The following is a 57,671-nucleotide window of genomic DNA, read 5'->3' on the forward strand; positions in this document are numbered from 1 at the left end:
CCGGGCCAGATCGGCAACTTCTCGATGGCCGGGCACCGCACGCCGGCGATCTGGTGGGACCTCGACCAGCTCAAGCCCAGCGATCCGGTGGTCATCAAGACCCAGGACACCTGGTATGTCTACCGGGTGATCGGCCACGAGATCGTGCTGCCCACGGCGGTCCAGGTCGTCGCGCCCGTGCCGGGCAAGCCCGGGGCGGCACCCACCGAGGCGCTGCTGACCATGACGACCTGCAACCCGAAGTTCAACAACTACCAGCGGCTCGTCGTGCACGCGAAGCTCGACCGGTCCCAGCCCGTCTCCGCCGGCGACCCCGCCGAGCTGAAGGGATAGCCGCGTGTACGGATGGATCTGGCGGCACATCCCGTTCAAGCAATGGCAGCTCAAGTCGCTGGTCTCGGTGATCCTGATCGGTGCGCTCGGGGCGCTGCTGTGGTACAAGGTCTTCCCGGCGGTCGAGCCGATCCTGCCGTTCGACGACGTCCAGGTCGAGACCACCGACCAGGACGGCGGACAACTGCAGCAGCCGAGCGCAGACCCGTCGCAACGGCCGTCGACACAGTCGTCGACGCAGCCTTCCAAGCAGCCGTCGAAGCTGCCCACGAAGACGCCGTCAGCCCCGCAGGTCCTACCGAGCTAGGTGAGCCGCTTGCGCATCCTGGTCGTCGACAACTACGACTCGTTCGTGTTCAACCTGGTCCAGTACCTGGGCCAGCTCGGCGTCGAGTGCGACGTGCGCCGCAACGACGAGGTCTCGGTGGAGGAGATCGGCGCGGCGCGGCCGGCCGGCATCCTGCTCTCCCCGGGGCCGGGCACGCCGGAGCGGGCCGGGATCTGCATGGCGGTCATCCACGAGTACGCGGGCAAGATCCCGATCTTCGGGGTGTGCCTGGGGCACCAGGCGTTCGGCGCGGCGTTCGGCGCCACCGTGACCCGCGCACCCGAGCTGCTGCACGGGAAGACCTCTCTGGTCACCCACGGCGGCCAGGGCGTCCTCAAGGGGCTGCCGGACCCGTTCATCGCGACCCGCTACCACTCGCTCGCCGTGGTGGAGTCGACGCTGCCGCCCGAGATCGAGGTGACCGGCCGCACCGAGTCGGGCGTGATCATGGCGATGCGTCACCGTGAGCTACCGATCGAGGGCGTGCAGTTCCACCCCGAGTCGGTGCTCACCCAGGGCGGCCACCAGATGCTGGCGAACTGGCTGGCCGCCTGCGGCCTGCCCGCCGCGCTGGAGCGGGCCCCGGAGCTCGTCGCCGAGGTGGAAGCCCGCCGGATCGCCGCGTTCGCGTAGGCGCACCTCGTGTGCGCCTACGGGTGCGAGCCTGTGCATAACCCTGTGGATAACTGCCGTGTTATCCACAGGGTACGTACGGTGATGGGTGGAAAAACCGGGTGAACCGGGCCTAATTGCCGGGCGAGGCGCTACCGCTCGGCTTCGGTGAGCCGGACTGGTTGCCGCCCGCCAGCACCCCGATCTTCAGGGTGATCACATCGGTCTTCATCAGCACCCTGCCGGTCGGCTGCGACGCGCTGATGACCAGGCCGTCCTTGGTCGGGTCGATCACCTGCGTATCCGTCGTCTTCGGGTCCGCCGTGAAGCCGGCCGTCTCGAGCAGCGCCTGCGCCTGGGCGAGGGTCTTGTTCGTGACGTCGGGCATGACCGCCTGGTTGAATCTGGAGACGTAGATCGTGACCGTGGAGCCGATCTTCACCGACGAGCCGGCCGGCGGGTCGGACTCGATGACCTCGTCCTTCGGCTGGTAGCCGTCCTTCGCGACGAAGTTGGGCTTCAGGTTGAGGGTGGTCAGCAGCTTGCTGGCTTCGTCCTTGGTGGACCGGATCAGGGTCGGGATCGTGGCCATCGTGGGCGCGCCGCAGAGTTCGTAGTCGATCTGGGTGCCCGCCTTGACCTCCTGGCCCTTCGGCGGGTTCTGCCGGATGACCGTGCCGGTCTTGCAGTTCTCGTTGGCGCCGGGGCGCCCGTCGCCCTCCAGCTTCGCCTGCCGCAGCGCGTCGCGGGCCTCCTGCTCGCTCTTGCCGACGAGGTCAGGCACCGTCGCCATCGGCTCCTGGTTGGCCAGGTAGAGCCCGATCGACAGCGCGGCGACCGCGAGCAGGCTCAGCACGGTGAGCGCGACCACGATGCCGGTGGAGTTCTTCTGCTTCTGCCGCTGAGCGGCGCGGGCGGGCTGGCGCGAGGCGGGCGGCGCGGGCCGGTAGGCGGTCTGCGCCGCCATCACGGTCTGCATCTCGTCCTCGGTCATGACCGGCGGCGCCGACACGGGCCGGCCGGCCGCCGCGCGCATGACGTCGGCACGCATCTCGCCGGCGCTCTGGTAGCGGTTGAGCGGATTCTTGGCCAGGGCCTTGAGCACGACCGCGTCGATATCGGGGGTCACGTCGCGGTTGCTGCTGCTCGGCGGCCGCGGGTCCTCCCGGACGTGCTGGTAGGCCACCGACACCGGGTTGTCCCCGACGAACGGCGGATGGCCGCACAACAGCTCGAAGAGCACGCAGCCGGACGCGTAGACGTCGCTGCGGGCGTCGACGGGCTCGCCGCGGGCCTGCTCCGGCGACAGGTACTGCGCGGTGCCGATGACCGCGGAGGTCTGCGTCATCGTCGTGGCACCGCTGGCCAGGGCCCGCGCGATGCCGAAGTCCATCACCTTGACCTGGCCGGTCTGGGTGAGCATCACGTTGCCGGGCTTGATGTCCCGGTGGATGATGCCGTGCCGGTGGCTGAACTCCAGCGCCGCGCAGATGTCGGCCGTGATCTCCAGGGCCCGCCTCGGCATGAGCCGCCCCTCGGCCGCGAGCACCTCTTTGAGGGTGCGGCCGTTGACGAACTCCATGACGATGTAGGGCAGCTCCTCGCCCGCCGGCCCCCGCTCCTCGCCGGTGTCATACACGGCGACGATCGCGGGGTGGTTGAGCGAGGCGGCATTCTGCGCCTCACGGCGGAACCTCAGCTGGAAGGTCGCGTCGCGGGCCAGGTCGGTGCGCAGGGTCTTGATCGCGACATCGCGGCCAAGGCGCAGGTCACGGCCCCGATGGACCTCGGCCATGCCGCCATAGCCAAGCAACTCCCCGACCTGGTAACGGCCGCCGAGGAGGCGAGGCTGGGCGGTCATGTCGTGTCGTCCTTCGGTCATCGACTCTTACCTTGCCACGTCTTGCGACGAGAACCCATTCCGATCCAGCCCGTCGGGACGATCCGGCCCGCCGGGACGCACCCGTCCGGTGGGACGGATCACCCTGTCTTGACGCACAGGCCGCCGACGTTCGTCTCGCCGGGCGGGCAGGACGGCTTGTTGCCGGCTGCCGGCGCGGACGAGTTGCCCGCGCTCGGCGACTCGTCGGCGCCACCGTTGTCGTCCGACGGCTCGGCGGTCGGCTGCTTGCCGCCGCCCTCCTGGTAGAACACCTCGATGTCGCCCACCGGGGTCGCCGGGCCGCACGGCTCGACCTTCAGCACCTGGCCCGGGATCGGCTTCTTGCCGTCCTGCGGGGTCTCCTTCACCTTGAAGCCCTGCCGCTGCAGCTGCCGCACCACGTTCGGCCGCGTCTGGAGCCTGGACCAGTCGCACGGGATGTTGACCGTCTTACCGGTCGGCTTCGCGCTGGACGGCGCCTGCGAGGCCGCCGCCGTGGTGCCCTGGGCGTTGGGCTCGTCCTTCGTGTCGTTGCCGCTCATCGCGTACCAGATGCCGCCGACACCAAGGAGCAGCACCAGGACGGCAGCGGCGGCGCCGAGCAGCACCATCGTGTTGCGGTTGCCGCCCGGCCGGTTGTTGGACGGCGGGGCCGGCTGGTAGCCGCCGGTGGGCGGGTAGTTGCCGGCGTCGCCGGGGAAGTACGCGGTCTCGTTGCTGGGCGGCGGCGGGACACCTGCCGCGCCCCGGGCGGCGTGCCCGGCACCTGCCGCGGCGACACCCGGCGGCGGCGGGACCGCGCCACCCGGCATGATCCGCGTGCCGCCGGCGCCGACGCCCGGCGAGGTGGGGGCGCCGCCGGAGACCGGGGTGCCGAACGCGCCCGACATGGGACCGCCGGAGACCGGAGGGCCGGAGACGGGGGTGTACGCGACGGGCGAGCCGGGCGGTCCGACCGGCGACCCGGGCGGGCCGAGCGGCGCCGCCATCGGGATGCCCGGGCCGGACGTGGTGCCGCCACCGGCGCCGGAGACCCGGCGGGCGGCCTGCGCCATCGCGGCGGCGCTGGGCCAGCGGGCCGACGGGTCCTTGGCCATCGCGCGCTCGACGAGCTGCGCGATCGGCGGCGGGATGTCGGCCGGCAGCGGCGGCGGCATGTCGCGGACGTGCCGCATCGCGATCTGCAGCGGGTTGTCGCCCTCGAAGGGGCGCTGCCCGGACAGGCACTGGTAGGCGACCACGCCGAGGGCGTACACGTCCGACAGCGGGGTGGCCTGCGCGCCGGAGGCCTGCTCCGGCGAGATGTAGGAGGCGGTGCCGAGCACCGAGCCGGCCGCGGTGAGCTGCGCGGCGGCGGCGGAGCGGGCGATGCCGAAGTCGGTGAGGACCAGCGTGCCGTTGGGCCGCACGAGCAGGTTGCCGGGCTTCACGTCGCGGTGGACGATGCCCTTCTCGTGCGCCGCGTGCAGCGCGTCGGCGGCCTGGGCGACGAGCGCCATGGCGCGGGCCGGGGTGAGCCGGCCGACGCGGGACAGCGTCCGGGAGAGGGCGTCGCCCTCCACGTACTCCATGATCAGGAAGGCGGTGCCGCCCTCGCTGCCGTAGTCGTAGATGTCCACCACGCCCGGGTGGTTGATGGTGGCCATGGTGCGCGCCTCGTCGCGGAAGCGCTGGGCGAAGCCGGCCTCCTCCAGCAGCGAGGGCAGCAGCACCTTGATCGCGACCGTGCGGCCGAGCACCTCATCGGTGCCACGCCACACGTCACCCATCCCACCGCCGGCGATGCGCTCGTCCAGGCGGTAGCGCCCACCCAACGTGGTGCCGGCGCTCAACATGTCGCGCACCTCATTATTTGATGCCCTTTTCGTCCGCGTATGCCTTCATGACCAGGCCGGCGATGCGAGCCGCCTCCGCGCTGCCACCCTTGCCAGCGTTCTCGAGGAAGACCGCGACCGAGACGATCGGCTTGCCGTCCTTCATTGCGAAGCCGATGAACCAGCCGTGGTCACCGGCATCGTCACCGTCCTCCGCCGTTCCGGTCTTACCACCAACCTGCAAGCCGGGGATGTTGGCGTTGCGGCCCGTGCCGTCACGGGCAGTGACGACACTGAACATCATCTGCTGCAGCGAAGCTGCCACGTCGCCGCTGATCGGGCGGCCCAGCTCCTTCGGGTCGGTCCGGTCAGCGTTGGACAGGTCGGCGTTCTGCAGACGGTCGACGATGTAGGGACGCATCTCGCGCCCCCCGTTGGCGACCGTCGACGCAATCATGGCGCCTTGCAGCGGAGACATCTTCACTTCCCGCTGTCCGATGCTCGACTGAGCCACGGCCGGCGGGTCGACGCGGTTGTCGTCGCCTGCGGTCATCGGGCCGGTGTGGCTGGCCGCGACGTTGCAGTAGTTCTTTTCCTGGTCCTCGATGAAGCGCGGCTGGGCCTCGAAGCCGAACGCCTGCGCCATCGACTTGAGCTTCTCCGCGCCGAGCCGCTCGACGCCCATGCGGGCGAAGACCGTGTTGCACGACACGGTCAGCGCCTGCTTCAGCGTGATCTGGTCGGGGCAGATGCCCTCGTGGGCGTTCTTGATGCGGAACGTCGAGGTCTGCGGCGGCTGGTAGAACTCGCCACCCGGCACGACCGAGTCGGGCGTCAGCGACGAGTCCGCGGACAGCGCCGCCGCCGACGTGATGATCTTGAAGGTCGACCCGGGCGGGTAGATCTCCTGCACCGCGCGGTTGAGCATCGGCTTGGCCGGGTCGGTGTCCAGCTTCTTGTAGTTGGCGCTGGCGGCGTTGATGTCGTGGGTGCTCAGCAGGTTGGGGTCGTAGCTGGGCAGCGACACCTCGGCGAGGATCGCCCCGGTGGCCGGGTCCATCGCCACGACCGCGCCGCTCTTCACGCCCTTCTTGTTGTTGCCGAGCTGGGTGTACGCGGCCTCCTGCGTCGCCTGCGACAGCGTCAGCAGCACGTTGCCACCGGCCGGGTCCTTGCCCGTGAACAGCCCGGCGATCCGGTCGGCGGCCTGCTTGTCGGACGTGCCGATCAGGAAGTCGTTGTTGAGCTTCTCCAGGTTGGTCGCGCCGAGGTTGACCGGCTTGAAGCCGATGACGTGCGCGTACTTGTCCTTGAGCGGGTACGTGCGGAGGAACTTCAGCGTGTCGCCGGTCTCCTGCGAGTCGGCGATCGCGATGCCCTGCGCGTTGATGATCTTGCCGCGGGCGCGCTCGTACTCGCTGGCCTGGACCCGGCCGTTGCGCGGGTGCGTCCGGTAGTCGTCGGCCTTGACCACCTGGCGGTAGTTCAGATTCACGAACAGCATCGCGAACAGCACCAGCGCCACGACACCGACCCGGCGCAGTGGGGCGTTCATCGCACGACCTCCGTGGGAAGCTCTTGGATCTGGACCGGCGCGCCGCCCCCACCACCGGTGGACACCCCGCCCAGCCCGATCGACGGCGCACCGCCGGCCGGGCGTCGCGACGCGTCCGAGATGCGCAGCAGCAGACCGATCAGCAGCCAGTTGGCCACCAGCGACGAGCCACCCGCCGAGAGGAACGGCGTGGTCTGGCCCGTCAGCGGGATGAGCTGGCTGATGCCACCCACGATGACGAACACCTGCAACCCCAGCGTGAACGCGAGGCCACCGGCGAACAGCTTGCCGAAGGAGTCCCGCACGTTGATCGCGGCGCGCAGGCCCCGCTCGACCAGCAGCAGGTAGACCACGAGCAGGGCGGTCAGGCCGAAGAGCCCGATCTCCTCGCCCATGCCGGAGAAGATGAAGTCGGTGCGCACCTCGGGCACCTTGAGCGGCTGACCGGCACCGGGGCCGGCCCCGGTCAGGCCGCCGGTGCCCAGGCCGAGCAGCGACTGGACCAGCTGGTAGCCCTTGTTGTCCGCGTCGGCGAACGGGTCGAGCCAAGTGGTCGCGCGCTCGGAGAAGTTGAGGAACGGGCCGCCGACGGTCTTGCCGAGGAAGTACGCGAGGAACGCGCCGCCGAGGAAGAACGCCAGGCCGATGATGAGCCAGCTGACCCGGACCGTCGCGATGTAGAGCGTCACGACGAACATGCCGAAGTACATGAGCGAGGTGCCGAGGTCCTTCTCGAAGACGAGGACCATCAGCGACAGCAGCCAGACCAGCACGACCGGGCCCAGGTCGCGGCCGCGGGGGAAGTCGACGCCGAGGATGCGCTTGCTCGCCATCGACAGCACCTCGCGCTTGCGCACCAGGTAGTAGGCGAAGAAGACCAGCAGGCAGATCTTGGCGAACTCACCGGGCTGGATCGAGAAGCCCGGGAACTTGATCCACAGCTTGGCGCCGTTGATCGAGGAGAACCGCGCCGGCAGCACCGCCGGGATCAGCACCAGCACGATGCCGGCGAGGCCCAGCGTGTACGCGTAACGGGACAGCGACCGGTGGTCCCGCACGATCGCCATCAGGACGATCGCGCCGACCACGGCCGCGGCGGTCCACCCGAGCTGGCGGAAGCCGTCGCCGCCGAAGACGCTCAGGTCGGCCCGCTGGGGGGCCTTGGTGTTGGCGAGGTCGAGCCGGCGCAGGAAGGCGACGCCTAGGCCGTTGATCAGCGCGACCGCTGGCAGGATCACCGGGTCGGCGTACGGCGCCAGGAACCGGATCGCCATGTGGGCGACCCCGAAGATGATCGCGAGGATCGCGGTCTGCACCCAGAAGTCCGGGGTGATCTCGCCGATCGCGTTGCCCTCGACGACCCCCGCGTAGATGACCAGGATCGCGGCGACGAACAGCAGCAGCCCCAGCTCGACGTTGCGCCGGGTGCCCGGCCGCGGCGCACCTGCCCCGCCACCCGGGTCCATGGGCGACGGGGAAGGGATGGCTGTTGCGGTCACAGCAGAATTCCTCTTGGCCTCGCGGTCAGGGTCATCGTCGGATCAGCAGCTGGCGGACGGGGTCGGGGTCTCGGACGCCATCGGCGGCTCGGTGGTCACCGCGGCCGTGGTCGGCGCCGGCGACGCGGCACCCGTGCCGGCCGAGACGCTGGAGGTCATGCTGGGCACGACCGCGCCGGTGGGGCTGGCGGACGCGTCGGTGGTCGGCTCGCCGCTCGGGCACGGCTGCTTCCGCGACGGGTTCTCGGGGTCGGTCAGCGCCGCGAGCTTGTCCTTGGCCTGGTCCAGGCTGTCGACCTGGATGCCCTGCTTGACCGTGCTCTGGGCGGCCGGGGTCAGGTCGTCGAGCTTGAGCTCGCTCGACTCGTAGACCTCGGACAGGTCGATCCAGGCGATCTTGCCCGGGACGCCCTTGAAGATCGCGACAGTGCCGTCGTCGGTCGCGCCCACGTAGTAGCGCGACTGGGTGACGCTCCACCCGTACCAGAGGCCGCCGCCGAGCAGGCCCAGCAGCACCACCAGCAGGACGACGGTGCGCACCGGGTGGCGCTTCGGGCGGCCGGCCTCGTCACGGGCGGTCGCCGCGGCGTGCGCCCGCGCATCCTCGTCGGACTCCGGCACCGGCGGGCGCGGCGCGGCGAGCGCGGCACCCCGGGCCGAGGACATCGACTGGTCGGCGGACGTGGCCATGCCGCGGTCCTGGGCGGCCGCACCCCCGACGATCGGCCGCTCCTCGACGATGTCCTCGTCGGTGACGTCGGCGACGATCACGGTGATGTTGTCCGGGCCGCCACCGCGCAGGGCGAGCTCGATGAGCCGGCCGGCGCACTGGTTGGGGTCGACGTACTCGCGCAGTGTCGACTCGATCGTCTCGGCGCTGACCACGCCGGAGAGCCCATCGCTGCACAGCAGGTAGCGGTCGCCCGTCTTGACCTGGCGCACCGAATACTCGGGGTCGGCGTCGCGCCCGTCGAGGGCGCGCGTCAGCAGCGAGCGCTGGGGATGGCTGTTGGCCTCCTCCAGGCTGATCCGGCCCTCGTCGACGAGCATCTGGACGTACGTGTCGTCCTTGGTCACCTGGGCGAACTCTCCGTCACGCACGATGTACGCGCGGGAGTCGCCGATGTGGACCATGCCCATCTTGGTGCCGGAGAACAGCATGGCGGTGAGGGTGGTGCCCATGCCTTCCATGGCCGGGTTTTCCTCGACGGCGTCGCGGATCTGCTGGTTGGCCAGGTCGACGGCGCCGCGAAGCGTGTCGATCATGGCGTTGCCGGGCACATCCTCGTCGAGCGGCGCCATGGTGGCGATGACGATGTTGCTGGCGACGTCACCGGCGGCCATGCCGCCCATTCCGTCGGCAACGGCGAGCAGCCGCGGTCCGGCGTAGACGGAGTCCTGGTTCCCACTCCGAATCAGACCGCGGTCACTGCGGGCCGCGTAGCGCAAGGTGAGGGTCATGGCCGTAACTCGAGAGAAGTGCGGCCGATGCGAATCGGCACGCCGAGGGGGACGGGGGTAGGTGCGCCGACCTTGGTCTTGTCGAGGTAGGTGCCGTTGGTCGAGCCGAGATCCTCGAGGTACCACTGGCCGGCGCGGGGCACGAGGCGGGCGTGCTTCGCCGAGGCGTAGTCATCGGTGATCACCAGCGTCGAATCCTCGGCGCGGCCGATTGTGATCGGCGCCTCACCGAGTGTGATCCGGGTGCCCGCCAGTGAGCCGGCGGTGACGAAGAGCTGGTGGGCGGTCTTGCCGCGCTTCACCTTCGCCGGACGGCCAGGAGCCGTCGCCGCACCAACCCCCCGGGGCGCGGCGACGATCCGGCTCGTTCGAGAGCCCGCGAACAGGTCGCGCCGGATCACTCCCACCACCGTGAACACAAAGATCCACAGCAGCACGAGCAGCCCGTAGCGGGCGACCGTAATGACAAATTCCATCTACGACCTATCAGGGGCCCGGAGGCCCGGTCGAGCAGGTGCACTCATGCAGATCCGCCTAACGTCGACCACGTGGTGCAGGGACTTCAGCCATCCACGCGGTAGGTGAGCGTGGTCGTGCCGAGCTGGATCATGTCACCGGGATTCAACGCGACCGCGGAGACGCGTTGCCCGTTGACCATCGTGCCGTTCGTCGAGCCGAGATCGGTGAGCACCACCTGCGCACCGTCGAAGTCGAGTCGCGCGTGACGGCGCGAGATGCCGACATCTGGCAGGCGCATGTTGGCCTGATCGCCCCGGCCGATCACGGTCGAGCCGATCGACAGAGGGTAGCTTCGCCCGTCGCCGGACACCAGTCGTACGTTGCGGGCAGGCCCACCGGGGCCGCCGGGGCCGGGGCCGTAGCCGCCGCCCTGGTTGTAGCCGCCGTAGGGGTCGGGCGCGGCCTGCGGCGCGACCTCGCCGCCGGTGTAGACCTCGGCCGTGACCCGGAACATGCCGGTGTCGAGGCCGTCGCCCCGCTCGATCTCGACGATCACGTCGCCGTAGACCGTCCACCCCTGCTCGCCGATGAACTCCGCCTGCGACTGGGCGAGCTCCTGGGCGAGCGCGGCGGCGTACGGCGCCAGCCGACTGTGGTCATAGGGCGACAGGTCGATCACGTAGCGATTCGGCACGAGCGTGCGCCCGCCAGCCAGAATCGCCTTGTGGGCTTCCGCCTCCCGTTGCATGGCGTTGAGGATCTCCACGGGGTGGACGACCCCCTTGAAGACCTTTGCGAAGGCCCCCTCGACCAGGCCCTCTAGGCGCTTCTCGAAGCGCTGCAGCACACTCACCGGTTCCTCCTCGGGTTCCGAGGTCATGATGGTATCCGGACGTCGCACGCCCGGTTGCATCCTCACCGGCTAGCCCGTGCTACTCTTCCGTGGCGCCCAGGGCAGCCTAGTACTAACCCGGTGAAAACGCCGAGTTAGCACACGCTACGCTGGGGCACTGCCAGGGGAAGTGGCGGAATGGCAGACGCGCACGGTTCAGGTCCGTGTGCCCGAAAGGGCGTGGGGGTTCAACTCCCCCCTTCCCCACACAACGGTGAGCGCACTCTGTTCGCGGAGTGCGCTCACTTTTTCGTTGCGTCCTCCCTCGCGCGAGGCTGACGCCTCGCTCCCCATTGGGGGAGCTGCGCTCCACCCACGCCCCCTCAAGAGCGGCGGGTGGTCGGACTTTGTCTTGGTCGTGCGTCAAAATAGCGACTCTCGCGTGCGGGGTATGCTCGGCCGGTCCTGCTGGAGTGGCAAGGAGTTCTGCTCGTGAGCGTCGTCATCGTCACCGGGTCTGCCGGGTTGATCGGGTCCGAGGCTGTCCGACACTTTGCCTCGTTGGGGCTGGATGTCGTCGGCATCGACAACGACATGCGGAAGCAGTTCTTCGGGGCGGAGGCCTCGACCGCGTGGAACGTGGTGGGGCTGACGAGCGACCTCGGGGACGCATACACGCACCATGACGTGGACATCCGGGACCGGGACGCGTTGGCTGCCATCTTCAGGCGCTACGGCAAGGACGTGGCGCTGGTCGTGCACACCGCGGCGCAGCCGAGTCACGACTGGGCGGTGCGAGACCCGTTCACGGACTTCGACGTGAACGCCGGCGGCACGCTCAACATGCTGCAGAACGTGCGGGAGCACTGCATCGAGGCGCCGTTCATCCACTGTTCGACCAACAAGGTGTATGGCGACCGGCCCAACAGCCTGCCGCTGGTCGAGCAGGAGACGCGGTGGGAGATCGAGGCGGGTCACCCGTACGAGAACGGCATCAAGGAGGACATGTCGATCGACGCCTGTCTGCATTCCGTCTTCGGGGCCTCGAAGGTCGCCGCCGACGTGATGGTGCAGGAGTACGGGCGCTACTTCGACATGAAGACCGCGTGCTTCCGGGGTGGGACGCTGACCGGGCCGGCGCACTCGGCCACCGAGCTGCACGGCTTCCTCGGGTACGTGATGCGGTGCGCGATGGAGCGCCGCACGTACAAGATCTTCGGGTACAAGGGCAAGATGGTCCGCGACGCGATCCACTCGCACGACGTGGTCGCCGCGTTCGAGGCCTTCTTCCGGGCGCCGCGCAGCGCCGCGGTCTACAACCTCGGTGGCGGACGGCACTCCAACACCTCGCACCTGGAGGTGTTCGCGCTCGCGCAGCGGATCACCGGCAACGAGATGGTCACCGAATACCACGAGGCCAACCGGGTCGGCGACCACCAGTGGTGGATCGGGTCCAACGAGCGCTTCCAGCTGGACTACCCAGACTGGAAGCAGGTGTACGACGTGCCGATGATCTGTCAGGAGATCTACGAGGCCAACGTCGGCAAGTGGACCCCGGCGGCCTGACTTGATCGACCAGGGGAAGCAGAACGTCCTCGGCGTGCAGGTCAGCGCCGTCGACTACGACAGCGCCGTCGAGAAGGTCATGAGCGCCGCCCGGGAGGGCCGGCCGCTCGCGGTGACGGCGCTCGCCGTGCACGGTGTGATGACCGGCGTGCAGGACAAGGCGCACGGCGCCAGGCTCAACGCGTTCGACCTCGTGACGCCCGACGGTCAGCCTGTGCGCTGGGCGCTCAACCTGCTGCACCGCGCGCGGCTCGCCGACCGGGTCTATGGCCCGGAGCTCACGCTGCGGGTCCTGCGGGCCAGCGCGGAGCAGGGTCTGCCGGTGTACCTGTACGGCTCGACCGAGCAGACGCTCGAACTTCTGATCAGCAAGCTGCACGAGCGGTTCCCGGCGCTCAAGATCGCCGGCATGGAGGCGTCGAAGTTCCGCTCGGCGCAGCCGGGTGAGCCCGAGGAGATCGCGGCGCGGATCAAGGCGTCCGGCGCGCGCGTGGTGATGGTCGGCCTCGGCTGCCCCCGCCAGGAGATCTTCGTCTACGGCATGCGCCACCTGGTGGACGCGCCGATGCTGGCGGTGGGCGCGGCATTCGACTATCACGCCGGCGGGCTGAAGAACCCGCCCGCGTGGATGCAGAAGTACGCCCTGGAGTGGCTGTGGCGGCTCGGCCTGGAGCCCAAGCGGCTCTGGCGCCGCTACGTGCTGCTCAACCCGGCCTACCTGGCCCGGCTCGGCGCGCAGAAGACCCGCCTGTGGCGGGCCACGCCGCCGGCGCCGGCCACGGAGCCGCTGAGCACGTTTGCGGTCTGAAGCCGGGCGGGTAGCCCGTCCGGAAGCACAGCATGACGCCGGCCCCCTCGGGAACCGGCGTCAGTGTTTGTCCGTGCTCAGCGACCGGTGATCGCGTCGACCTTGACGGTGCGGCGCTTGAAGGTGCCACGCTTCTCCAGCGCGCGCTCGGCCGGCACCAGCATGAGTGCCAGCGGCGCCGCGATGTACCAGCGGTCGAGCAACACGTAAGCGACGATGTTCATGACGACGCCGAACGCGTAGAGGCCGATCAGCCAGTCCACGCGCTTCTCGCCGATCCCGCGCTTGTGGAAGGCGTCAAGCACGCCGAATGCACCGATGCTGAGGGCCAGGAGGCCGCCGCCACTCATCAATGCGAACATCAAATCAGACACGTCACTCACCCTTGCCTCCCCGTTCCTACCAGCGAACCCGCCCAAAGCTAAGCGGACATTTCAAGATCGACCATCAACTTTGCGACACCCGACCCGGGCCGAACGTAGCGCACCAATCGGACATTCAGCCGATATCACTGATCTTGCTCTTCAGCAGTACGTGAGTGTCGTCGTCGCAGGCAGCGCCCGCGACGCCGGCCAGGTAGGCGTCCTTCGCACTGAGACCGAGATCGGCAGCGACGCGGTGCTCTTGAGCCAGATCGGTGTTGAACATCGCCGGGTCGTCGGTGTTGACCGTGCAGGGCACCCCCGCCGCCAGCAGGGCCGGCAACGGGTGCGACGCGAGCGACTCTACTGACCGGGTCCGCACGTTCGAGGTCGGGCAGACGTCCAGCACCAGCCCCCGATCGACGATCTCTGCCAGTACACCGGCATCGTCGACGGCACGGATGCCGTGCCGCAGCCGGTCGGGTGCGAGGGTCAGGATCTCGCGGACCGACTCGGCGCCGGCCGACTCGCCGGCGTGCGGCACGATCGCCAGTCCGCCGTCGCGGGCCAGCTCGAACGCCTTCGCGTAGGTCGTCGCGGGGCCCGCCTGCTCGTTGCCGCCGAGGCCGAGGCCGACGATGCCCCGGTCCGCGTAGCGCACGCTCCACCGGGCGACGTCCTCCGCCACGTCGACCGGCATGCCTCGGTAGAGGTCCGGGGTCAGCCGGACGATCACGCCGTGCCGCTCCCGCGCCTCGACGATGCCGTCGGTGTAGCCCTCGTACAGGTCCTCCCAGGCCACACCGCGCTGGGCCCGCTCCCCGGGAGAGAAGATCGCCTCCAGGTACACGGCACCGTGCGACGCGGCCACGCCGGCGTAGTCGACCACGATCTGCCGGAAGTCGTCCGCGGTGCGCAGGCAGTTCGTGGTGAGGATCCAGACCTCGACGAACTTCTTGAAGTCGGTGAACTCATACAGCCCCAGCACACCCTCGACGGTGTCGACCGGCAGCGGCAGGTCGTTGCGCCGGGCGATCTCCAGCAGCGTCGCGGGCGGGATCGCCCCTTCGAGGTGCACGTGCAGCTCGATCTTGGGATAACTCATGGGTTCAACTTATCGACGGGTCCGGCGCGCTCGCGCGCACCGGAGCCCGTCCGACCTCCCCAGGTCGAGCCTCCCTGCTTTCTACGGCATGGGATTCGACCTGTCGACCGGCGAGCTACTTCAGGCCTCGGGCCTCTTGCGAGTAGATGAGCTCCAGGATCGAGCGGGCCGCCTCGAACCAGCGGTCCAGCCACTCCTGCTGCGGCACCGTGCCCTTCGGCGGCAGCTCCAGCAGGAGCCCCCGCAGCAGCGGGTGGTCGGCCATCGACTGGCTGGGGCCGTCGAGCCAGGAGTCCTGCAGCACGCCGCCGCGGCCGAACATCGGCTCGGTCAGCGGGCTGAGGTCCGCCACCAGGGACGACTCGGGCAGCTTCGGCGGCGTCAGCGATGCGGCGATCGGCGAGTTGTCCAGCGGCAGGGACGCACGGTCCAGTGGTGACGAGGCACGGTCCAACGGCGACGAGGCGCGGTCCAGCGGCGAACCGTTGCGCGGCGACAGTTCGTCGATCGGCCCGTCGCCGATGACGTCCCGGCGGCCGCCCGGGCGGTAGCTACCGAGCTGCCCGGAGAAACGGTCGTCGGTCTTCGACGAACCGTTGCCGAAGTTGTCGGGGCCATTGTTCATCGGATACAAGCCTTATCTGACTCGGGTGTTCGGATCTGGCGTGAAGTTCCTGAGCGCTCATTGAATACAACGATGACCGGCCCGGTCCGCAACGGCGATACCACCGTCGCGGGCCGGGCCGGTCGATTTTGACCTGGCGTTTCGCCTACGAGAGATCGAACTCCCCGTCCTTGGTCCCGCCGACGAAGGCCACCCACTCCTCGGGGGTGAACAGCAGCACCGGTCCGGCCTTGTCCTTCGAGTCGCGCAACGCGACAGCCCCGCCGACGAACGCGACCTCGACGCAGTTGTCCGAGTACGGACCGCTGCGAGTGCTCTTGCGCCAGCGGGCACCCTCAAGATTCACGCTGAAGCCCTTGGCCTCAATGTTCACTACGACTCCTTTGCCAGCTTCACGATCATCGATACTGACTCGTCCGGACGGAGTGCGTTGGCGCGCAAGTAGTCAAAGATGAATCCGTAGCGCTGCAGTTCGTCGTCCTTCTCGAGAAAGAGACCGCCGGCCGCGTTCGAGGCGAACACGAAGTTTTGCCCTGCGGACTCGTCGTACAGCAACATCGTGAATGTCCCGTCCATCCCGGCATGAGCACCGGCGGAGAAGGGCAGGATCTGGAGGGTCACGTTCGGCCATCCCGCTGCCGTGCCCAGGTGCTCGAGCTGACGGCGCATGACCGCTCTTCCGCCGACCGGGCGGCGCAGCACTGCCTCGTCCAGCACCACCCAGAGATCTATCGGGTCATCCTGGGTGACCAACGATTGGCGGCTCATTCGGACACGCACACGTTTCTCGACCTCCGTGACACTGATGTCCGGACGGGCCGCGTGGATCATGGCCTGCGCGTATTCCTCGGTCTGCAGCAGTCCGGGGACGACGAGCGCCTCATATGAACGAATGTGATCGGCGGCCGCTTCGAGGCCTACGTAGGCCCCGGTGAGCACGTCACCGTAGAGCTGCCACCAACCCTTCTGGCGTGCCTCCCTGGCGAATTTCAGCAACTGCTCGGCGTATTGTGGCTCGACACCGTAGATGTCCAGCATGTCCCTTACGTCGCGCGGGGTGACGCCGGTCTGTCCCGTTTCGATCCGCGAGATCTTGGATCCGGAACATTCCAGTCGCTCGGCGACATGATCGATGGTGACGTGTGCCGCCTCGCGAAGGCGGCGCAACTCCATACCGAGCTGTCTGCGTCGCAGCGTCGGGCTGCCTCGTCGACTTGCCACGCTTGCACCTCCGCGCCGGCCCACGGAATTTCCGATACGTATAGATCAGCGCAACCTGACGAAGGTCCGCAACCCGGATCGGCACGACATTCTCGCCACCTCCCGGGTGTCCCGCCACTCGGGAGCGACGCTCTCATGCGTGAGATGGAAATTTCTCACTGCAAGTTGCATTGATCACCGACCTCGGGCAATCTGTGGGTGTGGCGGTGGTCACGGTCTGTTCATCTTCGCGTCAACGAGACTCAAGGACGACCGGGACACCACTGCGGACGCAGCGACAAACGATCGAGCCGATCGGCGGTTACGGGGGCCCGTGACCGATCTTCCCCCCTGCCGGCAGATGACGGGAGTCTTACCTGTGTTACCGAAGACTGGTGACGTGCTGCGTGTGACCAAGGCCGCGAGCGTGCAGTTCGTGCAGCCGATGCTGTTCCGGGTGATCCGGGTGCACGACTGGCAGACCTATGACGGGTGGGCGTGGCTGGACGGCTACCAGCTCAACGCCACCGGCGACGCCGTCGAGCGCCGATCCATCTTCGTGCAGCTCCAGGGCCTGCAGCCCGGCTTCGTCACCCGCACCGCCCGGACCGGCAGCCGGGTGCCCGTCTCCGCATCCGCATAGGGCCGACGTCGGTGCAGGAGCCGGCGATCGCGAAGCGCTGGCGCCTAACTGGGTACCGCTGACGGGGACCTGCTCGACGGTGCCTTCGTCGGCTCCGTCGCCACGAAGAGGGTGATGGTCTCGCCCGGTGCCACGATCTCGCCCGCGCCCGGATCCGTCCCCGCGACCTCGCCGGGCTGCACGGAGTCGTCGGCGCGACGGACGACCTTCACCTCGAGCCCGAGCTGCTGCAGCTTGATCGTCGCCTGGGCGAGGGTGTTGCCCGTCAGCGGCGGGATCGTGACGCTGGTCGGCGCGGCCGCGGTGGTCGCCGTGGGCGCCTCCGACGTCGGGGCGGCGGTCGTCGGCTGCGGTGTCGGCGACGGTACGACGCTGCTGCCGGCCACCGTCGGCACCGGCAGCTGGTCGGACGGTGCGTTGTCACCGTCCGCGGTGGCCTGATAGATGAGGTACAGGCCGAAGCTCAGCGCGCCGACGAGGACCAGCGCGACGACGCCGATGATCACCGGGGTGAACCAGGAGCGTCCCTGGTACGGATCCTCCTCCTCGATCCACTCCTCCGGCGCGGCGGCCGGGCGGAGCGACGGGTCACCCGGCTGGGGGACGTTGGCGCGGGCGGACCACCGCGGCGGCTCGTCGCTGCCGAGCGGACCGCCGATCCTGGTGGCGCCGCTGTCGTCGGGGCGCAGCGGCGACTTGCCGCCGCCGATCCTGGTCGCGTCCGAATCCGTGGGCCTGCTGCTCGGCGGGCCGATCCGGGTCGCGTCCGGGTCCTGGCCGCCCGGACCGATCCGGGTCGCGTCGGGGTCTTCCGCTCGTGGCGGCGTCGGTCCCCCGTCCGACGGCGGCAATCGATCGAACGGGGCGGTGGCGTCCGGCTCGTCTGACATAGGTTCCAGTTCACCACCTTGTCCGACATATCGCCTGCCAGTGGACAGGTTGCCCACCTCAGGCCCACCCTCCGCGACCGCCGTCTGCACGGCCTGACGTTCCGCTGACATCGACTCGCCCGGGTGGACGGCTGGGCGTACGCTGCGCGGCATGGCGGCACGAAGCTGGGCAACCTCAATATTCACCGCGATCGGTGTCGCGGCGGGCGCGGGTGCCGCGCAGCTCGGTCTTGGCTATGGCCTGGGCATCATCTCCTGGCAGCCGGCCGGCAACAGCGCGACCATCTGGGTCAGCAGCCTGGCCTGGGTGGCCTGGCTCGCGGCGTCCTCGACGGTCATCGGCGCCCTGTGCGCGGACCGGCTCAGCCCCGCCGACACCCCGATCGCGGGCAACGCCTCGACCCCCGGGGCACACGCACTGACCGCCGCCTGGCGGATCGTGATCGCGCTGTCCGCGGCGGTCGGCGCCCTCATCGTCGTGCCGCTGGTCGCCGTGCCGTCGCGCACGCCCCGCCCCGACAACGTCGCGCCCTACTTCACCGCCGGCGGCTATGCGATCGCCGGCATCATCGTCGGCCTGCTGATCGCGGTCGGCGCCCTGGCCGCCCGCGCGATCGCTTCCAACGTCATCGCCTCCTCGGCCTGGCTGTGGGTCCTCGCGGTCGTCGCGGTCGTCGACGTGGTCCGCGCCGACGGCAACCTCGCCACCGCCGCCCAGCTCGGCACCTGGCAGTTCACCGACGCCACCTGGATCCGCAACATGGTGAACCTGCCCGGGGCGCTCCTCATGCTCGCCATAGCGCTGGTCATCGGTGCCCTCGCCGCCTGGCCCGCCAGCCGCCGCGGCGACAACCGCGTCGGCGTCGCGGTCTCCGGCGCGGCCGGCCCGCTCCTGGTCGCCCTCGCCTACTTCCTGGCCGCTCCCGCCGTCGGCGAGCGCGACCCGCAGCTGTCGGCGTTCGTCATCGCCCCGTATGCGGTCCTCGCCGGCCTCGCGGGCTCCGTCATCGTCTCCGCCATCGGCCCCCGCGGCTCCCGCGCCCAGGCCCGCGCCGCCCGCCAGGCCGCCGCCGCGGAGCGCGAGGCCCGGGCCGCCTCCGACATCTCCGACTGGACCCAGGCCCTGGCCGACGCCGACGCCGCGGAGGCCCGCCGCCGCACCGAGCGGGGCGAGCCGCAGGACGCCGACGACCCCTGGACCGCCGCCCCTGACCGCACCCCCGAGCCGGTCACGATCGGCGCGGGCGGCAAATCCCCGGCCGCCGCTCCCAAGTCCCCGACGTCCACCGGCAAGGCCGCCGTCACCAAGGCCACGGCCACCAAGGCCGCCGACCTGGACTCGGCCAAGGACCTCGAGTCCGACGCCTACGCCCCGTCCCGCGCCTACGGCGGCGAGTCCTCGGGCCGCACCTACGCCTCCGAGTCCGCCAACCGCGCGTACGCCGAGGACACCGTCTCCGACGACACCGACCCCGCACCCAAGAAGCCGGCCCCGGCCCGCGGCTCCGTCGAGCCCCTGTGGCCCACCGACACCGCCCCGGCGACCCCGGAGCCGCCCAAACCCGCCCCGGGCCGCACCCGAGGCCGCGGCCGCGGCAAGTCCGCCGAGTAACCCCGCCGGTCCGGCCACGCCCACCACACGACCAGAGCAGCGGGAAGCTCAACACCCGAGGCGGTCCGCACACCGGACGATCGCCGTGCCTGGTCACGCATGATGCGGACGGCGCCAACCGTCCAACGACCCGAAAGGCAGGACGAGGCCGCTCCCCCAACGGCAGGGCGGAGAGGTGCGGATCGGCGGGTGGGTCAGATGGGCCAGGTGTGGACGGGTTCGTTGGCGTGCAGGCCGACGCTGTACCGCTGGAGCATGGCGCGGAGGGCGGCAGGGCGGTCGAGGTGGTGTCTGGACTGGAGATCGTTGACGGTCTCGGTCTGCCAGGCGGCGCCGTTGCGGCCGGTGCGGCAGCGGCCCTCGATGACGCCGAGCAGGCGGTCGCGGGTGGCCGGGCGGACGCCGAAGCGGTCCAGGCCCGCCGAGGCCAGCGGCAGCAGCTCGTCCAGGACCAGCTCGGCGACCTGCACCTCGCCGCGGTCGGGCCACCAGAGGCGGGCGTCGAGGCCCTCGCGGGCGGCGGTGTGGAAGTTCTCCTCGGCGGCGGAGAACGTCATCTGCGTCCAGATCGGACGGTCCTGCTGGACGAGCTCGCCGACCAGGCCGAAGTAGAACGCGGCGTTGGCGACCTGGTCGACGACGGTGGGGCCGGCGGGCAGGACGCGGTTCTCGACGCGCAGGTGCGGGCGGCCGTTCATGATGTCGTACACCGGCCGGTTCCAGCGGTAGATCGTGCCGTTGTGCAGGCGCAGCTCGCCCAGGTTGGGCACGCCGCCGGCCTCGATGACGGCGACGGGGTCCTCGTCGTCGGTGATGGGCAGCAGCGGCGGGAAGTAGCGGACGTTCTCCTCGAAGAGGTCGAAGATCGACGTGATCCAGCGCTCGCCGAACCAGACCCGCGGCCGGACGCCCTGGGCCTTCAACTCTTCCGGGCGGGTGTCGGTGGCCTGCTCGAACAGCGCGATGCGGGTCTCCGCCCACAGGCGCTTGCCGAAGAGGTACGGCGAGTTGGCCCCGACCGCGACCTGGATCCCGGCGATCGCCTGGGACGCGTTCCAGTGCATGGCGAAGTCTTCGGGGGCGACCTGCAGGTGAAACTGGACGCTGGTGCACGCGGACTCGGCGGCGATCGAGTCGGACTCCGCCTCGAGCCGCTCCTGCCCGCGGATGTCCAGGGCGATGTCCTCGCCGCGCGCGTTGATGATCTGCTCGTTGAGCAGCTGGTAGCGCGGGTTGTTGGACAGGTTGGCCAGCACCGTGTGCTCGGGGCGCAGCGTCGGGAGGATCCCGATGAGCACCAGCTGGGCGTCCGACTTGCGGGCGCGCTCGTCGGCGTGGACGAGGCTGGCGAGGACCTCCCGCTCGTACACGTCGAGGCCGTCGCCCTCGATGACCCTGGGCGCCACGTTGATCTCGAGGTTGAACTGCCCGAGCTCGGTCTGAAACGACGGGTCCGCCAGGTCGGCGAGCACCTCGGCGTTGCGCATCGCGGGCTGCGCCTCGGGATCGATGAGGTTGAGCTCGATCTCGAGCCCCGTCATCGGCCGGTCTGAATCGAACCGGAAGTCGTTGAGCATCAGCGCGAAGACGTCTAGACATCGGCGGACTTTATACCGATATCGGGCACGATCCTCCCGTGTGAACGCACCCCGTATGACGTCTTGCCCCATTCCGTTCCCCAACTCCCCGGCCGACCCCGTGGACCCTCCACGTTAGGAGTGGTCTGGATGTACCGCTAGGGACAAAACGGGCGCAACCTCAGCCTACGGTGATCGAAACCTTGCGGAGGGTGGGATATTTCGCCCACCCTCTGCAGCATGGTCAAACTCCGGCTTAAGGAGCAAAGAGCCGTAATTCAGGCTCAGCCCTGGCGCACGCCCTCGGCACCGATCTCAATCTTGACCTTCTTGCCGACGAGGACGCCGCCGGTCTCCAGCGCCTGGTTCCAGGTGATGCCGAAGTCCTCGCGGTCGATCTCGGTGGTCGCGCTGAACCCGATGACCTCCTGGCCCCACGGGCTCTTCGCGTGGCCCTCGAACTCGACGTCGAGCTCGACCTGGCGCGTGACGTCGCGGATCGTCAGGTCGCCGACCAGCTTGAACTCACCGCCGGAGAAGCCGGTCACGCGGGTGCTCTTGAAGGTCAGCGCCGGCCACTTCTCGACGTCGAGGAAGTCGGCGCTGCGAAGGTGACCGTCCCGGTCGGCCACGCCGGTGTCGATGCTGGCGGCGTCGATCTCGACCTCGACGTGCGACTCCAGCGGGTCCTCGGCGATGACGATGGTGCCCGTCGCCTTGGTGAAGCCGCCGCGGACCTTGCTCACCATGAGGTGCTTGGCGACGAAGCTGACCCGCGTGTGCGCCGGGTCGATGTCGAACTTGCCCGGCGTCGGGATCGTGACGCCGTTGTACTCGCGGGTGCCGACCGGTGCGGTCATGATGCCCTCCAGATGAGCTGTGGTGGAGAAGTTTGCTGAAGCAAATATACTCACGGCAGAGTCTCGTTTGTCAAGCTCTTCTGATAGACTGCCACTGTGACCGACGAGATGCTTGAAGATCCGCGAATCACCGCCATGGGCCTGTTCGTCGAGGCCTTCACCGGTGTGACCGCGCGTCTCAACGTCCAGCTGGCCGAGCACGGCCTCGGCAACGTCGACTTCGAGGTGCTGGTCAGGCTCGCCCGGTCGCCGGGCGGCGAGCTTCGGATGACCGACCTCGCGGCGCAGACCGGCCTGTCGACCAGCGGCGTGACCCGGGTCGTCGACCGCCTGGAGCGCGACGGCCTGGCGACCCGCCGCGCCTGCCCGACCGACCGGCGCGGCTCGTTCACCGTCGTGACGCCCGCCGGCGTGGCCAAGATGCACGAGGTCCTGCCGGACCACCTCGCGCTGATCGACGAGTGGTTCACCGGCCGGCTGTCGCCTGAGCACCTGAAGACGCTGCTCAGCGGTCTCCGCACGATCCGTGACGCCGTCCGCCCCGGCGCCACCTCCGGCGTCGCGGACCCGAGCCGCACGACCGAAACACACCGCGCCGCGTAAAAACCGCCCGGCACGACCGAGGCACACCGCGCCGCGTAAAAACCGCCCGGCACGACCGAGGCACACCGCGCCGCGTAGAAGCCGCCCGGCGCGACGAAGCACACCGCGCCGCGTGAACCGGCACGGCGAGACACCAGCCGGGCGACCGGACACCGCGCCGCGTGAACGGAAGAAAGCGACCGGCAGGATCACCGGCAGCTTCCGCCGCCCCGAGGTCGTGAAACCCCCGCAAAGCCGCATTCCGGGCCATCGACTTCGTTAGTGTCCGCCCGGGGAAGAAACACCCCAGGGGGACCGGCACGGACGAAGCAGGTGGGAAGGCAACACGCGCCCGGGGGGTCTTCGTCCGTGCCCTACTGCTCGGGCGACTCCAGCAGCGCCCGCTCCCGCGGCAGCAGCGCCAGCCCGCCCCGCGCGCGGATCCCGGCCAGCTCGCCCAGCACCCGCTCCCGGTCGTCCGGCGCGGCGCAGGCGGCCAGTGCGACGAGCGCCTCCAGCACATCGCGGATGTCATCGCGACCGGCGAGCAGGTTCGCCGCGGATTCGAACGCGACCGCCGCCGCCGGCCGGTCTCCCCGCGCCAGCGCGAGATAGCCCCCGATCATCGCCGTGAACCCGGCGCTCCCGGGCAGCTCGGCCAGCTCGACGAGGACGTCCGCCGCCTCCTGCGGGCGCCCCGACTCGGCGAGCGCCTGCCCGAGCGTGCCGAGCGCCCGGACGTGGTGGGTGGGGTCGCCGACCTCCGCGGACGCGAACGCCGCCCGGCGGGCCAGGTCGACGGCCTCGTCGAAGCGGCGGTCCAGGCGCGCGACCTCCGCCAGGTTGGCCTGGGTGAGGGCCTGGACGCGGGCGTCACCGGCCTCGGCGGCGCGCCGCCCGGCGCCGGCCAGCCGGCGGGCCGCGGTGGCCAGGTCACCGGTACGGATGTCGTGCCACGCCAGGTTGTTCTGCGAGACGGCGATCTCGCGGATCCGGCCGGTCCGGATCGCCAGCCCGAGCATCGCCTCGGCGTGCCGGCGGGACTCGTCGGCGCCGCCGACCGCCTGCCAGACCCCGGAGAGGACCCCGCGGGCGGCGAACTCCCCCGCCGCGTCCCCGTGCGCGACGAGCACCTCGAGCGCCGCCTCGGTCGGCCAGAGCTCGGCGAAGCCCCGCCCGTGCGCCATCGCGAGCATCCCCGCCGCGACCTGCGCGGTCGCCCGGATCAGCGGGTCGCAGCCGGCAGTGCGCGGGTCGTCGAGCAGCCGCCGCAGCAGCCTGTGCGCCTCGACGTCCCGGCCCCGCAATCGGCACCAGCGCGGGATCGCCCCGGCGAGGCGCAGCGCGATCACGGGTTCGCGGACGGCGGCGTACCGCAGCGCCGTCCGGATGTCGCTGTTGAGGTAGTCCAGGCGCGACACGGCGGCGCCGCTGGCCGGCCCGACGAGGTCGGCCGCCAGCCGGACGGCGAGCCGGGTGATGACCTCGGCGTGCCGGATGCGCAGGGCGCGCAGCTCGAGGTGCTCGACGCAGCGCTCGGTGGCGAAGTCGCGGACCACGTCGAGGAGGCGGAAGCGCAGGTCGCCGGGGCCGCGGACGCTGACGAGGCCGAGCCCGACGAGCCGGTCGAGCACCGCCTCGGCGTTGAACCCGAGCAGCGCCTCGGCCAGCTCCAGCGACCACCGTCCCCGAAACATCGCCAGCCGGCGCAGCGCGGCCTGCTCCGGCTCGTCCAGCAGGTGGTAGCTCGCGGCGACGGCGTCGCGGAGCCGCTGCCCGGCGGGGTCGGTGGCGGCGAGGTCGAGGACGCGATTGCCGTAGCGGGACAGCAACTCCGGCAGCTCGAGGACCCGCCCGCGGGCGGCGGCGAGCTCGATCGCGAGCGGCAGCCCGTCGAGGCGCCGGACCAGCTCGGCGACCGCCGGGATCTCCGCGTCGGGCACCGGCTCGCGCCGCACCTGCCGGAGCCGGTCGAGGAACAGCGCGACCGCCGGCACGCGACGCGCGTCGGCCGCGGAGCCCGGCGCGGACGGCGGCAGCTCCAGCGGCTCGACCTGCCAGTCGACGGCGCCGGGGACCGCGCCAGCGAGCGGGCGCCGGCTGGTCGCGAGGATCTTCACCGACGGCACCCGGGCCCGCAGCCAGCCGATCGCCTTGACCGCGCTGCGGTGCGAGCGGTCGATCCCGTCGAGGACCAGCAGCGCCGGCCGGTCGGGCAGCTCCTCGGCGCGGGCGACCCCGAAGACGGCGGCGACCGCGGCGAACACGTCGGTCGGCTGGGACACGTCGGTGATCGTCACGGAGACCGCGGTGCCGCTGGTCGCGTGCGCGACGGCGTGGGCGAGCCCGGTCTTGCCGACGCCCGCGAGGCCGACGAGCGCGACCAGGTCGGCGTGCGCCAGCAGGTCGAGCAGCTCGGCAACGTCGGCGTCGCGGCCGATCAGCGCCGGCGCGGTCGGCAGCGGCAGGGTCGCCGGGGCGGCGGTGACGGTGCCGGTGAGGAAGTCCTCACGGTCGGTGCCGACGAGGTCGAGGGCGTCGGCGAGCAGCGCGAGGGTGCCCCGCTGTGGCCGCGCGACCCTGCCCCGCTCCAGCTCACGCAGCGTGCGCACGCCGAGGCCGGCCCGTGTGGCCAGCTCGTCCTGGGTCAGTCCCCGGGCCAGGCGGCGGGTCCGCAACGCGGCGGCGAACCCTGCCCCGGCGCCCCGCGGATCATGATCCGCAACTGGAGACATGTTGTGGAAGGGTACTTATCGGAGCCGTCTGGAAGTAGCCAGGCGTCGGAACTACGACGGTTATCGATGCGTTACCTGTCGGTGGCGCGGTTGTTGCCAAGGGCGGGCACCTCGACGGTCTCATCCTCCGCGACCGGCTTTCCGGCCGCCGCCGGCTTGCGCCTGCCCAGCTGCTTGAGGAAGCTCGGCGCCCACCAGTTCCAGCTGTCGAGCATCGTCATGAGCGCCGGCAGCAGCAGCCCCCGCACCACCGTGACGTCGATGACCACGGCGACCGTCATGCCGACGCCGATCTCCTTCACCGCGACCAGCCCGCCGACCGCGAAGCCGAGGAACACGATGACGATGCAGATCGCGGCCGCCGTGACGACCGGGCCGGACTTCGTGATGCCGCGCAGGACCGCCCGGTTGGTGTCGGGGCGCCGGTCGTACTCCTCCTTGATCCGCGCCAGGAGGAAGACCTCGTAGTCCATCGACAGGCCGAAGATGAACACGAACAGCAGCACCGGCGTCGTCAGGTCGATGCCGCCCCAGGAATCGAAGAAGAGCGGGATCTGCCCCCAGCCCCACTGGAACACCACGACCAGGACGCCGAGCGTGGCGATCAGGGTCAGCAGGTTCATCAGGACGGCCTTGAGCGGGATGACGACCGAGCCGGTGAGCATGAACAGCACCGCGACGGTCACGATCAGCACGATGAGCGCCGCGATCGGCAGCCGGCGGGCGAGGGAGTCCTGGTAGTCGACGACCTCGGCGCTCGGGCCGGTGACCCACTTCGGGAACGGCGTGGGCATGGCCCGCACCTTGCGCACCAGGTCGAGGCCCTCCTGCCCGCCGACCTCGCCCTTCGGGGTCAGGTCGAGGACCGTCCAGCCCTTGGGCACGTCGGGGCGCACCTCCTGGCGGAACACCTGGCCGGAGAGGTCCTTGCTGACCTGGTTCATGAACATGCGGACGTCGGCGCGCTCGGGACCGGCCTCCAGCAGCACGACCACGTCTTCCGGGTGCTCGTCGTTGAACTTCTTCTGCAGCGCGTCGTACGCCTGCCGCGCCTCGTTGCTGTGCGGCAGTGCCCGCGCGTCGGAGTTGGCGAAGTTCGCCCCGAGCAGCGGCGCCGCCAGCACCAGCAGGCCCACGGTCACGCCGACCGCGACCGCCGACGGCGACTGCTGCGCCTTGGTGGCCAGCTTCGCGAGCAGGTCGGTCTTGAAGGTGAACCGGCCCTCGCCGGCCGCCGGGATCCTGTCCTTCGCGAGCGAGAGCAGCGCCGGCACCAGCGTCAGCGCCGCGACCGTCGCCAGCACGACGACGGCGGCCCCGCCGAGCGCGACCGCGGCGAGCAGCGGCTCGGCGAACACAGTCAGCCCCGCGAGGGTCGCCGCGACCGCGACGCCAGAGATCGCGACCGCCCGGCCGGACCGCGCGACCGCCTCGACGAGCGCCTCGGCCGGCTCGTGCGTGAGCCGCTCCTCCCGGAACCGGGCGACGATGAGCAGCGAGTAGTCGACGGCGAGCCCGATCCCGAGCAGCGTCACGACGTTCAGGGAGTATTCGCTCACCTTCGTCGCGAAGCTGAGCACCAACAGCAGCAGCAGCGACCCCGTGACCCCGACGACCGCGACCGCGAGCGGCAGCCCGGCGGCGACCACCCCGCCGAAGATCAGCACCAGCACGACGAGCAGCGCGACCAGCGCGATGCTCTCCCCGATCGCGAGGTCCCGCACCGACTGCTCGCCGAACGCCCGCTCCGCGATCTTCGTCCCGCCGACCGTCACCTTCGGCGCCTCGATCAGCTTCAGGCGCGCCTTGACCTTGTCCTCGAGCTTCTCGCGGGCGGCCTCACCGAGCTTCGGGTCGAGCTCGACCCGCACCGTCGAGCTCATGTTGTCGGCGCCGATCTGCCCGCCGGGGCCGTTGTAGAGGTCGTTGACCTCCTTCACCCCGGCCATCGCCTTGATCTCCTGGCTGGCCTTGGTGACGCTCGCGTTGAGCCCCGGGTCGTAGACGTCCTTGCCCTCGATGACGGCGATGACCATCGACCCTTCGGGCGCCAGCTCGTCGATGCGCTGCTGCGCGATCGCCGACTCGCTGTCGGCCCGGTTGGTGGTCGTGGTGGCGAGCCGGTCGAACAGCGCGCCACCGAAGACGGCACCGGCCACGGTCACAGCCAGCCACACCCCGATGACAGGCCACCGGTAGCGGTCCATGAGCGTGCCCAGTTTCGCGAACATCGCAGTATGCAAGCACGGCAGTGGAGCGCGGCGAAATCCTCCGTCTTGTTAGAGACCCAACGACCGCGAGATGATCATCCGCTGTACCTCCGACGTGCCCTCACCGATCTCCAGGATTTTCGCGTCGCGCCACATGCGGGCCACCGGCGTCTCGTTCATGAAGCCGTAGCCGCCGTGCACCTGGGTCGCCTCGCGGGCGTTGGTGACCGCGGCGTCGCTGGCCTGCAGCTTCGCGATGGCGGCCTGGCGCTTGAACTCCCGGCCGTTCACCAGCCGGGACGCCGCGTCGTAGTAGGCCAGCCGGGCGGTGTGCGCGCGGGCCTCCATGTCGGCGAGCTTGAACTGGATCGCCTGGTACTCACCGATCGCCTTGCCGAACGCCCGGCGCTGCTTGGCGTAGGCCACCGACTCGTCGACGCAGCCCTGGGCGAGCCCGACGCCGAGCGCCGCGAACGCGACCCGCCCCTCGTCGAGGATCTGCAGGAACTGCGCATACCCGCGGCCACGCTGCCCGAGCAGGTTGGCGGCCGGCACCCGGCAGTCGGAGAAGCTCAGCTCGTGCGTGTCGGAGGCGCACCAGCCGACCTTGGAGTAGCCGGGCTGGACCGTGAAGCCGGGCGTGCCGCTCGGCACGATGATCGAGGAGAGCTCCTTGGAGCCGTCCGGGTTGACCCCGGTGACGGCCGTGACGGTGACCAGGGCGGTGATGTCGGTGCCGGAGTTGGTGATGAAGGCCTTGGAGCCGTTGATCACCCATTCGCCGGTGGCCTCGTCCAGCACCGCGCGGGTCTGGGTGCCGCCCGCGTCGGAGCCGGCGCCCGGCTCGGTGAGGCCGAAGGCGGCCAGCGCCTCGCCGGTGACGAGCCGCGGCAGCCACTGGGCCCGCTGCTCGTCGGTGCCGAAGCGGTAGATCGGCATGGCACCGAGGGAGATGCCGGCCTCCAGGGTGACCGCGACGGAGGAGTCGACGCGCGCCAGCTCCTCCAGGGCGACGCAGAGGGCGAAGTAGTCGCCGCCCATGCCGCCGTGCTGCTCCGGGAAGGGCAGGCCGAAGAGGCCCATCTTGCCCATCTGGCGCACGATGTCGTACGGGAACGCGTGCCGCTCGTAGTAGTCGCCGATGACCGGTGCCACGACGTCGTTGGCGAACTCGCGAACGCTCTGACGGAGGGCCTCGAGCTCCTCGCCGAGGGTGAAGTCGACCATGACGGGTACCTCTCAGACGGGCGTGACGCCGTGACGGCGGCGCGAGAATTGACGGTCTTTCCCGGTGGCGGCGGCGAACCGGCGGGCCACCTCGTCGCGCAGCGCGCCCGGCTCGACGACCGTGTCGACGACCAGCTCGCTGGCCAGGCGCATGATGTCGATGTCGCGCTCGTACTCGGCCCGGGCCGAGGCGACGAACGCGGCGCGCGCCTCGTCGTCGGGCAGCGCGGCGATCTTGTTGGCGTAGACCGCGTTGACGGCGGCCTCCGCCCCCATCACGGCGATCTTGGCGGTGGGCAGGGCGATGGTGGCGTCGGGCTCGAACCCCGGGCCGGCCATGGCGTAGAGGCCGGCGCCATACGCCTTGCGGACCACGACGCAGAGCTTGGGCACGGTCGCCTCGGAGATCGCGGTGATCATCTTGGCGCCGTGCCGGATGATGCCCTGCTTCTCCACGGCCGAGCCGACCATGAAGCCGGGCACGTCGGCGAGGAAGAGCAGCGGCACGTTGAACGCGTCGCAGAGCTGCACGAACCGGGTCGCCTTGTCGGCGGAGTCGACGAAGAGCACGCCGCCCTTGAACAGCGAGTTGTTGGCGACGACGCCGACGGGCCGGCCGTCGATGCGGGCGAAGCCGACGGTGAGCTCCCGCGCCCACAGCGCCTGGATCTCGAAGAACGAGCCCTCGTCGACGAGACCGCGCACGAACTTGCGCATGTCGAAGGCCTGCCGCTCGCTGGCGGGGATCTCCGGCAGGCCGGTGGCGGCAGCCGCCGCGGCGACCGGCGCCGGCTGCGTCCAGTTGGACGGCAGGTAGGACAGGTAGCGCCGGACCGTCTCGATCGCCTCGGCCTCGGTCTTGCACAGGAAGTGCCCGACGCCGGACTCCGCGCAGTGCACCCGCGCGCCGCCCATCGCCTCGAGGGTGGTCTTCTCGCCGGTGACCATCTCGACCATCCGGTCGGATCCCAGGTACATCGACGCGTTGCCCTCGACCATCGCGACGACGTCGCAGAAGGCGGGGATGTAGGCGCCGCCGGCGGCCGACGGGCCGAACAGGGCGCAGGCCTGCGGGATGCTGCCGCTGGCGCGGACCTGCGTGTGGAAGATGCGCCCGGCGCCCCGCCGGCCGGGGAAGAGCTCGACCTGGTCGGTGATGCGGGCGCCGGCGGAGTCCACCAGGTACACCATGGGGACGCCGGTGTCGTAGGCCTTCTCGATGATCCGGATGATCTTCTCGACGGTGCGGGCGCCCCAGGAGCCGGCCTTGACCGTGGAGTCGTTGGCCATCAGGCAGACCGGGCGGCCGTCGACGGTCGCGGTGCCGGTGATGACGCCATCGGCCGGCAGGCCTTCGGCCAGCACGTTGGCGAACATCCCGTCCTCGACGAAGGTTCCTTCGTCGACGAGCAGGGCAATCCGCTCACGGGCGAAGAGCTTGCCCCGGGCAGCGTTGGCCGCGTGGTACTTCTCGGCACCGCCGGCCTCGACACGCTTCCGAAGCTCCTCCAACATGGCGCGACCTCCGCGTCAGCAACCTGAACGATCGTTATGTCTAACGATCGTTCAGGTTAGCCGAAGCGGAGGTCAAGTACCAATGGCTCGTCGGGCACGGGTCGGTGTGCACCCGGCGGGACCCGGGTCCCCCTGCGGATCAGAGGGACCCCGGTACCGGTGTCAGCAGGAGTACGCGACCGCGCCGCCCTGGCTGGACGCCTGCGAGAAGCCGAACAGGCTGATCGCGTTGCCGCTGATGTTGACCGGCACCTGCAGCGTGGTGTCGAACTGGTTGCCGTTCAGCAGACCGGCGTTGTAGCCCGTGGTCCAGTCGCTGCACGAGTTCTTGACGGCGGTCGCGCCGCCACCGTTGCTCCAGCCGCCGCCGTTGCCGCGCCCGTGGTGCCCGTGGCCACGGCCGTGACCCCGGTCGTCGTCGCCGTTGCCGGCGCCGTTGCCGTAGCCACCGTTGCCGTTGCCGTTGCCGTAACCGCCGTTGTTCTGGCCGTTGCCGTAACCGCCGTTGTTGTTGCCGTTGCCGCCACCGTTGCCGTAGCCGCCGTCGTTCGCGGTGCCGGTGCCGGCGCCGTTGCCACGGCTGTGCTCGCTGGCGACCTTCTTGGTCTTCGCCTTGCCGTGCGACGCGGAGGCGCCGTGCGAGCTCATGTTGCTGGCGTTGCCCGCGGCGTTGCCGTACGCGCCGGGGTTGCCGTTGCTGCCACCGTTGCCGTAGCCGCCGTCGTTGTCGGCGTCGTCGTCACCGTAGCCGCCGTTGCCGCCACCGTTGCCGTTGTCGTCGTCCCAGTCGCCGTTGTCGCCGCCGTGACCGTGGCCGTGGCCGTGCCCGTGGCCGTTGCCACCGCCGTTGCCGCCGCCCCAGCCGTCGCCGTCGACGGCGACCGCGCCGCCGCCGCAGGAGGCGCTGGAGAAGCCGAGCACCGCGATCGCGTTGCCGCAGACGTTGATCGGCGCCTGGACCGTGGTGTCGAACTGGTTGCCGTTGAGCAGGCCCGCGTTGTAGCCCGTGGTCCAGTCCTCGGTGGTCGCGCTCTCGGTGGAGGCGCTCTCACCCTTGACCGCCCAGGCACCGCCGGCGCTCTGCGCGCTGGAGAAGCCGAACAGGCTGATCGCGTTGCCGCTCAGGTTGACCGGCAGCTGCAGCGTGGTGTCGAACTGGTTGCCGTTGAGCAGACCGGCGTTGTAGCCCGAGGTCCAGTCCTCGGTGCGGTTGCCGGTGCTCTCGGTGTAGTCGTCGGCGTCGGCGGCGTAGCCACCGTTGTTGTTCCCGGTGTAGCCACCGTTGCCGCCACCGTTGCCGCCGCCGTGCCCGTGACCCCGGCCGTGGCCGTGCCCGTGACCCCGACCGTTGTCGGAGGCCATGCCGCCCTTGACGGCGTACGCGCCGCCCTGGCTGGACGCGCTCGAGAAGCCCAGGACGCTGACGGCGTTGCCGCTGACGTTGACCGGCACCTGGAGGGTGGTGTCGAGCTGGTTGCCGTTGGCGACGCCCGCGTTGTAGCCGGTCGTCCAGTCCTCGGTGGTGGCGCTCTCGGTGTCGACCGCCGCGGCGCCGCCACCGCAGGACGCGTCGGCGAAGCCGAGCACCGCGATCGAGTTGCCGCAGACGTTGACCGGCAGCTGGAGGGTGGTGTCGAACTGATTGCCGTTCAGCAGGCCGGCGTTGTAGCCAGTCGTCCAGTCGGCGTGCGCGGCCCCGCCCGAGATGAGCAGGAAGCCCGCGGAAAGCACGCCCACGTTGAGCGACTTACGAACCCACGTCTTCATGGTGAAAGTGAGACCCTTCGGTAGGTGTTTCTGTTCAGTGCTGCTTGCGTGGGCGCGGATCGGAGCCGCGAAACCTGCGTGCGGGCAGGCTCTGCCCGGCTCCGCCCTGTCGACGTGCGCCCGGATGGTGCGTGTTCGGTGTTGCGAGATGCCGCGATGTGGTCGATGCGGATCGATGCTGGCCCCAGGGGACCCTGGCTGGCTCCGGCTCGGCCCGCTTCGCTTCGCGTCGGCTGGCCGGCCGGCCTCAGTCGGGTGAGACTGTCGGCTTCTCGGCTGCGAGCAGCCGCAGCTCGGCGTCTTCGACCGCATCCAGCCTGAAGGTGACGACCTTCGTGCCGGCCGGAGCGGCGGGCAGCGTGGCGGCGGCGCCACCGTCGTGGTTGAGGCCCGAGCCGGTGCCCGGAACTCCCGAGGTGATGCCGGCCGCCGGCGCCGGAACGGGCGCCGGGCGGGGCAGCAGCGGCACGTGGCGCGTGCCCTGCGCTTCGGTCCGGTCCGCGACCGGCTTCTCGTGCGTGGCGTCGCCGGCGTCGAGCCGGTCGAGCTGACCCATGGCACGGGAGACGACGACGCGTGTCGAGTCGACGCCGGCACGGGAGGTGCCGGTCGCCGCGGCTACGACGTCGCCGGGTGACCCGACGCCGACCGGCTCGGCCTGGACGGCCGGCTCCTGCGTCTGCGTCTTGCGGGCGATCGTGATGCCGGCTTTTGCCGGCCTCTTGGTTCGTGAGTTCGTGGCGCTCGACGCGTTCACCGTCGTCAAGCGGGGCATCTTGGTGGACGCCGAAGTGGCGGCTTTGCCGGCCGCCTTGTCCGTGACCCCGTCGGTCGTGGCCAGGACCGTGCCCGTCACCGGTCGCAGGACGGTCAGCACCGTCCCGGTGAGCAGGTCACCCCTCGACTCGCGCGGCGACACCCCGGAAGGCGCGCCGGAGGACACCCTGGAAGGCACACCGGTGGACCCGATGTGACCGAAGGTGTGGCCACTGGAAGAGGCGTGACCATCAGCGCCGTGACGGCTGCCGCCGGCGCCGAGGTCGAGCAGGTCGAGTCCTGTCCCGCCGCCCCCGGTGACCAGGTTGGTCACCGGCGCGATCAGGGAGGTCCCGGACGCGAAACCGTCCGAGCCCGACGACTCCGAGGCGTGCGCCGCCGACGCCGACAGCAGCCAGGCCACGCCGGCGAAACCGGCGACGACCAGACCCTTGACGGCGAAACGGGCAGCAGACCGGGCACAGGGGGCCGTGCGCGGGTTGCGCTCGCTCCTTGACCGGGCCATGGCTGCCTCTCAGTACGGGCTCGGTGCCGGGCGGGTCGCCCGACATCTGACTGTTTCCGTACTGAGCAACGAATCGCCCCGGCCGGGGACACGCCACTATCCCGGCGAATCGGGCACAAGTGGGACAGCAGGCGTCAGAAAGGGATTCGCGGACCGGCCTTGAGCACGCCCGATGGCAGCTCCCGCCCGACGATCTCCTGCGCCATCGCCGCCGCCTCGATCATCGCCTTGAGGTCGATGCCGGTGTCGTGGCCCATGTCGTGCAGCAGGTGCACGACCTCCTCGGTGGCGACGTTGCCGGTGGCTCCCGGCGCATACGGGCAGCCGCCGAGCCCGCCGACGCTCGCGTCGAACTCGGTGATGCCCAGCTGCATCGCGGTGAGGATGTTCGCGAGGGCGGCGCCGCGGGTGTTGTGGAAGTGCAGCAGCAGCGGCAGGTCGGGGTGGCGGTCGCGGACGAGGCCGACGACGTCCTGCACGCGGCGGGGGGTGGCCATGCCGGTCGTGTCGCCGAACGCGACACGGTCCGCGCCGTCGGCGACCACCCGGTCGACGATGCCGGCCACCCGCGCCGGGTCGATGTCGCCCTCGAACGGGCAGCCGAAGCTGGTGGAGATGATCACCTCGGCGGTGGCGCCGGCGCCGTGCAGCAGCGCGATCAGCGCGGCGATGTCGTCGAGCGACTCGCCCGTCGACCGGTTCACGTTGCGCTGGTTGTGCGTCTCGGACGCCGACACGACGACCTCGATCTCGCCGAAGCCGGCCTTGAGCGCTCGCTCGGCGCCCCGCGAGTTGGGCACCAGCGCCGAGTAGTGCACCGCGGGGTTCTTGACCGCGGCGGCCCACACCTCGTCGGCGTCGGCCATCTGCGGGATCGCCCTTGGGTGGACGAACGACACCGCCTCGATCCGGCCGACACCGGTCGCGGAGAGCGCGTCGAGCAGCCGTACCTTGGCGGCGGCGGGAACGGGGTCCTCGTTCTGCAGACCGTCGCGGGGTCCGACCTCACGGATGGAAATGAAGCTCACCGCGCACCTCCTGGGCGCATCCGGCTCACGATGCCGGTGTCGTAGTCGCCGGAGAGGAACTCGGCGTTGTCGAGCAGCTCGGCGAAGAACGGCAGGTTGACCTTCGGCCCCACGACCTCGAATCCGGCGACCGCGGCGCGCAGCTTCGCCAGCGCGTCGGCCCGGTCGGTGCCGTGCACGACGAGCTTCGCCATCAGCGAGTCGTAGTTGGGCGTGACGACGTTGCCCGGCCCATACCCGGCGTCGACGCGCACCCCGTCGCCGGTCGGCTCGACCCAGGTCGTGATCGCGCCGGGGCCGGGCAGGAAGCGCTTCGGGTCCTCGGCGTTGACCCGGACCTCGACGGCGTGGCCGGTGACGCGCAGCGCGGCGGGGTCGAAGGTCGGCGCTAGGCCGGACGCGACCCGCAGCTGCTCCTCGACCAGGTCGATGCCGAACACGGCCTCGGTGACCGGGTGCTCGACCTGCAGGCGCGTGTTCATCTCCAGGAAGAAGAACTGCCCGGAGGTCGGGTCGAACAGGCACTCGACGGTGCCGGCGTTGCGGTAGCCGACCGCCTCGCCCGCCCGGACGGCGGCGGCGAGCAGGTCGGCGCGCTGCCGCGGGTCGAGGGCCGGCGACGGGGTCTCCTCGACGAGCTTCTGGTTGCGCCGCTGCACCGAGCACTCGCGCTCGCCGAGGGCGACGACCCGGCCGTCGGCGAGGCCGAGGATCTGCACCTCGACGTGGCGGACGCGGGGGAAGTAGCGTTCGATCAGCACCGAGCCGTCGCCGAACATCCGCTCGGCGAAGCCGCGGACCTTCTCGTACTCCACGACCAGGGCGGCCTCGTCGGCGGCGACCGCCATGCCCATACCACCGCCACCCGCGGCGGCCTTCACCATCACGGGGAAGCCGATCGAGGCCGCGGCGGCGACGGCGTCCTCGACGGTGGTGGCGGGGTCGGTGCTGCCCGGCGCGACCGGCACGCCGGCGGCGGCCATGAGGTTCCTGGCGTTGATCTTGTCGCCCATCGCGGCGATCGCCTCCGGCCCGGGACCGACCCAGATCAGGCCGTGCTCGGTGACGGTGGCGGCGAAGGCCGCGTTCTCCGACAGGAAGCCGTAGCCGGGGTGGATCGCCTCCACGCCGGTCGACTTCGCCGCGGCCAGGATCGCTTCGGTGTTGCGGTACGACTGGGCCGGGTTGGCCGGGCCGATCAGCACCGCCTCGTCGGCCTCACTGACGAAGGGCAGCCCGGCGTCGGCCTCGGAGTGCACGGCGACGGTGTGGATCCGCAGCCTGCGCGCGGTACGGATGATCCGGCGAGCGATCTCTCCGCGGTTGGCGACGAGCAGCGAACTCAGCATGCGAACCGCTCCTGTGGATAACTCTGTGGGTTAACACGTGACTGGCCTGTGGATAACCCTCGGAGGGTCACCCTTGCAGCGCGGAGAGTGTCGCGGCGCGCAACAGCTCGGCGCGGCGGGTCCGGTCGACCTCGCCGCCGAGGAACGGCGTGGAGTTCATCAGACCGAAGGCGGCGTGGGCGAGGACGCGGGCCTCCCCGGCGTTGAGCTCGCCGCGCAGCGCGGTGAGCGTGCTGACCCACTCCTCGACATAGAGCCGCTGCAGGCGCCGGATCTGCCGGCGGGGCTCCTCGGGCAGCCGGTCGAGCTCGTGCAGGTGCAGCGCGATGACCGCCGGGTTGGCGAGGGCGAACTCGACGTGGAAGTCGACCAGCGTGGCGAGCGCGGCGGCCGGGTCGTCGGACGAGTCGGCGATGCGCTTCTGCCCACCGTCGAGCAGCTGCTCGCTGACCGGGATGAGCGCGGCCGCCAGCATCGCCTCCTTGCCGGCGAAGTGGTGGTAGAGGGCCGGGCCGGTCACGCCGGCCGCCGCGCCGATGTCGTCCATCGACACGCCGTGATAACCGCGGGTCGCGAAGAGCCCGACGGCGATCTCGAGGATCTCCTCCCGCCGTGAGCGGCGGCGTTGTCCGGCAGGCCCGGCACCGCGGGTCTGTGCAGGTGGGCGCACGGACGATTGCTCCAGCGTCATGGGGAAAGCCTAACCTTGTGTCAAGACAACTGCTGAACGGTCGTTAAGTTTGTCACTGCCCGAGGTGGAGCTGACGGATCTCGGCGGCCTCCTCCGAGCGATCCATCGCCTCGAGCGCCTCGGCCAGCATCCAGGCCGCGTTCTGCCCCGCCTGCGAGCCCGCGGGCGCGGCACCGAGCACCGAGCGCAGCAGCGGCTCGGCCGGTGCCGGATCGCCGGAGCGCAGCAGCAGCTCGGCGTGCAGCAGGTCGGCCTCGATGGCCTCGCCGAGCGCGCCGATGCCGCGCAGCACGTCCGCGGCGCCGCGGACCCGGGCCAGGGCCTCGTCGCCCTGGCCGGCGCCGAGCAGCACCCGCGCCGCGTCGCAGTCGAGCATCGCCCGCTGCCAGACCAGCCACGGCTCGGACGGCCCGACCGTCTGGCTCAACGACGCGGCCAGCGCGTCGGCCTCGGCGAGCGCGGCCAGCGACTCCTCGACGCTACCGGCCCAGCGCAGCGCGAGGGCCCGCATCCGGCGGTTGTACAGCTCGGCCTGGACCACCCCGGCGGCCCCGAACGCGGCCGCGGCCGCGCCGAACCGCTCGGCGGCCTGCGCGTCGCGGTCGGCCCGGTAGAGCAGCTGGGCCGCCTCCTGCAGCATCCGGCCGCGGGACTGCAGGTTGTCGAACCCGTCGAGGTTGCCGGCGAGCGTCTCCAGCAGCGCGAGCGCCTGGTCGGGCTCGTCGAGCTCCCGGTAGATCCGCGACAGCAGGTAGCGGGTGCGGTCCGCATACTCCTGGGCGCCGATCCGGTCGAGCACGTCGATCGAGCTCTCCGCCGCCTCGGCCGCGTCGAGCGGCTGCCCGGCCTGGTCATAGGCGTTGGCCAGGTCGAAGCGCAGGATCGCGGCGGGCCCGTCCTCGCCGTGCGCGACGTGGTCGGCGATCGCCTCGACGAGGTCGTCGACGGCCTCGGCCGGGTGGCCGCCGGCGAGCCTGGCCCGCCCCCGGCCGACCAGCGCCGACAGCCGCGGGTCGCGCTCGACCGCGGCGGCGAGCGCGGCGTCGAACGCCTCCACCGCGGCGTCGAACTGCTCGAGGTTGGCCAGCGCGTGCCCCTGGATCAGCGCCGCGAGCGCCACCGGCGGCGGGTCGCCGAGCCGGCCATACTGCTCGCGGCAGTCGGCGGCGGCCGCCACCGCCTCCTCGAAGCGCTCCAGCACCAGCAGGCACCGGGCCCGCCGCCCGGCCAGCTCGGCCCGCAGCGCCGGGCGGGCCGGCTCCTCGGCGACCGCGGCCTCGACCGCGGCGAGGGCGTCGTCGAGCCGGTCGAGCGCCAGCAGCGGATACTCGAGCCGCAGCCGCGCCTCGGCCCGGGTGTCGGCGTCGCCGATCGCGACGATCCGCTCGGTGACCTCGGTCAGCCGGGCCAGGACCTCCTCCTGCCGGTCCTCGGCGTCGGGGGCGAGCAGCGCGCGGGCCTCGGCGATCAGCGCGGACCGCTCGTCGCCGAGCCGCCGGTGACCGGCGGCGGCCTCCAGGAACGCGGCCTCGGCCACCTCCGGCTCCTCGTCGACGCTCGCGATCCGGCCACGGCCCTCCACCCGCCGGACCGCCAGCGCAGGCGCCGGGTCGTCGAAGAGCTCGTCGAAGCGCTGCCACGCGGCCCGCGCCTCGGTGAAGCGGTACTCCTCGAACAGCTCCTCCGCCCGGTCGAGCAGCTCCGCCGGGTCGGTCGGCAGCGGGCGCGGCGCGCTGGTTGCGGCGGGCGCGGCGGCGGTCCGCAGCGTGCGGGCCACGGCGCTGAGCGGCAGGTGGTCCACGAGCGGCTCGGCGTGCAGCCGGGCCTCGATGAGCCGGCCGATGTTGGCCGTGCCGTTGCGGGCGTCGAAGCGCGCCGCCAGGGCCCGCGCCCGGGCCGCGAGCCGCTCGGCGAGCACCGGCGCCGGCAGCCCCTCGGCACCCCCCGGCGCCGCCCTCTCCGCCGCCGGCACCCCGGTGATCACGACCGTGGCGTCGAGGCGGCTGAGCAGCAGCGCCGCCGCGGCGGAGAACCACATGTCGGCCTGCGGGTGCGGGGACTTGTCGAGCCAGGTCAGGTGCCGCTCGACGATCTCCAGGCCGCGGGTCTCGTTGCCGGTCCGCGCGCAGAACACCACGTGCTCGCCGATGCGCTGCAGGTCGGCGAGGTTGCCCCGCAGACTGCGGTAGGCGCGGCGGTGCGCGTCGGCGGCCTCCGTGAGCCGGCCGGTGCGCAGATACGGCACCAGCAGCGACGTCAGGATCGACTGGGGCTGCTCGGCGCAGGTGAGGTGGCCGGCGAGCACCGGCTGGGCGAGCGCCACCGCCGCCTCGTCGTCGCCGGCCGACACCAGGTGATACACCTTCGACGTCGGGTCGCAGCCGACGCAGTCGGAGTTGTCGTCGCGGGGCGTCGCGCACCACTGCTCATACCACTCGTCGGCGGCCGGGTCGCCGATGTGCGCGGCCACGGCGTGCCGGTAGGAGTAGACGGCCTGCAGGCTGTGCCCACCGGCGCGGAAGCGGCGCTCCATGTCGTCGAGCACGTCGTGCGTGCGGCCGAGCGGCACCTCGGGGAACTTCAGCAGGCCCGACACCATGTACTTGAACTGCCACAGCAGCAGGCTCTCGGCGTGCCGGTCGAAGCGCTCCGGGTGCGCGTCATACTCCGCGCGGCACCACGAGAACGTCACGAACGACTTCGCGGTCTCCCCGCCGTGCACATACGCCGTCGTGGCCTGCATCCGCGCCGCGAAGCGCAGCTCGTCGAAGCCGCCGGCGTCGGCGTGCTGCACGATCTGCTCGACCAGCGCGATCTGGCCACTGCCATACGGCATGTGGTCGGCCTCGCGCAGCAGGGTCCAGAGCTCGTCTTCAGTCTTCATGCGCGACCGCCTTGTTGAGCAGGCCCAGGAATGAGCTGTTGAGCAGCGCGGCGTCCGCCGGCCGCAGCGGATGGTGTCCGAGCAGCAGCGCCTGACCGTACAGGCCTTCGACGGCGAGGCGCACCAGGTCCTCGTCGGCGAGCTCGCTGATCCGCCGGACCAGCGGGTTTCGATGGTTCAGCACCAACTGGGGCCGGTCCTCGTCGTCGGTGCGGGCGAGGGCGTCCAGCACGTCGGCCCACACCTCGTCGACCCGCTCCCGGGTGGCCCGCAGCTCGGCGGCGAACGCGGCCGACCGGTTCACCAGATACATGGCCGGCATGCCCGCCGGGTCGAACGCGCGCAGGACCACCTCGCAGCCGAGCCGGTCCATGGCGCGCTGCGCGCGGGCCACGAACGGCCGCCGGGCCAGCTCCAGCCCCGGCTCCAGCACGTCGAAGTGCGTGGTCAGGTCGCTGGGCTCGACCCGCTCGATCAGCGCGCCCGGCTCGATCAGCGGCAGCCGCTCGATGAGCTGCGCGTCATACACGTAGCCGGCGTTGACCACCGGCATGCCCTGCGCCGCCGCGACCGCGCCGATCTGGCGGAACTCGTCGACCTGCACCGTGTATCGCACGAGGCCGTGCTGGGCGCGGAAGTCGGCGAGCGTCATCCGGCCCGTGTTGGTCTCCATCGGCCACCAGCGCTCGACCAGGCGCAGCATCTCGTCGTCGTGCACGGCGAGCGCCTTGACGCCGAGGTGGTGGATCTCCAGAAACTCCGCCAGCCGCCGCGGGTCGCGGGTGGCGAGCCGGACCAGCCAGCCGCGCAGCTGGTCGCCGAGCGTCTCGCGGGTCGACTCGAGCAGCTGGTCCTCATACAGCGCCTCGCGGCTCGCGGTCGGGCGCAGCTCGCCGGCGTCGAAGACGCACCGCGCGAAGAACGCCCACTCGGGCAGGACGCCCTCGGCGCCCTCGGCGAGCAGCATCCGCTTGAGATAGACGCGGTGGCCGGCGCGGGCCGCCGGGTTGGCCGGGGTGGGCAGCACGAACGCGACCCCGGTCAGCCCCGCCTCGGCCACGGACAGGTCCACCACGTCGAACGGGGTGAACCCGAAGACCTCCCGGCAGTGCGCGACGAGCCGCTCCCGCCGGTTGTCGCCGCCCGCCCGCCACGGCAGGCCGTCGCCGGTGACCTGGACGTCGCCGACCTCGACGGTCACCGGCAGCAGCGAGCCATAGAGGGTGGCGAGCTCGGTCACGGTCCGCCGCAGCAGCCACTGGTCGGCGTCGCGCCGGGGCACCAGCGTCACGGTCGTGCCGACGTGCAGCCGGTCCTCGCCGGCGGGCGCGACGCTGTAGCGGCCGTCGGCGAAGCCGCGCCACAGCACCGTCGGGCTGCCTTCCGCCCTGGTCAGGACCCGGATCTCGTCGGCGACGAGGAAGCAGGAGAGCAGGCCGATGCCGAACTGGCCGAGGAAGTCGTGCCGGGCGAAGCCGAAGTCGTCGCGCTTGGAGCTGCGCCCGATCGTGGCCAGGAACTGGTGGACCTGCTCCTCGGTCAGGCCGATCCCCGTGTCGGACACGCGCAAGGTGCCGTCGCCGGTGACGTCGGGCGGGTCGATGCGCACCCGTGCCGGCGCCGCCGGGTCGAGCGCGCGCCGCGCGGTGATCGCGTCGACGGCATTCTGGAGCAGCTCGCGCACATAAACCCGCGGGCTCGCATAGAGATGGTGGCTGAGCAGGTCCACGACCCCGCGCAGGTCCACCTGGAACGTCCGATCCACGCGCGCACGCTACCGCGACCCACCGACATTCTCCGCCCCGTTCTCACCCCAGGACGTGCTCCACGGCGGTGAGCCCCGGCACGGTGACGGTCGCCACCGGTGCTCCGGTTTCCGGATGCAGCCGGTGTACGGCCTCCGCCTGCCCCACGTACAGCCCCGTGTCCGACACCGCGACGCCCCGCGTGTCGCCCGGCAGGGCCCAGGTCGCCCGCGGCGACTTCGAACCGGTGTCGAACACCTGCACCTGCCGCCCGGCCGCGAGGTACGCCGCGGAGCTGGACACCGCCAACCGGGCCCGGCCCGCCACCGCCGTGAACCGGAGCTCCTGCGTGACGGCCAGTACATCGGCGGAAATGACCGCAAGAACACCCTTGCCCGCGTCGGCGACCCACACCTCCTCGCCACGCTGTGCGATCGTCAGCCCCTCGACCGGCCCCGTGCCGAACGACGACGGCAGGTCGACGCAGACCGCCCACCCGTCGGCGACGCTGAGCGTGTGCACGAACGCGTGCACGTCCGGCCTGCCGTCCCGCGCCCCCGTCTCCGGGTGCAGCAGGTCGCGGACGTGCACGTGGTCCGGCTGGTGGCTGTACAGGGTGAAGAGCCGCTGCCGCCGGGCGTCGAAGACCGCCTGCCGCCCTTCGCCGCGCATCTGCTCCTCCGCGCCCTCCGGCACGAGGACCTTCACGCCCGCCTCCGCGTTCGGCAGGTTCAGCGCGGTGAGCTGCCCCGCCGCGAGATCGAGGACCCGCACCCGGTAGCTGTCCGGATGCTCCGGGGGCAGCATGTCCAGCACGAAGAGGCTCGTGCCGGTGGACGAGAACGCCTCGGGCTGCACGAACCCCGGCAGCTTCAGCCGGTGCCGCTCGCCCGCCGGCCCGGCGACCACGATCGTCGTCTCCAGCCGGCCCGCCGGATCGCCGTCGACGAGCGCGACCAGCCCGGCGTCGGGTGTGACCGCCGCCAGCCGGCCGGCGCCCCGCACCGTCGTCTGCGCGACAACGTCGCCGGTGCGCGCGTCGCGGGTGACGACGCGCGACGCGCCCGGCTCGGCAACGGCGCTGACGAGCCGCCTGCCGTCGGCGGTCGCGAGCGTCGCCGCGGGTGTCACCACCCGGCGGCCGGTGCCGGACTCCACGACGGTCATCCCGTCCCCGACGGAGACGGCGAGCAGCTCCCCCGGCTCCACCTTCTTCGGCTTCGATCCGGATCCGCAGGACGCCATCAGGACGGCCCCGCCCAGGCCGAGCAGTTCACGACGCTTCATGCCCACCACGAGCCGCGATCCGCCGGCGCCGTTCCCGGCCCGCATCGACTATTTTCGGCGGGTGGATCTCCGTGCCGCGCTCGACAGCCTGACCGGTCTCTCCGTCGGTGACGCGCTCGCCGCGCCGTTCGAGATGCACCCGCCGCTGCCCGCCGGTGCCGGATTCGCCCCGCCGCCGGCGCCGTGGCGCTGGACCGACGACACCGAGATGGCCTGCACGCTGCTGGAAGGGCTCCGCCGGGACGACCGGGTCGACCAGGACTGGCTGGCGGGCGCGTTCGCGCAGCGCTGGAGCCGCGACCGGGGCTACGGCCGCGGCGCGCGGTCGCTGCTGACCAGCATCGACGAGGGTGTCCCCTGGCGGGTCGCCGCCGGCGCGCTGTTCGCCGGCCGCGGCTCCGCGGGCAACGGTGCGGCGATGCGGGTCGCGCCGCTGGGCGCGTTCTTCTCCGGCGACCCCGACGTCGCGGCGCGGCAGGCGGCGCTGTCGGCGGAGGTCACCCACCGGCATCCGGAAGGCGTGTCGGGTGCCGTCGCGGTCGCCCTCGCGGCGGCGCTCGCGGCCCAGCACACGCCGCGCGAGTCGCTGCTGCGCATGGTGCTCAACGCATTGCCGCCGTCCGACGTCCGGGACGGCATCGGCCGCGCCGCCCGCATGGCGGAGGCGTCCGATCCCGGGGAGGTCGCCGCGGAGGTCGGTAACGGCGCACACGCATTGGCGCAGGACACCGTGCCGTTCGCGCTGTGGGTGGCCGCGCGGTATCTCGACGACTATCCGGAGGCATTGGCGGCGTGTGTACGGGTGGGCGGCGACACCGATTCGATGTGCGCGATCGCCGGCGGCGTCATCGCGGCGCACACGGGCGTCGGCACACACGGTGACACGGTCGGCGTGCCGCCGGAATGGATCGATTCACGTGAACCGCTACCCACGTGGGGCTGAACACTCTACGTGACAGTTGAACGGTAATTCACCCGAACGATCACGCCGGACCAGGTTTCCACGAAGATGGACTGAGCAGCACATTCACCCCGGAGTCCCATCCGGGCGTATCAAGGTTTTTTGGCAGGCCCGGGGGTAACAATGTGCTCATGTCACACCCTGCCGCGACCTATCGCCTCGGTATCGTGTCGACCTATCTGCCTCGCCGTTGCGGGCTCGCGACGTACACCGCGGACCTGCGGGAGGCACTTGGTGTCGCCAGCGACGATCTGGAAACAGTCGTCGTGGCCATCGACCGTGACGGGCACAGCTACGGTGACGAGGTCGTCGTCACCATCAATCAGGACCGCATCGAGGACTACTCCGCCGCCGCCCGCGCCATGCGGGAGGCCGGCGTCCAGGTCGTGCTGATCCAGCACGAGTACGGGATCTTCGGCGGCACCGACGGCTCTCACCTGCTCGAACTGACCCGCGCGCTCAACGCGTGCGGCATTCCTTACCTGCTGACACTGCACACGGTGCTGTCGCGCCCCTCGTCCGGGCAGGCGGCGACGCTGCGCGCGCTCTGCGCCCGGGCGGCGAGGGTCACGGTCTTCACCGAGACCGCGCGCCGCGTCGCGATCCGCACCGGCGTGGCCGCCGGCCACCAGCTGGTCGTGGTCCCGCACGGCGCGCCCGAGGCGATGCGCCAGCCACCGGACCCCGCGACGCTGCGGCCCGAGCTGCGCGAGCTGCTGGACAAGGTCGCCGGGAAGCCGACCCTCACCACGTTCGGCCTGCTCAGTGAGGGCAAGGGCATCGACATCGCGATCGACGCGCTGGCCGCGGTGGTCAAGGAGCACCCGGACACGCAGTACATCGTGGCGGGCGCGACGCATCCGGAGATCAAGCGGCGCGACGGCGAGGCCTACCGCGACAGCCTGCAGTCCCGCGTGGAGCTGCTGGGCCTGGCCGGCCACGTGCACTTCGTCGACGCCTTCCTGGGCCTGGACGAGCTGTCGGCCATCCTGCACGCGAGCACGCTGTTCGTGACGCCGTACCGGTCGCCGGAGCAGATCTGCTCGGGTGCGCTCACGTTCGCGCTGGGCGCGGGCCTGCCCGCGGTCTCGTCGTCCTACAGCTACGCGGAGGACATGCTCGCCGGCGGCGCCGGACGGGTGGTGCCGTGCGGCGACGACGCGGCGCTCGCCGCGGAGATCATCGACCTGCTCACCGACGGCCGCGCGCTCGCCGCCGCGAAGTCGGTGGCCGAGGCGTGCGCCGTGTGGCTGCCCTGGCCGGCGGTCGCCGCGCGGGAGGCGGAGCTGGTCGCCGACGTGCTGCGCCAGACGCAGGCCGCGACGGCCCGCCCCGGTCACTCGACCGCGGCCGCCCCGCTGCTCAACCTCGCGCACCTGGACCGGCTCACCGACGAGATCGGCATCATTCAGTTCTCGCACGGCGCCAACCCTTCGCTGGAGTCCGGCTACTGCGTCGACGACGTGGCCCGGCTCGCGATCGTCGCGGCGGACCTGCTCGCGGTCGGCATCGACACGAAGCAGACGGCCCAGGCGACGCGCTGGCTGCGCCAGTCGATCCGCTTCCTGACCGCCGCCTACGACCCGTCGGGCGCGATGCACAACATGCTGAGCTACCACGGCACGTGGCAGGACTGGCCGCACCAGGGCGACCACGTCGGCCGGGCCGTCTGGGCGCTCGGCGTCCTGGTCGGCACGCCGGCCGTCCCCGACGACATCCGGCGGCCGGCGGCGGCGCTGCTCGACGAGCTGGGCGCGCGCACCCACCAGCTGCCGGACATCGGGCTGCGGACCGCCGCGTACGCGCTGATCGGCCTGGCCCGGGCGGGCCGCACCGACCAGGCGGCGCCGCTGCTGCGCCGGCTCGACGAGGCGCTGGTCGCGACGTCGGCGGTGGACCCGTCGTGGCGCTGGTTCGAGCCGGAGCTGACCTACGACAACGCCCGGCTGCCGCACGCGATGCTGCTCGGCGCGGCGCTGCTGGAGGACGACGCGATGGCGGCGCGGGCGATCGCGGCGCTGGACTGGTACGCCCAGCACGTCGGGCTCGCCGACGGCACCCTGCGCTGCGTCGGCAACCGGTGGCACCGGCGGGGCGAGTCGCCGTCGGTCTGGCTCGCCGACGACGGCGACGAGCAGCCGCTGGACGCGGCCGCGATCACCGAGGCGATGGTCGACGCCTGGCAGTACACCGCGGACCCGGCGCTGGCGCGGCTGGCGGGCTGGGGCTACTCCTGGTTCCTCGGCAGGAACCGGGCCGGCGCGCGGCTCTACGTCGACGCCACGGGCGCCTGCCACGATGGTTTGTCTGCTACTGAGCCAAATGGGAACCAGGGTGCCGAGTCCACGCTAGCCTATTACCAAGCGCTACTCAGCCTGCTCAAAGCCGGTTTGGCCGCTCTGCCCCACCCTGTCGTCGCCACGACGCCGGTCCCGACGTCATTGCCGGTCACCGGCCCGTCACGGCCGACTCCGAACAAGGCGCCGACGGGCACCCGGGCCGTCGGACGGGCCTCGGCCGGCTTCAGCGCGACCGCCCAGCCGCCCCGCCTGCGCACCACGGAGGGCCAACCTGATGCACTTTGACGCGGAGCTGTTCCACCGGGAACCCACCAATCCCCTGCTCACGGCCGGGGATTGGCCCTATCCGATCAACAGCGTGTTCAACCCGGGCGCCTGCCTGCACAACGGTGACACGGTCCTGCTGTGCAGGATCGAGGACCGGCGAGGCATCTCGCACCTGACCGTCGCCCGCAGCAAGGACGGCCGCACCGACTGGGTCGTGGACGCCAAACCGCTGATCGCCGACGACCCCACCGACCAGCACAGCTGCTGGGGCGTCGAGGATCCCCGGGTCACGTACGTCGACGAGCTCGGCAGCTACGTGATCGCCTACACCGCGTACGGACCCAGCGGCCCCTGCGTCGCGCTCGCCCGCACCGAGGACTTCGAGTCGGTCGAGCCGCTCGGCATCGTCATGCCGCCCGAGGACAAGAACGCCTCGCTGCTGCCCCGCAAGATCGACAACCAGTACGTGCTGTTCCACCGGCCCGTGTCCGTGCTGTCCGCACGGGCCGACGTCTGGCTGTCGAAGTCCGCGGACCTGCAGGCGTGGACGACCCCCGAGCCGGTCATGCAGTCCCGCTCCGGACCCTGGTGGGACGCCACCCGGATCGGCATGGGCCCGCCGCCGGTCGAGACCCCGCACGGCTGGCTCTGCGTCTACCACGGCGTCAAGCAGATGGTCGCGACGTCGCTGTACCGCGTAGGCCTGGTCATGCTCGACCTGGACGACCCCACGAAAATCATCCGGCGGACACCGAGCTGGGTCCTGGGCCCCGAGGCCGAGTACGAACGGGTCGGCGACGTGCCCAACGTCGTCTTCCCCACCGGCCTCGTCCACGACGAGGCCCGCGACGAGCTCCGCCTGTACTACGGCGCCGCCGACCTGTGCGTCGCCATGGCCAGCGCCCGCTTCTCCGAGGTGGTCGACTACCTGGTCAGCCTGCCCGCCGAGAACGAATAGCCCTGCCAACCGAACGGCGGCCCGCTGTCAGGGCCGCCGTTCGCCATGTTCCAGGCGCCCCACCATCCGACCTTGCCCGGCGAGCACCACCCAACCCCACCCCTCCCGGGCCGCCACCGGCGAAACGCACAGGGCCACCCCTCTCCCACCCACCCAGACATTGGTCAATGCCCAAAACGCCCCCTTCCTGATGGACAGAGGCCGCGGACCACACCAGGCAGCCGCTCGCCACGCACCTGGCGCCCACATATAGGGCCTACCCCCTCCACCCACCCAGACGTTGGTCAATACCCCCGCAACACCCAGCCCCTCCCGAAACGCCACCGACGAACACACAGGGGCTACCCCTCCACCCACCCGGACGTTGGTCAATGCCCCGAAACGCCCCTTTTCCGGATAGACATAGCGCGATCCACCCACAGTTCGATCACTGATTTGAGGGTGGATCGCGCAGCGTCTATGGAACAAATGCCAAAAATCGGGGCATTGACCAACGTATTCGCGCGGAGACGAGACCAGAGACAGAGACGGGTGTGTCGGCTGGTTCAGTGCCGGGCGGGGAGCGGGTCGAGGGCGTCGGCCGGCGTGAGGTTCGACCCGCTTGGGCAGGACGGCGGCCCCCTGCAGTGGGCCGCCGTACTGTTTGTCGCTACTTCGGGCTGTTGCCTTTAACGACCGGGACGCGGACCAGGTTGCCCCACTCGGTCCAGGAGCCGTCGTAGTTCCGCACGTGCTGGAAGCCGAGCAGATGCGTCAGCACGAACCACGTGTGGGACGACCGCTCGCCGATGCGGCAGTAGGCGATGACGTCGTCGTCCGGGGAGAGGCCGAGCTCGCCGACGTAGATCTGGCGCAGCTCGTCGACGGGCTTGAAGGTGCCGTCCTCCTGGGTCGCCTGCTTCCACGGCTTGCTGACCGCGCCGGGGATGTGGCCGCCGCGCAGCGCGCCCTCCTGCGGGTAGTCGGGCATGTGCAGCAGCTCGCCGGTGTATTCGCCGGGTGAGCGGACGTCGACCAGCGGGCGGTCGGCGGCGATGTGCCCCATGACGTCCTCGCGGAACGCACGGATCCCCGTGTCGTCCCTGGTGGGCACCGGGTAGGTGGTTTTCGGGCGACCCGGCGCGTCCTTGGTGAGCGGCCGCCCCTCGGCGATCCACTTGGACCGTCCGCCGTCGAGGATCCGCAGGTTGCGGTGGCCGAAGAGGGAGAACACCCACAGCGCGTAGGTCGCCCACCAGTTGAAGTTGTCGCCGTAGAAGACGATGGTGTCGTCGGGGCCGATGCCCTTGGCCTCGCAGAGCGCGGCGAAGCCTTCCGCGTCGAGATAGTCGCGGGTGACCTGGTCGTTGAGCTCGGTGTGCCAGTCGACCTTCACGGCGCCTGGGATGTGGCCGGTGCCATACAGCAGCACATCCTCGTCGGACTCGACGACGACGAGACCGTCGTCGTGGAGCCGCTCGGCCAGCCAGTCGGTGGTGACGAGTTTCATGAGTTCAATCTAGCGGCGCGAGCTCGGGCCGTTTGGCAGTCACCATGTCCCCGGAAGACTTTCCGGTCAGCCGCCGCTTCACCCACGGGGCCAGGTGCTGCGTCGCCCAGCGCGCGTCGGCCGCCTTGCGCGACATCCACGACAGATCCTCCGGCGGTGGTGGTGCGGCCAGCCACGATGCGTCGCAGTCGACGCCGAGCGCCGTCAGCACGTGGCCGGCGACCCGGCGGTGCCCGGCCGGCGAGAGGTGCAGCCGGTCGATCCCCCACAGCCGCGGGTTGCCGAACTCGGCGTCGTCCCACATGTTCACCACGTGGGCGCCGTGCTTCGCGCCGATGCCGTCGATCGCGGTGTTGAGCGCGTCGACCCGCGGGCGGAGCATCTTGCCGCCCGGCATCCTGCCGGTCAGGTCCGCGAAGCGGAAGACGATCACGTCGGCGCCGGTGGCCCGCAGCCGCTCGATCGTCTTGTCGAACCGCGCGACCAGGATGTCCACCTCGAACCCGCGCCGCAGCGCGTCGTTGCCGCCGCCGGCGAAGCTGATCAGGTCCGGCTTCATCGCCGTGGCGAGCGGCACCTGCTCGGCGACGATGTTGTCGAAGAGGCGGCCCCGCACCGCGAGGTTGGCGTAGCGGAAGTCCGGCAGATCCTGGGCGAGACAGCCCGCCACCAGATCCGCCCAGCCGCGGTAGCCCTTGCCGTCCGGTCTCGGATCGTCCATGCCTTCGGTGAAACTGTCACCGACCGCGACGTAGCTCGTCCACCCCGCCACCGCACAACCTCCCCATGGTCTGCATGCCTGCATCGCATCTTTTCAGGGCACCAGGGGGGTTGGAAGCGACTTTGCCGCACGCCACACCTGGTTCAGCCCTTCCGGGTTCGGGTAACAAACGGGCATCAACAGCCGGGAGGGCGACCATGACGATGCAGACCGTCCGCGACGTGATGACCACCAATGTTGTGTATCTCCCGAGTGAGACGACCCTCGCCGAGGCGGCTCGCACCATGCGTGAGCAGGACATCGGCGATGTCGTGGTGGCCGACGGTCCCGGTCTCACCGGCGTGGTCACCGACCGCGACATCGTCGTGCGAGCCGTCGCGGAGCGCTGCGACCCCGCCGCCACGACGATCGGCGAGATCGTCACCCGCGACCTCGTCACGGTCCGCCCCGAGGACTCCATCCACACGGCGGCGCTGCTCATGCGCGACCAGGCCGTGCGGCGGGTGCTCGTCTGCGATGACGCGCAGGGCCTCGTGGGCATCGTCTCGATCGGGGACCTGGCCGAGGAGATCGACCCCGACTCGGTGCTCGGCGGCATCAGCAAGGCCGCACCCAACAATTGAGCGGCTAGATTTGAGGCATGGACATGCCCGGCAAGCTGGCCGCCATCGTCGACGAGTTCGCCTCCGCGCCCCGCGACGTGGTGCTGGAGATGCTGCTCGAGTTCGCTGACGCGGTCCGCCCGCTGCCGGCGTCGTTCGACGGGCACGAAGGCATGGAGCAGGTGCCCGAGTGCCAGACGCCGTTCTTCCTCAAGGCGGTGGTGACACCCACGGATCAGGTCGAGCTCCACTTCGACTGCCCGCCCGAGGCGCCGACGACCCGCGCCTTCGCGGGCATCCTGAGCGAAGGCCTCGAGGGTGCCACCGCCGCCGAGGTCCTGGCCGTCCCCACCGACCTGTACCACCGGATGGGTCTCGCCACGGCGATCAGCCCGCTGCGCGTCCGCGGCGGCACCGCCGTCCTGACCCGCCTCCAGCGCCAGGTCCGCGAGGCCGCCTCAGCGCAGGATGCCTAGCCTCCTGACCTCCGGGATCCAGGTCGGAAACTCGCCGAGCAGGCGGTCGTAGAGTTCGGCGTCGCTGACCTTCGAGATGTCGTCGACCGCGAAGAACCCGACGTTGTCCACGACCCGGCCCGCCATCCGGTCGAACCGCTCGAGAATGCCGTAGTTGCCCTTGCCCAGGCCGATGAACTGCCAGAACGTCGGCTCGCTCGCGGCGTCGCGCAGCTGGCGCTCGATCTCGGCGTTGCGGTGGACGCCGCCGTCGGAGAAGAACAGCACCAGGGTCGGGTCGGGCACCGGGTTCGCGGCGGTCCAGCGCCGGACCTGGTCGATGACGCTCGCCTCGTTGTTGCTGCCGCCCACGCCCGAGGGCCGTTTCGGCGTCTGGGCGGCGAGCCATCCCGGCATCTCGGCGATGGTCAGATCCGGCAGCTGGCGGGCGAGGTCGGCGAACGCCCACACCTGCATGGTCCCGTCGTCGTCCAGCTGAGCGGCGACCGCGGCCATGCGCTCGACCGCCTGGCTGACGATGCCGCTCTTGTACAGCCGATGCATCGACCCCGACGCGTCGAGCACCACGATGACCCTGGCCCGGATCCCGGCGGCGCCGCGCTTCGCCAGCGACACCAGCACCTGCTGTTTACGCAGGTTGAGCCGCTGCCGGTCGGCGGCGGGCAGCCGCTCCTCGCCCTTGGTGAACCGCACCCCCGGCCGCTGCTCCGGAACAGCCGGTGCGGGCGCCGCGGGCGCCACGGCCTCCTCGGAGATCGAGATGCCGAAGGCGGTCGCCAGCCCGGCCAGCCCGGTGTCCCAGCCCTGCCCGACCGCGCGGAACTTCCAGGCGCCCTGCCGGCGGTACAGCTCACCCACGACGAACGCGGTCTCCGTCGTGGCCCGCATTTCGGTGAACCGGGCGATCTCGGCGCCGGTGGCGGTGTCGTAGACCGTGGCATGCAGCCCGGGGACCTGCCCGAACGAGCCACCGTCCGCCGAGGCGGCGACCACGATCCGGTCGACGCCCGGCTCCACGGTCCGCAGGTCGGCGCTCACCGCGTCGTACCCCCAGCCACCTGCCTGCTGCTTCCCGTCGTGGACGACGGCGCCGCTCGGGTGCTTCGGCTGGTTGTAGAACACCATGTCGTTGTCGCCGCGCACCTTGCCCGCCGCGTCGAGCAGCAACGCCGTGCAGTCGACGTCGGGCACCCCGGCCCCCTGCTGCCAGCCGACGACCACCCGGACGGCGCCGACCTGCACCGCCGTGTTCCCACCCTTGGCAAGCGTTGTCACGACTGACAACCTCGCACGCCGCGATCACCGGGTCTTCGCACGAACGGCTCATGTTTCACGTGCAACGTCGCCGCGACCTGCGGAACGGCCGATCCTCGGGCTCGACGCGGGGGCTCAGGCCGGCCCGTATGTGAGGTGGACGACGCCGGTCGGGAACGTCTCGGACGCCGCCAGCCGCAGCGGCACCCGCGAGCCGTCGAAGAGGCGCTTGCCGGCGCCCAGGACGATCGGGCACACCAGGAGGTGCAGCTCGTCCAGTACACCGGCCACCAGCAGCGACCGGACCAGCGTGGCGCTGCCGGTGACGGTGATGTTGCCGCCCTCCTGGCGCTTCAACGCGGTCAGGGCGGCGGCGACATCGCCCTCCAGCAGCGTCGACCCGGCCCAGTCGACCGAGGTCAGCGTGGTCGACGCGACCAGCTTCGGCGTGTGGTTCATGAAGTCGGCGATCTCGCCACTCTGCCCGGGCCAGATCTTGGCGAACTCCTCGTACGTCTGCCGGCCGAGCAGCAGCGTGCCGGTGGCGTCCCGGCGGTCCTTGATCGACTGGCCGACCTCGTCGCAGAAGTAGTCGAAGCTCCACCGCTCCGGCGACTCGACGACGCCGTCAAGGGACATGTGCAGCCCGGCAACGATCTTGCGCATCTCGGTGCTCCTTAAGGTTGGGTTCCAATGACGCGTCGAACGACGACGAACCCTTTCGACACGAGGAGCGGAAAACCTTTGCCTTCGACGCTGCCGACCCATCCGCTCGCCGTCCTGCCGCTGAAGCTGTGGCGGCCCAGGTGGTTCGACGGCGTCGCGCTGGTGGCCGGGGCCGCGGCGCCCGACACCGCCTACCTCTTCGACCGGCTCCCGGTCCCGGCGCCGCGGCACGCCGTGCACGCCTGGGGCTACGAGCCCGACCACCTTTTCGGCGCGCTGTGGTTCAGCGTGCCGGTCGCGCTGCTCGTCGCCTGGCTCATCCGCCTGGCCGCCCCGGCCGTCGCCGCGCACCTGGGCCGCAAGGGCGGCTGGGCGCGCGACTACGGCGTCCTCGGCCGGGTCCGCCACCGGTGGTGGATCACGGTGAGCTCGGCGGCGATCGGGGTCGCCAGCCACCTGCTGTGGGACCTCGTCACCCACCCCGGCCCGCTGACCTCGTGGTTCGCCGTGCGGCAGACCAGCGACTACGCCTCCCTGCTCCTGACGCCGCTGTTCATCTGGTACGCCGGAAGCCACCGCCTCCTCCGCGACTGGCACGGCACGCCACCGCCGGTCAAGCCCGCCCCGAAGCTGTTCTGGCCGACGACCGCCGCCGTGTTCACCGCCGGCGCCCTGGTGACGTGGCACCTCGGGTATCACGGCCCGCACATCATGATCGTCCGGCTCATCACGTCCCTGATGCTCGCCCTGCTCACCGCCGCGGCCGTCGTCTCCACCCGCGGGACTCAGCGCAGCGCGGCCAACCCGCCCCGCGCCATGAGCTCCATGACCCCTCCGCGCGGGTAGCCGGCGATGCACCGCTGATACAGGGCCTTCGCCTCCGCGTGGCGGCCCACGAGCCGGTAGGCGTCGGCGAGGTTGTGCTCGATGTTGGCGATGCACTCCGGTACAGGAGCCGCCGACGCCAACTGGTCGGCCAGCACCTGCGAAAGGAGCTGGATGCCTTCGTCCACGCGGCCGGTCTCCAGCCAGTCGAGGGCCAGCGACTCGCCGCTGTAGCAGGTGGCGACGTGGTGCGGGCCGAGGACCCGGCGGCGGGCGGCGTACGTGTGCTCGAACAGGGGCTCCGACTCGTCCAGCCGGCCGAGCAGCCGATGGTCGACGGCCACCTGGTACTGGGCCTCCAGCGTGTCGGGATGATCGGCGTCCAGGGCCGCCCGGCAGTCGGCCAGGAGCGCGGCGTGGACGGCCAGGGCCTCCTCGAACGCGTACTGGCGCCGCAGCACGATGCCCAGCGTCACGCGGCGGTCCAGCGTCTCGAAGTGCCACGGGCCGAGCACCCGGGTCGCCGCCGCGACCTGGTCCCGCGCCGCCCGCAGCGTGTCGGCCGGGTAGCGCAGCGCCTCGCGGGCCCGCTTGAGGGTGGCGTGGGCGAAGACCAGGTCGCCGTGCGCGACATTGCCGTGCACGAAGGTCGCGTCGGTCAGGATGGCCGGGCCCAGCGTGTCGACGGCGCTGGTGTTGTGGCTGCGCAGCAGCAGGTCGGTGCTCTTGCTGCGCAGGTGGACGAGCCGCTTGCGGGTCTTGGCGGTGGCGGTGTCGCCGTGCAGGAACGCCGCCTCCAGATGCAGCGCGAGCTCGGCCGCGGCGGCCCTTGATCCGTCGATCCGCTTGACCATGCGGGCCAGGGCGCCGGTGACGTGGGTGAGCACGGTGTCGGCCCGGCCCAGCTCGCGGCTGCGGGCGGCGATCGCGTGCCGGACGAAGTTCGTGAGCGTGACCCGGTCGGCGGTGACCGTCGCGAGCGCGGGCGGCACGTCGAGGGGCTGCTTCCCGCCGAGCAGCCGCGGGTCGATGCCGCACGGCGCAAGGACGGCGAGGCACTCCAGCAGCCAGTACACCTCGGGAGACAGCGACTCGTGCGCGAGACGGACCACGTCGGTGCCGGGATGGTCGTCGGGGGCCGGGAAGCGCCGCCCCGGCCCGCACGTCGCCGCCGCGATCGCCAGCGCCTCGGGGTGGTGATCGACCCGCGCGGCGAGCCCGGCGAGGGCGGGCGGCACGTCCGCCGGCGGGTGGCCGCCCAGCTCGACGGCGCCGGGGACCGCGGCCCGTGTGGTGACGACGACGTGGATCGCGCCGAAGTACGGCCGCCACCGGTGCACCAGATCCAAGTCGGGCGCGTCGTCGTAGACCATGAGCACCGGGCCGGGATGATCGCGGAGCAGGGTGAGCGCCGCCGGGACGGTCCGCGACACGTCGGAGCCGGCGTCCCAGGCGCCGAGCGACTCCGCGACCTGGTCGAGGCCGACCAGCAGGCTGATCTCGTCCGTGGCCGACAGCCGCAGGACCAGCGGCCAGCCGTCGGCGATGCACCGGTGGGCGTACGCGTCGGCGAGCCGGGTCTTGCCGACGCCGGACGGGCCGGACAGGACGGTGACCCGGGCCGGCAGGCCGCGCACCGGCGGCGGTCCCCAGGCGACGTCGGGGGAGACTGAGGGCATGACCACGATCTACGTTCCCTACCACCTGGACGAGCGGCTGGACGGGCTGGTCGACGAGCCGGCGGACGTGACCGTCACCGTCGAGTTCCCCGAGGATGGTGACATCTGGGGGCGGCTGGCGGTGCTGTACGAACGGGTCGCCGACGAGGTGAGCGGCGCCGAGGCGCCCGTGGTGATCTCCGGGGACTGCACCACCGCGCTGGGGACCGTCGCCGGACTGCAGCGGCGCGGGGTCGACCCGGCGATCGTGTGGTTCGACGCGCACGGGGATGTGCAGACGCTGGAGACGACCACCTCGGGGTACATCGGCGGGATGCCATTGCGGGTGCTGGTGGGGTACCGGCCGGAGCTCATCGCCGACCGGCTCGGGATCCGGGCGCTGGCCGAGGAGCGGGCCGTGCTGGTCGACGCCCGGGACCTCGACCCGGCCGAGGAGGAATACCTGAAGGGGTCGGGGATCCGCCGGTACCGGCTGCAGGACCTGGAACTTCCGGAAGGCCCGCTGGTCGTACATGTGGATCTCGACGTGGTGGACGGGGCGGAGCTACCCGGTCTGCTCTTCCCCGTGCCGGGCGGGCCGTCGCTCGGGGCGGTGCTCGCGAAGGTGGAGGAGATCATCGCGACGGGGAGGGTGGTCGCGGTGGACCTCGCGTGCACCTGGCGGCCCGGAAACGGCGCCGAGGCGCGGGAGTTCGTCCAAACGATCTGCAAAGGCTTCCGAAAGGATCCGAACAAGTTTCGGACTCAACGTGATCATTGAGGTGCAGAGTGTACTCGTGTCGCGCGAACTTGTGTGACGAATAGCCGAACGCGGGACCCATTTACCTCGTATCTAGGGAATATTGGTACCCGTGAGAGGACGGCACGCAGCGGCGGACCTGAGAAGCAACGGGTTCGTCGCACTCGCCGCCGGCATGATCCTTCCCCTCGTCGTCATCGGGGCCGTCTATGGCGGCTACCAAGTGATGTCGTCGGCGGGGTGCTCGGGCACGGTGCGGCTGTCAGTCGCGGCAAACCCGGAGATCGCGCCGGCCATCAAGGACGCCGCGAATCGGTGGATCAAGACCGAGCCGCGGGTCGACAACGAGTGTGTCTCGGTCGATGTGGTCGCCGTGGGCGCATCGGAGGTCGCCGCGGCGATCGCCGGTGAGCACGGCGTCTCCATCAACACGCTCGGCCAGGCCGACGGCAAGACGCTGGTGCCGCACGTGTGGATCCCGGACTCCTCGATCTGGCTTCAGCGCATGCGCGCCGCCCGCGAGGACCTGGTGCCGCAGGCCGCACCGTCGCTGGCGCGCAGCCCGATAGTGCTGGCGGTGCCGGAGCCGACGGCGAAGTCACTCGGCTGGCTGGAGAACAAGCTCACCTGGAAGCAGGTGCTGCAGCAGATCGTCGGCGACACCCGGATCACCGCGGGCATCGTCGACCCCAAACATGACGCCGTCGGCATCTCCACGATGGTGGCGATGGCGTCGGTACGAGACCAGTTCGGCCCTGAGGGCGACGCCCTGACGGTCGGCGCGATCAAGGCTCTGACCAGTGGAAAGTCGGAGCAGCAGTCAGGCCTCATTGCCCGGTTCCCGCGCGACGCCGACCCGCGGACCCTGTCCACCGCGGTCACGCTCGCGCCGCTGTCGGAGCAGGCGCTGCACGCGTACAACGCGACCGGGCCGGCGGTCCCGCTCATCGCTGTCTACCCGGACCCGGCGCCGATCGCGCTGGACTACCCGTACGCCGCGATGCCCCGCCTGTCACCCAACCGGGCCGCCGCCGCGGAGCAGTTCCGCGCCGTGCTGTCCGGGGCGGACTTCCGCAACATGCTCTCCTCGCACCAGCTGCGCGCCAACGACGGCAGCGTCGGCGCCAACATGACCCTCGGCCCCAGCGCCTCGACCGGCGGCACCGTCACCCCCGTGCCGGAGCCGAAGGTCATCAACGCGGCGCTGCAGATGTGGATCGAGATCACCCAGCCGTCACGCATGCTGGCGGTCCTCGACACCTCCGCGGCGATGAAGACGGCCGTCCCGTCCGCCGGCGGCCTCACCAAGCAACAGATCGCCGTCCAGGCCTCGCTCGGAGGCCTGGACATGTTCCCCGAGAGCTGGGCGGTCGGCCTCTGGTCGTTCTCCACCGGCCACCAGCAGCTGGTGCCCATCGGCCCGTTGAACGCCCAGCGCGACCAGCTCCGCGGCGCGCTGGGCAGCCTGAAGCCCAACCCCAAGGGCGGCAGCAACCTCTACGACACCGTGTTCGCCGCGTACCAGTCGGTCCAGCAGGGCTGGGACCCCACCCGCGGCAACTCGGTCGTGGTCATCACCGGCGGCCGCAACAACAACCCCGCCGGCATGTCCCTCGACACGCTCGTCAGCTCATTGCGAAAAGCGGAGAACAAGGACCAGCCGGTGCAGATCATCATCATCGGCGTCGGCTCCGAAGTGAACCAGGCCGAGATGCAGAAGATCGTCGACGCGACGGGCGGTGCGGTCTTCATCGCCCAGGACCCGTCCAAGATCGGAGACATCTTCATGAAGGCACTCGCCCTGGACGACGGCCGTTGATAGGCAAGCTGGAGACAGTCCCGGCCGCCTCGGCCCCGGACCTGCTGGCCGCCCCGGTCCTCGCGGCGCTGCACTCCCCGGAAATCTTCGTCGCTCCGATCGACCCCTCCTTGGCCGACACCGCCGAGTTCTGCGCCGCGTACGACGTCTCCCTTGAGCAATCCGCCAACTGCGTCGTCGTCGCCGGCAAACGCGAGGGTTCGGTGCGCTACGCGGCCTGCGTCATCCTGGCCACCACCCGAGCCGACGTGAACGGCGTGGCCCGCAAGCGCCTCGACGTCCGCAAGGCCAGCTTCGCCCCCATGGACGACGCTGTTTCGTTGACCGGCATGGAGTACGGCGGCATCACCCCCATCGGCCTCCCCGCCGACTGGCCCGTCCTCATCGACTCCCGCGTCGTCGACGTCCCCTGGGTCATCGTGGGCAGCGGCCTACGCCGCAGCAAGATCGTCCTCCCGGGCGCCGCCCTGGCCACCCTCCCCACCGCCGAGGTCATCCCCGACCTGGCCCGCTGACCCCAGTCGAAGCAGGCCACGTCAATCCCCATAGCGATGACTCGATTGCGGGTCCGGCCATCGCGATGTCAATTG

49 protein-coding genes and 1 tRNA gene (1 of these 50 running past the window's edge) are annotated in these 57,671 nt (G+C 71.0%); 18 read left to right on the forward strand and 32 right to left on the reverse strand.

From position 1 onward, the window contains the following. The 3 genes in view from ABD332_RS39185 to ABD332_RS39195 are tightly spaced (at most 9 nt apart) and all read left to right on the forward strand, a layout consistent with a single transcriptional unit that may run on beyond the window. Window positions 1–333, forward strand: the 3' end of a protein-coding gene (locus ABD332_RS39185; protein WP_344508391.1) for a class E sortase. The gene continues 717 nt to the left of window position 1, outside the view; 333 of the gene's 1,050 nt are visible here — the last part of the coding sequence; its start codon lies off the left edge, out of view; it ends in the stop codon at window positions 331–333. Between the two features lie 4 nt (window positions 334–337). Continuing rightward, window positions 338–640 (forward strand): hypothetical protein, encoded by a 303-nt coding sequence (locus ABD332_RS39190; protein WP_344508393.1) that lies wholly within the window; start codon window positions 338–340, stop codon window positions 638–640. A 9-nt stretch (window positions 641–649) separates the two neighbouring features. After that, entirely contained in the window at window positions 650–1,294 is a 645-nt protein-coding gene (locus ABD332_RS39195; RefSeq protein ID WP_344508394.1) for an aminodeoxychorismate/anthranilate synthase component II, read from the forward strand. A 112-nt stretch (window positions 1,295–1,406) separates the two neighbouring features. Here the strand turns inward: ABD332_RS39195 and pknB are convergent, their stop codons facing one another. From pknB to ABD332_RS39230, 7 genes are all read right to left on the reverse strand, one after another. Continuing rightward, entirely contained in the window at window positions 1,407–3,134 is a 1,728-nt protein-coding gene (gene pknB, locus ABD332_RS39200) for a Stk1 family PASTA domain-containing Ser/Thr kinase (protein WP_344508605.1), read from the reverse strand. 119 nt (window positions 3,135–3,253) lie between these two features. After that, complete coding sequence (locus ABD332_RS39205) at window positions 3,254–4,990, reverse strand: serine/threonine-protein kinase (RefSeq protein ID WP_344508607.1); 1,737 nt, start codon at window positions 4,988–4,990, stop codon at window positions 3,254–3,256. A 13-nt stretch (window positions 4,991–5,003) separates the two neighbouring features. Continuing rightward, window positions 5,004–6,524, reverse strand: a complete 1,521-nt coding sequence (locus ABD332_RS39210; protein ID WP_344508396.1) for a peptidoglycan D,D-transpeptidase FtsI family protein — start codon at window positions 6,522–6,524, stop codon at window positions 5,004–5,006. Continuing rightward, the gene (locus ABD332_RS39215) at window positions 6,521–8,023 is read right to left on the reverse strand and encodes an FtsW/RodA/SpoVE family cell cycle protein (protein ID WP_425552360.1); all 1,503 of its coding nucleotides are present in this window, start codon (window positions 8,021–8,023) and stop codon (window positions 6,521–6,523) included. Before ABD332_RS39215 ends, ABD332_RS39210 begins: the two co-directional genes overlap by 4 nt. A 42-nt stretch (window positions 8,024–8,065) precedes the next feature. Next, window positions 8,066–9,484, reverse strand: coding sequence for a PP2C family protein-serine/threonine phosphatase (locus ABD332_RS39220; protein ID WP_344508398.1), 1,419 nt, complete (start codon window positions 9,482–9,484; stop codon window positions 8,066–8,068). Beyond that, the gene (locus tag ABD332_RS39225; RefSeq protein WP_327007183.1) at window positions 9,481–9,960 is read right to left on the reverse strand and encodes an FHA domain-containing protein FhaB/FipA; all 480 of its coding nucleotides are present in this window, start codon (window positions 9,958–9,960) and stop codon (window positions 9,481–9,483) included. Before ABD332_RS39225 ends, ABD332_RS39220 begins: the two co-directional genes overlap by 4 nt. A gap of 86 nt (window positions 9,961–10,046) precedes the next feature. Beyond that, complete coding sequence (locus tag ABD332_RS39230; protein WP_344508403.1) at window positions 10,047–10,823, reverse strand: FHA domain-containing protein; 777 nt, start codon at window positions 10,821–10,823, stop codon at window positions 10,047–10,049. A gap of 136 nt (window positions 10,824–10,959) precedes the next feature. Here ABD332_RS39230 and ABD332_RS39235 point away from each other — a divergent pair. From ABD332_RS39235 to ABD332_RS39245, 3 genes are all read left to right on the forward strand, one after another. Next, window positions 10,960–11,042: transfer RNA gene (locus ABD332_RS39235), tRNA-Leu, on the forward strand. 225 nt (window positions 11,043–11,267) lie between these two features. Further along, entirely contained in the window at window positions 11,268–12,341 is a 1,074-nt protein-coding gene (locus ABD332_RS39240; RefSeq protein ID WP_344508405.1) for an NAD-dependent epimerase/dehydratase family protein, read from the forward strand. A 1-nt stretch (window position 12,342) separates the two neighbouring features. Further along, entirely contained in the window at window positions 12,343–13,149 is an 807-nt protein-coding gene (locus ABD332_RS39245) for a WecB/TagA/CpsF family glycosyltransferase (RefSeq protein WP_344508407.1), read from the forward strand. 77 nt (window positions 13,150–13,226) lie between these two features. Here the strand turns inward: ABD332_RS39245 and ABD332_RS39250 are convergent, their stop codons facing one another. The 5 genes from ABD332_RS39250 to ABD332_RS39270 form a co-directional block, all read right to left on the reverse strand. After that, window positions 13,227–13,523 (reverse strand): hypothetical protein, encoded by a 297-nt coding sequence (locus tag ABD332_RS39250; protein ID WP_344508409.1) that lies wholly within the window; start codon window positions 13,521–13,523, stop codon window positions 13,227–13,229. A gap of 124 nt (window positions 13,524–13,647) precedes the next feature. Beyond that, window positions 13,648–14,616, reverse strand: coding sequence for an adenosine deaminase (add, locus tag ABD332_RS39255; protein WP_344508411.1), 969 nt, complete (start codon window positions 14,614–14,616; stop codon window positions 13,648–13,650). A 115-nt stretch (window positions 14,617–14,731) separates the two neighbouring features. Continuing rightward, window positions 14,732–15,241 (reverse strand): hypothetical protein, encoded by a 510-nt coding sequence (locus ABD332_RS39260; RefSeq protein ID WP_344508413.1) that lies wholly within the window; start codon window positions 15,239–15,241, stop codon window positions 14,732–14,734. Between the two features lie 145 nt (window positions 15,242–15,386). Continuing rightward, window positions 15,387–15,614 (reverse strand): DUF397 domain-containing protein, encoded by a 228-nt coding sequence (locus ABD332_RS39265; protein ID WP_344508415.1) that lies wholly within the window; start codon window positions 15,612–15,614, stop codon window positions 15,387–15,389. Next, complete coding sequence (locus ABD332_RS39270) at window positions 15,614–16,414, reverse strand: helix-turn-helix domain-containing protein (protein ID WP_425552361.1); 801 nt, start codon at window positions 16,412–16,414, stop codon at window positions 15,614–15,616. The genes ABD332_RS39265 and ABD332_RS39270 overlap by 1 nt, the downstream gene beginning before the upstream one ends. A 406-nt stretch (window positions 16,415–16,820) precedes the next feature. On the opposite strand from ABD332_RS39270, the gene ABD332_RS39275 reads away from it, so the two are divergent. Continuing rightward, window positions 16,821–17,084, forward strand: a complete 264-nt coding sequence (locus ABD332_RS39275; protein ID WP_344508419.1) for a hypothetical protein — start codon at window positions 16,821–16,823, stop codon at window positions 17,082–17,084. A 44-nt stretch (window positions 17,085–17,128) separates the two neighbouring features. Here the strand turns inward: ABD332_RS39275 and ABD332_RS39280 are convergent, their stop codons facing one another. After that, the gene (locus ABD332_RS39280) at window positions 17,129–17,974 is read right to left on the reverse strand and encodes a PASTA domain-containing protein (RefSeq protein ID WP_344508421.1); all 846 of its coding nucleotides are present in this window, start codon (window positions 17,972–17,974) and stop codon (window positions 17,129–17,131) included. Between the two features lie 151 nt (window positions 17,975–18,125). On the opposite strand from ABD332_RS39280, the gene ABD332_RS39285 reads away from it, so the two are divergent. After that, complete coding sequence (locus ABD332_RS39285; protein WP_344508423.1) at window positions 18,126–19,586, forward strand: hypothetical protein; 1,461 nt, start codon at window positions 18,126–18,128, stop codon at window positions 19,584–19,586. Window positions 19,587–19,780: 194 nt separating this feature from the next. Here ABD332_RS39285 and ABD332_RS39290 read toward each other — a convergent pair whose 3' ends face one another. After that, window positions 19,781–21,256 carry a glutamate-cysteine ligase family protein gene (locus tag ABD332_RS39290; protein ID WP_344508425.1) on the reverse strand — a complete coding sequence of 492 codons (1,476 nt, stop codon included), beginning with the start codon at window positions 21,254–21,256 and terminating at the stop codon, window positions 19,781–19,783. Window positions 21,257–21,447: 191 nt separating this feature from the next. Further along, complete coding sequence (locus ABD332_RS39295; protein ID WP_344508427.1) at window positions 21,448–22,023, reverse strand: YceI family protein; 576 nt, start codon at window positions 22,021–22,023, stop codon at window positions 21,448–21,450. 96 nt (window positions 22,024–22,119) lie between these two features. Here ABD332_RS39295 and ABD332_RS39300 point away from each other — a divergent pair, with 96 nt between their 5' ends. Further along, window positions 22,120–22,626, forward strand: coding sequence for a MarR family winged helix-turn-helix transcriptional regulator (locus ABD332_RS39300; RefSeq protein WP_425552362.1), 507 nt, complete (start codon window positions 22,120–22,122; stop codon window positions 22,624–22,626). A gap of 353 nt (window positions 22,627–22,979) precedes the next feature. Here the strand turns inward: ABD332_RS39300 and ABD332_RS39305 are convergent, their stop codons facing one another. The 12 genes from ABD332_RS39305 to ABD332_RS39360 form a co-directional block, all read right to left on the reverse strand. Then, entirely contained in the window at window positions 22,980–25,340 is a 2,361-nt protein-coding gene (locus ABD332_RS39305; RefSeq protein WP_344508429.1) for an ATP-binding protein, read from the reverse strand. A gap of 71 nt (window positions 25,341–25,411) precedes the next feature. Beyond that, complete coding sequence (locus ABD332_RS39310; RefSeq protein ID WP_344508431.1) at window positions 25,412–27,571, reverse strand: MMPL family transporter; 2,160 nt, start codon at window positions 27,569–27,571, stop codon at window positions 25,412–25,414. 48 nt (window positions 27,572–27,619) lie between these two features. Next, window positions 27,620–28,777 carry an acyl-CoA dehydrogenase family protein gene (locus ABD332_RS39315; protein WP_344508433.1) on the reverse strand — a complete coding sequence of 386 codons (1,158 nt, stop codon included), beginning with the start codon at window positions 28,775–28,777 and terminating at the stop codon, window positions 27,620–27,622. A 12-nt stretch (window positions 28,778–28,789) separates the two neighbouring features. Continuing rightward, window positions 28,790–30,292, reverse strand: a complete 1,503-nt coding sequence (locus ABD332_RS39320) for an acyl-CoA carboxylase subunit beta (protein ID WP_344508435.1) — start codon at window positions 30,290–30,292, stop codon at window positions 28,790–28,792. Window positions 30,293–30,454: 162 nt separating this feature from the next. Then, entirely contained in the window at window positions 30,455–32,059 is a 1,605-nt protein-coding gene (locus ABD332_RS39325; protein WP_344508437.1) for a chaplin family protein, read from the reverse strand. Between the two features lie 247 nt (window positions 32,060–32,306). Beyond that, on the reverse strand, window positions 32,307–33,341 hold the full coding sequence (locus tag ABD332_RS39330) for a hypothetical protein (protein ID WP_344508439.1): 1,035 nt from the start codon (window positions 33,339–33,341) through the stop codon (window positions 32,307–32,309). A 134-nt stretch (window positions 33,342–33,475) separates the two neighbouring features. Next, entirely contained in the window at window positions 33,476–34,369 is an 894-nt protein-coding gene (locus tag ABD332_RS39335) for a hydroxymethylglutaryl-CoA lyase (RefSeq protein WP_344508440.1), read from the reverse strand. Further along, window positions 34,366–35,718, reverse strand: coding sequence for an acetyl-CoA carboxylase biotin carboxylase subunit (locus ABD332_RS39340; RefSeq protein WP_344508442.1), 1,353 nt, complete (start codon window positions 35,716–35,718; stop codon window positions 34,366–34,368). Before ABD332_RS39340 ends, ABD332_RS39335 begins: the two co-directional genes overlap by 4 nt. A gap of 67 nt (window positions 35,719–35,785) precedes the next feature. Then, window positions 35,786–36,409, reverse strand: coding sequence for a TetR/AcrR family transcriptional regulator (locus ABD332_RS39345; RefSeq protein ID WP_344508443.1), 624 nt, complete (start codon window positions 36,407–36,409; stop codon window positions 35,786–35,788). Window positions 36,410–36,461: 52 nt separating this feature from the next. Then, window positions 36,462–39,293 carry a tetratricopeptide repeat protein gene (locus tag ABD332_RS39350; RefSeq protein ID WP_344508445.1) on the reverse strand — a complete coding sequence of 944 codons (2,832 nt, stop codon included), beginning with the start codon at window positions 39,291–39,293 and terminating at the stop codon, window positions 36,462–36,464. Next, on the reverse strand, window positions 39,283–41,058 hold the full coding sequence (locus tag ABD332_RS39355) for an HSP90 family protein (protein WP_344508447.1): 1,776 nt from the start codon (window positions 41,056–41,058) through the stop codon (window positions 39,283–39,285). The genes ABD332_RS39350 and ABD332_RS39355 overlap by 11 nt, the downstream gene beginning before the upstream one ends. 43 nt (window positions 41,059–41,101) lie before the next feature. Next, window positions 41,102–42,325: a hypothetical protein gene (locus tag ABD332_RS39360; protein ID WP_344508449.1), complete on the reverse strand. Its 1,224-nt coding sequence runs from the start codon at window positions 42,323–42,325 to the stop codon at window positions 41,102–41,104. On the opposite strand from ABD332_RS39360, the gene ABD332_RS39365 reads away from it, so the two are divergent. The 3 genes from ABD332_RS39365 (at window position 42,324) to ABD332_RS39375 (ending at window position 46,811) form a co-directional block, all read left to right on the forward strand. Next, a complete protein-coding gene (locus ABD332_RS39365) occupies window positions 42,324–43,268 on the forward strand; it encodes an ADP-ribosylglycohydrolase family protein (RefSeq protein WP_425552363.1) in 945 nt (314 codons plus the stop codon). The genes ABD332_RS39360 and ABD332_RS39365 overlap by 2 nt on opposite strands. A 149-nt stretch (window positions 43,269–43,417) precedes the next feature. After that, entirely contained in the window at window positions 43,418–45,871 is a 2,454-nt protein-coding gene (locus ABD332_RS39370) for a glycosyltransferase (protein ID WP_344508453.1), read from the forward strand. Beyond that, a complete protein-coding gene (locus ABD332_RS39375; RefSeq protein WP_344508455.1) occupies window positions 45,861–46,811 on the forward strand; it encodes a glycoside hydrolase family 130 protein in 951 nt (316 codons plus the stop codon). The genes ABD332_RS39370 and ABD332_RS39375 overlap by 11 nt, the downstream gene beginning before the upstream one ends. Window positions 46,812–47,460: 649 nt before the next feature. Here ABD332_RS39375 and ABD332_RS39380 read toward each other — a convergent pair. Together ABD332_RS39380 and ABD332_RS39385 are read right to left on the reverse strand one after the other, a co-directional pair. Further along, a complete protein-coding gene (locus ABD332_RS39380) occupies window positions 47,461–48,300 on the reverse strand; it encodes a sulfurtransferase (protein ID WP_344508457.1) in 840 nt (279 codons plus the stop codon). Window positions 48,301–48,304: 4 nt separating this feature from the next. After that, window positions 48,305–49,072, reverse strand: coding sequence for an SGNH/GDSL hydrolase family protein (locus ABD332_RS39385; RefSeq protein WP_344508459.1), 768 nt, complete (start codon window positions 49,070–49,072; stop codon window positions 48,305–48,307). A gap of 146 nt (window positions 49,073–49,218) precedes the next feature. Here ABD332_RS39385 and ABD332_RS39390 point away from each other — a divergent pair, with 146 nt between their 5' ends. Continuing rightward, a complete protein-coding gene (locus ABD332_RS39390; protein ID WP_344508461.1) occupies window positions 49,219–49,644 on the forward strand; it encodes a CBS domain-containing protein in 426 nt (141 codons plus the stop codon). A gap of 17 nt (window positions 49,645–49,661) precedes the next feature. Next, a complete protein-coding gene (locus ABD332_RS39395) occupies window positions 49,662–50,099 on the forward strand; it encodes a SufE family protein (protein ID WP_344508463.1) in 438 nt (145 codons plus the stop codon). Here ABD332_RS39395 and ABD332_RS39400 read toward each other — a convergent pair. Beyond that, window positions 50,082–51,374 (reverse strand): VWA domain-containing protein, encoded by a 1,293-nt coding sequence (locus tag ABD332_RS39400; protein WP_344508465.1) that lies wholly within the window; start codon window positions 51,372–51,374, stop codon window positions 50,082–50,084. The genes ABD332_RS39395 and ABD332_RS39400 overlap by 18 nt on opposite strands. Window positions 51,375–51,488: 114 nt before the next feature. Beyond that, complete coding sequence (locus ABD332_RS39405; RefSeq protein WP_344508467.1) at window positions 51,489–52,019, reverse strand: dihydrofolate reductase family protein; 531 nt, start codon at window positions 52,017–52,019, stop codon at window positions 51,489–51,491. 78 nt (window positions 52,020–52,097) lie between these two features. Between ABD332_RS39405 and ABD332_RS39410 the strand changes: the two genes are divergently transcribed. Beyond that, a complete protein-coding gene (locus tag ABD332_RS39410) occupies window positions 52,098–52,865 on the forward strand; it encodes a DUF4184 family protein (protein ID WP_344508469.1) in 768 nt (255 codons plus the stop codon). Here ABD332_RS39410 and ABD332_RS39415 read toward each other — a convergent pair. Continuing rightward, a complete protein-coding gene (locus ABD332_RS39415) occupies window positions 52,805–54,523 on the reverse strand; it encodes a tetratricopeptide repeat protein (RefSeq protein ID WP_344508471.1) in 1,719 nt (572 codons plus the stop codon). The genes ABD332_RS39410 and ABD332_RS39415 overlap by 61 nt on opposite strands. Here ABD332_RS39415 and ABD332_RS39420 point away from each other — a divergent pair. The 3 genes from ABD332_RS39420 (at window position 54,522) to ABD332_RS39430 (ending at window position 57,596) form a co-directional block, all read left to right on the forward strand. Then, window positions 54,522–55,283, forward strand: a complete 762-nt coding sequence (locus ABD332_RS39420; protein ID WP_344508473.1) for an arginase family protein — start codon at window positions 54,522–54,524, stop codon at window positions 55,281–55,283. The two genes, ABD332_RS39415 and ABD332_RS39420, sit on opposite strands and share 2 nt — an antisense overlap. A gap of 91 nt (window positions 55,284–55,374) precedes the next feature. Further along, on the forward strand, window positions 55,375–57,081 hold the full coding sequence (locus tag ABD332_RS39425) for a substrate-binding domain-containing protein (RefSeq protein WP_344508475.1): 1,707 nt from the start codon (window positions 55,375–55,377) through the stop codon (window positions 57,079–57,081). Continuing rightward, window positions 57,081–57,596, forward strand: a complete 516-nt coding sequence (locus ABD332_RS39430; RefSeq protein WP_344508612.1) for a YbaK/EbsC family protein — start codon at window positions 57,081–57,083, stop codon at window positions 57,594–57,596. Before ABD332_RS39425 ends, ABD332_RS39430 begins: the two co-directional genes overlap by 1 nt. Window positions 57,597–57,671 lie beyond the last annotated feature (75 nt).

It is taken from the genome of Dactylosporangium maewongense, assembly GCF_039531485.1.
GTDB lineage: Bacteria > Actinomycetota > Actinomycetes > Mycobacteriales > Micromonosporaceae > Dactylosporangium > Dactylosporangium maewongense.

Excerpts from the sequence above, each read along its gene's own strand:
- ABD332_RS39330 (WP_344508439.1), bottom strand. The coding sequence starts at position 33,341 with ATGGCCCGGTCAAGGAGCGAGCGCAACCCGCGCACGGCCCCCTGTGCC.
- pknB (WP_344508605.1), bottom strand. The coding sequence starts at position 3,134 with ATGACCGCCCAGCCTCGCCTCCTCGGCGGCCGTTACCAGGTCGGGGAG.
- ABD332_RS39380 (WP_344508457.1), bottom strand. The coding sequence starts at position 48,300 with ATGAAACTCGTCACCACCGACTGGCTGGCCGAGCGGCTCCACGACGAC.
- add (WP_344508411.1), bottom strand. The coding sequence starts at position 14,616 with ATGAGTTATCCCAAGATCGAGCTGCACGTGCACCTCGAAGGGGCGATC.
- ABD332_RS39225 (WP_327007183.1), bottom strand. The coding sequence starts at position 9,960 with ATGGAATTTGTCATTACGGTCGCCCGCTACGGGCTGCTCGTGCTGCTG.
- ABD332_RS39270 (WP_425552361.1), bottom strand. The coding sequence starts at position 16,414 with ATGGAGTTGCGCCGCCTTCGCGAGGCGGCACACGTCACCATCGATCAT.
- ABD332_RS39415 (WP_344508471.1), bottom strand. The coding sequence starts at position 54,523 with ATGCCCTCAGTCTCCCCCGACGTCGCCTGGGGACCGCCGCCGGTGCGC.
- ABD332_RS39390 (WP_344508461.1), top strand. The coding sequence starts at position 49,219 with ATGACGATGCAGACCGTCCGCGACGTGATGACCACCAATGTTGTGTAT.
- ABD332_RS39305 (WP_344508429.1), bottom strand. The coding sequence starts at position 25,340 with ATGTCTCCAGTTGCGGATCATGATCCGCGGGGCGCCGGGGCAGGGTTC.
- ABD332_RS39285 (WP_344508423.1), top strand. The coding sequence starts at position 18,126 with ATGGCGGCACGAAGCTGGGCAACCTCAATATTCACCGCGATCGGTGTC.
- ABD332_RS39315 (WP_344508433.1), bottom strand. The coding sequence starts at position 28,777 with ATGGTCGACTTCACCCTCGGCGAGGAGCTCGAGGCCCTCCGTCAGAGC.
- ABD332_RS39340 (WP_344508442.1), bottom strand. The coding sequence starts at position 35,718 with ATGCTGAGTTCGCTGCTCGTCGCCAACCGCGGAGAGATCGCTCGCCGG.
- ABD332_RS39230 (WP_344508403.1), bottom strand. The coding sequence starts at position 10,823 with ATGACCTCGGAACCCGAGGAGGAACCGGTGAGTGTGCTGCAGCGCTTC.
- ABD332_RS39205 (WP_344508607.1), bottom strand. The coding sequence starts at position 4,990 with ATGTTGAGCGCCGGCACCACGTTGGGTGGGCGCTACCGCCTGGACGAG.
- ABD332_RS39345 (WP_344508443.1), bottom strand. The coding sequence starts at position 36,409 with ATGACGCTGGAGCAATCGTCCGTGCGCCCACCTGCACAGACCCGCGGT.
- ABD332_RS39325 (WP_344508437.1), bottom strand. The coding sequence starts at position 32,059 with ATGAAGACGTGGGTTCGTAAGTCGCTCAACGTGGGCGTGCTTTCCGCG.
- ABD332_RS39405 (WP_344508467.1), bottom strand. The coding sequence starts at position 52,019 with ATGCGCAAGATCGTTGCCGGGCTGCACATGTCCCTTGACGGCGTCGTC.
- ABD332_RS39420 (WP_344508473.1), top strand. The coding sequence starts at position 54,522 with ATGACCACGATCTACGTTCCCTACCACCTGGACGAGCGGCTGGACGGG.
- ABD332_RS39295 (WP_344508427.1), bottom strand. The coding sequence starts at position 22,023 with ATGACCGCACCGGTCGGCACCCGCGAGTACAACGGCGTCACGATCCCG.
- ABD332_RS39370 (WP_344508453.1), top strand. The coding sequence starts at position 43,418 with ATGTCACACCCTGCCGCGACCTATCGCCTCGGTATCGTGTCGACCTAT.
- ABD332_RS39280 (WP_344508421.1), bottom strand. The coding sequence starts at position 17,974 with ATGTCAGACGAGCCGGACGCCACCGCCCCGTTCGATCGATTGCCGCCG.
- ABD332_RS39395 (WP_344508463.1), top strand. The coding sequence starts at position 49,662 with ATGGACATGCCCGGCAAGCTGGCCGCCATCGTCGACGAGTTCGCCTCC.
- ABD332_RS39220 (WP_344508398.1), bottom strand. The coding sequence starts at position 9,484 with ATGACCCTCACCTTGCGCTACGCGGCCCGCAGTGACCGCGGTCTGATT.
- ABD332_RS39365 (WP_425552363.1), top strand. The coding sequence starts at position 42,324 with ATGCCCACCACGAGCCGCGATCCGCCGGCGCCGTTCCCGGCCCGCATC.
- ABD332_RS39290 (WP_344508425.1), bottom strand. The coding sequence starts at position 21,256 with ATGGGGCAAGACGTCATACGGGGTGCGTTCACACGGGAGGATCGTGCC.
- ABD332_RS39350 (WP_344508445.1), bottom strand. The coding sequence starts at position 39,293 with ATGAAGACTGAAGACGAGCTCTGGACCCTGCTGCGCGAGGCCGACCAC.
- ABD332_RS39360 (WP_344508449.1), bottom strand. The coding sequence starts at position 42,325 with ATGAAGCGTCGTGAACTGCTCGGCCTGGGCGGGGCCGTCCTGATGGCG.
- ABD332_RS39375 (WP_344508455.1), top strand. The coding sequence starts at position 45,861 with ATGCACTTTGACGCGGAGCTGTTCCACCGGGAACCCACCAATCCCCTG.
- ABD332_RS39260 (WP_344508413.1), bottom strand. The coding sequence starts at position 15,241 with ATGAACAATGGCCCCGACAACTTCGGCAACGGTTCGTCGAAGACCGAC.
- ABD332_RS39320 (WP_344508435.1), bottom strand. The coding sequence starts at position 30,292 with ATGTTGGAGGAGCTTCGGAAGCGTGTCGAGGCCGGCGGTGCCGAGAAG.
- ABD332_RS39210 (WP_344508396.1), bottom strand. The coding sequence starts at position 6,524 with ATGAACGCCCCACTGCGCCGGGTCGGTGTCGTGGCGCTGGTGCTGTTC.
- ABD332_RS39310 (WP_344508431.1), bottom strand. The coding sequence starts at position 27,571 with ATGTTCGCGAAACTGGGCACGCTCATGGACCGCTACCGGTGGCCTGTC.